This window comes from Nostoc sp. DedVER02 (assembly GCF_034530675.2).
GTDB lineage: Bacteria > Cyanobacteriota > Cyanobacteriia > Cyanobacteriales > Nostocaceae > Nostoc.
This window is the reverse complement of the sequence record NZ_JAVRCP020000045.1, coordinates 1-48,919: the sequence shown is the minus strand read 5'-3', so window position 1 is coordinate 48,919 and position 48,919 is coordinate 1. Positions and strand designations below refer to the sequence as shown.

The 48,919-nt window shown below is 41.7% G+C and carries 45 protein-coding genes; 18 read left to right on the top strand and 27 right to left on the bottom strand.

The genetic code is table 11. From position 1 onward, the window contains the following. Positions 1-100: 100 nt before the first annotated feature. The gene (locus tag RMZ41_RS28045) at positions 101-607 is read right to left on the bottom strand and encodes a pentapeptide repeat-containing protein (protein WP_322641052.1); all 507 of its coding nucleotides are present in this window, start codon (positions 605-607) and stop codon (positions 101-103) included. Positions 608-765: 158 nt separating this feature from the next. Between RMZ41_RS28045 and RMZ41_RS28040 the strand changes: the two genes are divergently transcribed. Continuing rightward, complete coding sequence (locus tag RMZ41_RS28040) at positions 766-1,404, top strand: DUF4232 domain-containing protein (RefSeq protein ID WP_322641051.1); 639 nt, start codon at positions 766-768, stop codon at positions 1,402-1,404. Positions 1,405-1,505: 101 nt separating this feature from the next. Continuing rightward, positions 1,506-2,297, top strand: a complete 792-nt coding sequence (locus tag RMZ41_RS28035) for a GH25 family lysozyme (protein ID WP_322641050.1) — start codon at positions 1,506-1,508, stop codon at positions 2,295-2,297. A gap of 338 nt (positions 2,298-2,635) precedes the next feature. Here the strand turns inward: RMZ41_RS28035 and RMZ41_RS28030 are convergent, their stop codons facing one another. Then, a complete protein-coding gene (locus RMZ41_RS28030; RefSeq protein ID WP_322641049.1) occupies positions 2,636-3,079 on the bottom strand; it encodes an NUDIX hydrolase in 444 nt (147 codons plus the stop codon). A 707-nt stretch (positions 3,080-3,786) separates the two neighbouring features. Here RMZ41_RS28030 and RMZ41_RS28025 point away from each other — a divergent pair. Next, positions 3,787-4,752 carry an aldo/keto reductase gene (locus RMZ41_RS28025; protein ID WP_322641048.1) on the top strand — a complete coding sequence of 322 codons (966 nt, stop codon included), beginning with the start codon at positions 3,787-3,789 and terminating at the stop codon, positions 4,750-4,752. Between the two features lie 32 nt (positions 4,753-4,784). Here RMZ41_RS28025 and RMZ41_RS28020 read toward each other — a convergent pair whose 3' ends face one another. From RMZ41_RS28020 to purC, 7 genes are all read right to left on the bottom strand, one after another. Further along, a complete protein-coding gene (locus tag RMZ41_RS28020; RefSeq protein WP_322641047.1) occupies positions 4,785-6,050 on the bottom strand; it encodes a DNA cytosine methyltransferase in 1,266 nt (421 codons plus the stop codon). A gap of 217 nt (positions 6,051-6,267) precedes the next feature. Next, entirely contained in the window at positions 6,268-7,434 is a 1,167-nt protein-coding gene (gene lpxB / locus RMZ41_RS28015) for a lipid-A-disaccharide synthase (RefSeq protein ID WP_322641046.1), read from the bottom strand. Between the two features lie 170 nt (positions 7,435-7,604). Continuing rightward, positions 7,605-8,423: an acyl-ACP--UDP-N-acetylglucosamine O-acyltransferase gene (gene lpxA / locus RMZ41_RS28010; protein WP_322641053.1), complete on the bottom strand. Its 819-nt coding sequence runs from the start codon at positions 8,421-8,423 to the stop codon at positions 7,605-7,607. A gap of 305 nt (positions 8,424-8,728) precedes the next feature. Further along, positions 8,729-9,253, bottom strand: coding sequence for a 3-hydroxyacyl-ACP dehydratase FabZ (gene fabZ / locus RMZ41_RS28005; RefSeq protein ID WP_322641045.1), 525 nt, complete (start codon positions 9,251-9,253; stop codon positions 8,729-8,731). Between the two features lie 99 nt (positions 9,254-9,352). Next, positions 9,353-10,201 carry a UDP-3-O-acyl-N-acetylglucosamine deacetylase gene (lpxC, locus tag RMZ41_RS28000; protein WP_322641044.1) on the bottom strand — a complete coding sequence of 283 codons (849 nt, stop codon included), beginning with the start codon at positions 10,199-10,201 and terminating at the stop codon, positions 9,353-9,355. Between the two features lie 211 nt (positions 10,202-10,412). Beyond that, positions 10,413-12,929 carry a BamA/TamA family outer membrane protein gene (locus RMZ41_RS27995; protein WP_322641043.1) on the bottom strand — a complete coding sequence of 839 codons (2,517 nt, stop codon included), beginning with the start codon at positions 12,927-12,929 and terminating at the stop codon, positions 10,413-10,415. Between the two features lie 176 nt (positions 12,930-13,105). Continuing rightward, positions 13,106-13,843, bottom strand: coding sequence for a phosphoribosylaminoimidazolesuccinocarboxamide synthase (gene purC, locus RMZ41_RS27990; protein WP_322641042.1), 738 nt, complete (start codon positions 13,841-13,843; stop codon positions 13,106-13,108). A 1,096-nt stretch (positions 13,844-14,939) separates the two neighbouring features. On the opposite strand from purC, the gene RMZ41_RS27985 reads away from it, so the two are divergent. Continuing rightward, positions 14,940-15,215: a hypothetical protein gene (locus RMZ41_RS27985; RefSeq protein WP_322641041.1), complete on the top strand. Its 276-nt coding sequence runs from the start codon at positions 14,940-14,942 to the stop codon at positions 15,213-15,215. A 103-nt stretch (positions 15,216-15,318) separates the two neighbouring features. Here RMZ41_RS27985 and RMZ41_RS27980 read toward each other — a convergent pair whose 3' ends face one another. The 5 genes from RMZ41_RS27980 to RMZ41_RS27960 all read right to left on the bottom strand — a co-directional run bounded on the left by RMZ41_RS27980 (position 15,319) and on the right by RMZ41_RS27960 (position 21,274). After that, positions 15,319-17,874, bottom strand: coding sequence for a GAF domain-containing protein (locus RMZ41_RS27980; protein ID WP_322641040.1), 2,556 nt, complete (start codon positions 17,872-17,874; stop codon positions 15,319-15,321). Between the two features lie 189 nt (positions 17,875-18,063). Next, a complete protein-coding gene (locus RMZ41_RS27975; RefSeq protein ID WP_322641039.1) occupies positions 18,064-19,194 on the bottom strand; it encodes a glycosyltransferase family 1 protein in 1,131 nt (376 codons plus the stop codon). 234 nt (positions 19,195-19,428) lie between these two features. Next, positions 19,429-20,583 carry an NAD-dependent epimerase/dehydratase family protein gene (locus RMZ41_RS27970; protein ID WP_322641038.1) on the bottom strand — a complete coding sequence of 385 codons (1,155 nt, stop codon included), beginning with the start codon at positions 20,581-20,583 and terminating at the stop codon, positions 19,429-19,431. Then, on the bottom strand, positions 20,558-20,755 hold the full coding sequence (locus tag RMZ41_RS27965; protein WP_322641037.1) for a hypothetical protein: 198 nt from the start codon (positions 20,753-20,755) through the stop codon (positions 20,558-20,560). Before RMZ41_RS27965 ends, RMZ41_RS27970 begins: the two co-directional genes overlap by 26 nt. Continuing rightward, on the bottom strand, positions 20,756-21,274 hold the full coding sequence (locus tag RMZ41_RS27960) for a hypothetical protein (RefSeq protein WP_322641036.1): 519 nt from the start codon (positions 21,272-21,274) through the stop codon (positions 20,756-20,758). A gap of 173 nt (positions 21,275-21,447) precedes the next feature. Here RMZ41_RS27960 and RMZ41_RS27955 point away from each other — a divergent pair, with 173 nt between their 5' ends. The 5 genes from RMZ41_RS27955 to RMZ41_RS27935 all read left to right on the top strand — a co-directional run bounded on the left by RMZ41_RS27955 (position 21,448) and on the right by RMZ41_RS27935 (position 25,767). Further along, on the top strand, positions 21,448-22,233 hold the full coding sequence (locus tag RMZ41_RS27955; protein WP_322641035.1) for an FHA domain-containing protein: 786 nt from the start codon (positions 21,448-21,450) through the stop codon (positions 22,231-22,233). 242 nt (positions 22,234-22,475) lie between these two features. Continuing rightward, positions 22,476-22,829 carry a hypothetical protein gene (locus RMZ41_RS27950; RefSeq protein ID WP_322641034.1) on the top strand — a complete coding sequence of 118 codons (354 nt, stop codon included), beginning with the start codon at positions 22,476-22,478 and terminating at the stop codon, positions 22,827-22,829. A 96-nt stretch (positions 22,830-22,925) separates the two neighbouring features. After that, on the top strand, positions 22,926-24,437 hold the full coding sequence (locus tag RMZ41_RS27945) for an AAA family ATPase (RefSeq protein ID WP_322641033.1): 1,512 nt from the start codon (positions 22,926-22,928) through the stop codon (positions 24,435-24,437). 142 nt (positions 24,438-24,579) lie between these two features. Then, a complete protein-coding gene (locus RMZ41_RS27940; RefSeq protein WP_012407317.1) occupies positions 24,580-24,930 on the top strand; it encodes a DUF1257 domain-containing protein in 351 nt (116 codons plus the stop codon). A 249-nt stretch (positions 24,931-25,179) separates the two neighbouring features. Continuing rightward, positions 25,180-25,767 (top strand): hypothetical protein, encoded by a 588-nt coding sequence (locus RMZ41_RS27935; RefSeq protein WP_322641032.1) that lies wholly within the window; start codon positions 25,180-25,182, stop codon positions 25,765-25,767. Between the two features lie 47 nt (positions 25,768-25,814). Here the strand turns inward: RMZ41_RS27935 and RMZ41_RS27930 are convergent, their stop codons facing one another. The 4 genes from RMZ41_RS27930 to RMZ41_RS27915 form a co-directional block, all read right to left on the bottom strand. Beyond that, complete coding sequence (locus RMZ41_RS27930; RefSeq protein WP_322641031.1) at positions 25,815-26,447, bottom strand: retropepsin-like domain-containing protein; 633 nt, start codon at positions 26,445-26,447, stop codon at positions 25,815-25,817. A 144-nt stretch (positions 26,448-26,591) separates the two neighbouring features. Then, a complete protein-coding gene (locus tag RMZ41_RS27925; protein ID WP_322641030.1) occupies positions 26,592-26,927 on the bottom strand; it encodes a XisI protein in 336 nt (111 codons plus the stop codon). A gap of 34 nt (positions 26,928-26,961) precedes the next feature. Then, the gene (locus tag RMZ41_RS27920; protein WP_322641029.1) at positions 26,962-27,114 is read right to left on the bottom strand and encodes an element excision factor XisH family protein; all 153 of its coding nucleotides are present in this window, start codon (positions 27,112-27,114) and stop codon (positions 26,962-26,964) included. A gap of 26 nt (positions 27,115-27,140) precedes the next feature. Then, on the bottom strand, positions 27,141-27,767 hold the full coding sequence (locus tag RMZ41_RS27915; protein WP_322641028.1) for a Uma2 family endonuclease: 627 nt from the start codon (positions 27,765-27,767) through the stop codon (positions 27,141-27,143). A 247-nt stretch (positions 27,768-28,014) separates the two neighbouring features. On the opposite strand from RMZ41_RS27915, the gene RMZ41_RS27910 reads away from it, so the two are divergent. From RMZ41_RS27910 to RMZ41_RS27895, 4 genes are all read left to right on the top strand, one after another. Next, the gene (locus RMZ41_RS27910; RefSeq protein ID WP_322641027.1) at positions 28,015-28,761 is read left to right on the top strand and encodes an SDR family oxidoreductase; all 747 of its coding nucleotides are present in this window, start codon (positions 28,015-28,017) and stop codon (positions 28,759-28,761) included. 6 nt (positions 28,762-28,767) lie between these two features. Next, complete coding sequence (locus RMZ41_RS27905) at positions 28,768-29,706, top strand: gluconolactonase (protein ID WP_322641026.1); 939 nt, start codon at positions 28,768-28,770, stop codon at positions 29,704-29,706. 197 nt (positions 29,707-29,903) lie between these two features. After that, positions 29,904-30,452, top strand: a complete 549-nt coding sequence (locus RMZ41_RS27900; RefSeq protein WP_322641025.1) for an antibiotic biosynthesis monooxygenase — start codon at positions 29,904-29,906, stop codon at positions 30,450-30,452. Positions 30,453-30,606: 154 nt separating this feature from the next. Continuing rightward, positions 30,607-30,990, top strand: coding sequence for a CVNH domain-containing protein (locus RMZ41_RS27895; protein ID WP_322641024.1), 384 nt, complete (start codon positions 30,607-30,609; stop codon positions 30,988-30,990). A gap of 156 nt (positions 30,991-31,146) precedes the next feature. Here the strand turns inward: RMZ41_RS27895 and RMZ41_RS27890 are convergent, their stop codons facing one another. The 5 genes from RMZ41_RS27890 to RMZ41_RS27870 all read right to left on the bottom strand — a co-directional run bounded on the left by RMZ41_RS27890 (position 31,147) and on the right by RMZ41_RS27870 (position 37,269). Then, positions 31,147-32,760, bottom strand: a complete 1,614-nt coding sequence (locus RMZ41_RS27890) for an NAD(P)H-quinone oxidoreductase subunit 4 (RefSeq protein WP_322641023.1) — start codon at positions 32,758-32,760, stop codon at positions 31,147-31,149. A gap of 470 nt (positions 32,761-33,230) precedes the next feature. Beyond that, positions 33,231-33,740 carry a hypothetical protein gene (locus RMZ41_RS27885; RefSeq protein WP_322641022.1) on the bottom strand — a complete coding sequence of 170 codons (510 nt, stop codon included), beginning with the start codon at positions 33,738-33,740 and terminating at the stop codon, positions 33,231-33,233. 29 nt (positions 33,741-33,769) lie between these two features. Continuing rightward, positions 33,770-34,684 (bottom strand): homoserine kinase, encoded by a 915-nt coding sequence (gene thrB / locus RMZ41_RS27880; RefSeq protein WP_322641021.1) that lies wholly within the window; start codon positions 34,682-34,684, stop codon positions 33,770-33,772. A gap of 55 nt (positions 34,685-34,739) precedes the next feature. Continuing rightward, positions 34,740-36,425 carry an NAD(P)H-quinone oxidoreductase subunit 4 gene (locus RMZ41_RS27875; protein WP_322641020.1) on the bottom strand — a complete coding sequence of 562 codons (1,686 nt, stop codon included), beginning with the start codon at positions 36,423-36,425 and terminating at the stop codon, positions 34,740-34,742. A gap of 124 nt (positions 36,426-36,549) precedes the next feature. Beyond that, complete coding sequence (locus RMZ41_RS27870; RefSeq protein WP_322641019.1) at positions 36,550-37,269, bottom strand: response regulator transcription factor; 720 nt, start codon at positions 37,267-37,269, stop codon at positions 36,550-36,552. A 553-nt stretch (positions 37,270-37,822) separates the two neighbouring features. Between RMZ41_RS27870 and RMZ41_RS27865 the strand changes: the two genes are divergently transcribed. Then, positions 37,823-38,917: a hybrid sensor histidine kinase/response regulator gene (locus RMZ41_RS27865; protein ID WP_322641018.1), complete on the top strand. Its 1,095-nt coding sequence runs from the start codon at positions 37,823-37,825 to the stop codon at positions 38,915-38,917. Between the two features lie 283 nt (positions 38,918-39,200). Here RMZ41_RS27865 and RMZ41_RS27860 read toward each other — a convergent pair whose 3' ends face one another. Beyond that, positions 39,201-39,944: a response regulator transcription factor gene (locus tag RMZ41_RS27860; protein ID WP_322641017.1), complete on the bottom strand. Its 744-nt coding sequence runs from the start codon at positions 39,942-39,944 to the stop codon at positions 39,201-39,203. A gap of 156 nt (positions 39,945-40,100) precedes the next feature. On the opposite strand from RMZ41_RS27860, the gene RMZ41_RS27855 reads away from it, so the two are divergent. Next, positions 40,101-41,165 carry a YheT family hydrolase gene (locus tag RMZ41_RS27855; RefSeq protein WP_322641016.1) on the top strand — a complete coding sequence of 355 codons (1,065 nt, stop codon included), beginning with the start codon at positions 40,101-40,103 and terminating at the stop codon, positions 41,163-41,165. An 8-nt stretch (positions 41,166-41,173) separates the two neighbouring features. Next, on the top strand, positions 41,174-41,359 hold the full coding sequence (locus RMZ41_RS27850; RefSeq protein WP_322641015.1) for a hypothetical protein: 186 nt from the start codon (positions 41,174-41,176) through the stop codon (positions 41,357-41,359). A 39-nt stretch (positions 41,360-41,398) separates the two neighbouring features. On the opposite strand, the gene RMZ41_RS27845 is transcribed toward RMZ41_RS27850, so the two are convergent. From RMZ41_RS27845 to RMZ41_RS27835, 3 genes are all read right to left on the bottom strand, one after another. Then, the gene (locus RMZ41_RS27845) at positions 41,399-41,674 is read right to left on the bottom strand and encodes an HU family DNA-binding protein (RefSeq protein ID WP_322641014.1); all 276 of its coding nucleotides are present in this window, start codon (positions 41,672-41,674) and stop codon (positions 41,399-41,401) included. A 947-nt stretch (positions 41,675-42,621) separates the two neighbouring features. Further along, a complete protein-coding gene (locus RMZ41_RS27840) occupies positions 42,622-44,277 on the bottom strand; it encodes a B12-binding domain-containing radical SAM protein (RefSeq protein WP_322641013.1) in 1,656 nt (551 codons plus the stop codon). Positions 44,278-44,404: 127 nt separating this feature from the next. Next, positions 44,405-45,631: a transposase gene (locus tag RMZ41_RS27835; RefSeq protein WP_322641012.1), complete on the bottom strand. Its 1,227-nt coding sequence runs from the start codon at positions 45,629-45,631 to the stop codon at positions 44,405-44,407. Positions 45,632-45,801: 170 nt separating this feature from the next. On the opposite strand from RMZ41_RS27835, the gene RMZ41_RS27830 reads away from it, so the two are divergent. Together RMZ41_RS27830 and modA are read left to right on the top strand one after the other, a co-directional pair. Beyond that, a complete protein-coding gene (locus RMZ41_RS27830) occupies positions 45,802-47,421 on the top strand; it encodes a cyclic peptide export ABC transporter (RefSeq protein WP_322641011.1) in 1,620 nt (539 codons plus the stop codon). 148 nt (positions 47,422-47,569) lie between these two features. Then, entirely contained in the window at positions 47,570-48,364 is a 795-nt protein-coding gene (modA, locus tag RMZ41_RS27825; protein WP_322641010.1) for a molybdate ABC transporter substrate-binding protein, read from the top strand. The last annotated feature ends 555 nt before the right edge of the window (positions 48,365-48,919 follow it).

Genomic DNA, 48,919 nt, shown 5'->3' with positions numbered 1-48,919 from the left:
CTTGCACCCTCAAATCCCTTCCCCTAGTAGTTTACTTCGACTTGTGTGTACACCGTAGCCCGAAAAGCGGGGAGGGGGTTGAGGGTGGGGTTCTTGTACCTCACTCAATCCAATCAGGCCCTTTGAAGAAATCTCCGTCCTCCCAAAAAGTTTTACATACCAAAACACCTTCTCCGAGAGGAGGGAAATTTTTGGCTCCCCTGAAGTCAGTTTTTATGAATTTGGCAGTACCACCAATCGCTGCCCTGTAGAGGTTAGCCCCATCAAATACAGTAGCAGTCAAGATAGCATCATTCAAACTGGCATTGGAGAAGTCAGTCCCAATACAATCAGCACCACTCAAGTCAACTCCTCGCAAATTGGCATAACTGAGATTGGCATTAGTGAGGTTAACACAAAGCATTTTGGCTCCACTCAAGTTGGCATGGCTCAGGTTGGAGCCACTCAAATCAACACCTATCAAATCGGCTCCGCTCAAGTCAATTTCCCGCAAATCTTCTCCATCCAGCCCGCGCGAACTGATTCTAATCCCAGTAAAGTCTCTCTCGCCAGCTGCGTATCTCTTAAGCAACTTTCTACGCTCGATAAAGTTTCTTTCATCTTTCATAATTTACCTCTTGCCTCTTTCAATACATATAATGACAGGAATACTAATAACGTTATTAAAAGATGGTATATGCACAGCAACGCTAACCCTTGTAAATTTGGAAACTTACACTGTATATAAAGCATCAGTGTAAGTAGTTCACTACAAAAAAAGAAGATATGCGAATTCTAATTGTGGAAAGCAGTATGTTGTTGCTCCTAACTGCAATGACAACTGGCTGTGTCGGTTCTTCCTCTGTTACAAAACAGCCGCAAGCTTTGCCAGCAAGCACTGAACAGCCGACGAAAGAAGCTGTGTTGAACTCAACACCTACACCGACTGCAAAATCTATAGAGCATTCTACCCCTGAAGCAACTATTGCCACGAATCCGACGCGCTGTGAAACTAGCCAATTGTCAGTGCGCCGAGTCTCCCAAGATGCTGGTGTTGGGAATGTTGCACTTACATACGCCTTCACCAATAACGCCTCATCCCCTTGCACGCTCAACGGTTATCCCGGATTGGCACTACTGGATGCAAAAGATCAACCTTTACAGGGGATTAAAGTTATTCGCTCCAAGGATACTTACTTTTTGAGTAAGCAACCTCGACAACAAGTAACTCTAGCTCCTGGAAAACAAGCCTCATTTCAGATAGCATATAACCACATTAGTTCTCCAGAGCAAAACTGCCCAATTTCTAGTAAGATTGAAATTACGCCTCCCAATGCTTACCAGCACTTGACCCTCACAGAAGAAATCAAGCCTTGTACAGGCAAAGTCAGAGTGACTCCTGTGCGTGTTGACACTCAACCGTAGTAAATATTCTGTAATTTACTCAAAGACCCAGAAAAAGCATAAATTTAATCAAAGCCTCTGATAAGTTCAGTATTGTACTAATCAAAAAGGTTAAAAATTTTATGGAAGGAATTGATGTTGCTGACCAAGATGGCAGAGTTGATTGGACGGCAGTAAAAAATTCTGGTAAAACCTTTGCGTTTGTCAAAGCTACAGAAGGAGTTAGCATTAAAGACTCTTCTTTTGCTCATCATTGGCAGACCATGAAAACTGTTGGTATTATTCGGGGTGCTTATCATTTTTTTCACCCCCATACATCTGACCCGGTTCAGCAAGCAAAGGAATTCTTAAAAACTTTGGGGCAATTAGAACCCGGAGATTTACCACCAGTTCTAGATGTAGAGGTAACTGACAAAGTAAGTAGCCAAGCTGTAATTAATGCAGCTAAACAGTGGTTAGCAGAGGTGGAAAAAGCCCTTTTACAACAAACAAAAAAACCAATTAAGCCAATCATTTATACTTTCCCCAGTTTCTGGCAAGAAATTGGCAATCCATCTGATTTTGCTAATTATCCATTATGGATTGCCCACTATGGAACCCAGAACCCAAGTATTCCTAGTGCTTGGCAGGGGCAATACTTAATCCATCAATATGCAGGTGATATCTCTGGTGTCGCTGGTGTTAGCGGTCGAGCCGATTTGAATAGATTTAATGCATTGCAGTTAAGAGATTCTGGGCTAAGAGTAAAACAATTACAACAGCAATTAAAAGATATTGGATTATATACTGATGCTATTGACGGAAAGTTTTCTGATTCCGTTAAGAATGCAATTGTTAGTTTCCAAACATCTAAGAAATTGCAAGCTGATGGAATTGTCGGTATAAAAACTTGGGTAGCTTTATTGTGGATTTAGAACAGATAAGTCTATTCAGTGAATGTCTAATGTTTAGGGACTTGCAGAAAATAAATTATCCCAAATTATTTATTTGTAGGGGCGCAAGGTCTTGCGCCCCTACAATGAGATATTTTTTTAACTGGAAGTCCCCTACTTATTTTGATTAGCGAATGCAGTTTTTTTTATTAGCTAATCTTTCTTAAGATAGGTTGTTTTTTTCCACCGACTTACTTAAATAAATTAAAGTTTGTAGTAATGAATTTAGTGATGGTAAAACTTGTTATGAACGGTGAATCAATCGCTAAAAAATTTTTAAATGTATTTAGTTATACCTATTTAAGGGTGTTTTTTTATATCTAATTAGTATTTTGGAATGCACAAAAGTGAGATTTTACCTGGAAAAAACCTTTCAGTATCCGTTTGAGTGAATTAAACTTAACCCATCTGATAGCTGTAGTTACTTCTACCCACTGCCGTTTTCTTTTACTAGCTTCTGGATAATCTTCACTTAGCATCTCAACTGGTAACAAATACATCTTAACTCGGTAAATTTTGCCTCCTTTGCGGTACTTGTAAGTTCCCAGTTCATTCGCATCTACCTGCCCAATCACCCCTGCTTCTTCCCAAGCTTCTTTGGCTGCTGAAGCGGGCGGACTCATACCATTAGGAATATCTCCTTTTGGAATTACCCAGTGTTGAAAGTTACGGGTTGTGATTAGCAAGATTTCAACTTTGCCATTGTTCACTCTATAAGGAATCACTCCTGACTGTTTAAGTACTTTGCTGACTTTTCGACTCATGTGATTTGCATCCTGTACGCTTTAGCTTTTCTGTCTGATGTTTATTTCAAAAAGTCTAACTCTGATACCGGATAAATTTTGGTTAAATTTAGGTTATGAAAAAATTAAACATCCTTTAATTATCTATAAGAATTAATTATTAAAAAATTTTTATTAATATTCTAATCTCATTTGCAGGTAGAACTTAGAAATGTCGAAAGAGTAAGTGGGCAAGAATAAATAAAACTATGTTAATCAATATAGAATTAATCAAATTGGCTCTTAGTGAGCGGTTCTAGTTCTAACTACAAAACTTTAATTATTCACACCCACTTACTTAGCTCTACACTTAGAAAAGAGGTAAAGCCTAAGCGGTTACATTCCCAGCAAGAGACTAGTACCGCAAGGCGGAATTCAAAATTCAAAATTCAAAATTAATACAGCCTAAGCTTTTCATCTATTTTGAATGGTATGTTTATTTACGCCGTGCTGTACTATAAAAGAGATTATGAAGTTTTAAAGGTCGGGTTGAAGTTAACGCAGATGAAAAATATTTTGTTCCTATCACATTTTGCATCAATATAATAATGACAATAGCTATAGTTTTAATATAAAGTAAATTCACTTAAAAAGTGTACTCCTGATGGCTGACTATTACATGCAGCCCTTTTAAAAAAATCACATTGCTAAGATATTAAAATAAAAGTAATTTCGCCTCAAAGCCAATCATGACAGAAGGAAAAACGCGGCGTAATTTCCTAATTACTAGTCTTGCTGTAACTGGAGGTATTGTGTCAATTAATACTTTTGGGCAAAATAATACCAACACTGCACCACCGCCAGCAACCATGCCAGAACGGGTACTAGGACGCACAGAAGTAAAACTCCCTATCTTTGGCTTAGGAGGAGCAGGACAAACGCCACTATCCTGGGAAGGAAAAGAAGGTGATGCTACAGCAATTATTCAAAGAGCGCTGGAACTTGGCATTCGCTACTTTGATACTGCGGCTAGTTATGGGCCGAGTGAAGATTATTTAGGTAAAGTACTACCACTTCATCGCTCAAAGGTTTTCCTAACAAGCAAGACCGATCAAAGAGATCGGGATGGTGCATGGCGAGAACTAGAGCGATCGCTAAAACGCCTCAATACAGATTATCTCGATTTGTGGCAGTTGCATCACGTTTCTTTTTCTGAAGAACTCGACACTATCTTTAGTCCATCTGGTGCAATTAAAGCTTTAGAAGAAGCCATACAGCAAAAACTGGTGCGCTTCGCAGGTATTACCGGACATCACGATCCTCAAATAATTGCTGAAGGCTTACGTCGCTATCCTTTCCACACTGCACTGATTCCTGTGAATGCCGCCGACAAACACCACCCACACCCATTTATCCCGGTAGTTCTACCAGTTGCTCAAGAAAAAAATGTTGGTGTGATTGCGATGAAAGTCCCGGCTTATGGTCGGCTGTTTAAACCAGGTGGATTGACAGGTATGGAGCAAGCTTTAGGTTACACAATGTCTCAGCCTGGAGTTCATTGTTGTGTAATTGCAGCAGAGACTATTGCACAATTAGAGAGCAATGTCAAGATAGCGCAGGCTTTCGTGCCTCTTAAAAAGGAAGAATTAACAGCGATCGCAGGGCGGACTGCTAATATCTGGGAAGATAGTACATTTTTCCGTACTTGGACTTAGCCCAAACTTTGCATATATTGCAAAGTGTATTATTAATCACGCTGATAATATTGCTCTGCTTGCGACATCTTAAACTGTAGTAGCTTTTCCTCTCCCAACTTGTATCGCAAACTCGGCTTAAAAGGCGAAATATTCAAACTCCGAATAATTTCACTCGCCACAGCCTTTGCTAGTAGCGGTGGTACAGAGTTACCAACTTGTCTAAATCCGTGCCATTTGGTTACATGAAATCTAAACCAATCAGGGTATGAATGTAATCTTGCTGCTTCCCTGACTGTGATACAACGGGGTGTAAATGGATGAATCGGTCTAGGAGATGTAAAAGAACCTCTATACTTGTCTGTTCCGGCTCTTAAAGTATTGCAGACACCATCAGGATGTAGCTTATGAAAACGACTAATTTTTTCTCTTTCACCTTGTTGAGTTTCCTGAAAACGTTGAATAGTTTCCGCAGAATGTTTTGTCCTTAAACTTGAAGAAAGTATTCGCAAATCATACTCGCGTTTATAAGAATAATCATCATTTAGGCATTTAAGACCGCGAAGTACACGAGCATAGTTACTAGGTTTTTCGTATTCTCCTACAACCCAATCTCTTGTTACTAATTCAGGATATTTTTCTATTTGAGGTAAATCTTGAATTGCATCCCATACTGTCGGACTCAATGGGATATCAGATATTTTATTATGAGTTAAATTATTTGTTAATGCTGGTTTAGTAGTTGGTTGAGGATATTTTGGTAACTCTACATCTTCTCTTGCACCTATGAGGAATAATCTCTCACGAGACTGTGGTACTCCGTAATTTGCAGCATTGAGAATTTGGTAATTTTCTTCTATCTTATAACCGTAAATTTTAAACTCGCTAATTAGAGATTGGAGAATTTGTTTATGTTGACCAACTGTGATTCCCCGAACATTTTCCATTACAAAAAATTTCGGTTTTAGCTCAAAAACCAGTCGATGAAAGTGAAACACCAAAGAATTTCGTGGATCGTCAACAACCCGTTTACCAATTAGAGAAAATCCTTGACATGGTGAGCCACAAATTACCACATCAATTTCGCGATCGCCAATCTTAGACCGACTCCTAATTTCTTCGCCGGTTGTATCCACAACACTTTTACATAACACTGAGCAATAAGGGAAATTAAACTCATGTGTTGCACAGTGGATAGGGTCAATTTCTACAGACGCTAGCACATCAAAACCAGCTTGTTCAAAGCCAAGAGTCATACCACCCGCGCCAGCGAACAAATCAACTGCGATCGCTCTTTGTTTTCTCATCTCATAAGCCATGAAACCTCTAGATAATTCGTAATTCGTAATTCGTAATTCGTAATTAAGCTAATTGCAATTCATTTTTTCAGACTAATTCACTTGTAAGAAATGGCTTCAGCGCCAGTTTTATAAGACTTCCAGCGAAAACACAGATGCTTTCGCACCTTATTTTACTCATAAATAAGCAGATTGATTCTCTCTTTTTAATTACGAATTACGAATTACAAACTACGAATTACAAATTATTTGGTAGCATTTGCAAAATTTCTTGAGCAGCGCGATCGCACACTCCAACTTCTCCTAAACTCTGCCGCATTTCCTCATAATCTAGCAAAGTTTGTTCTCTGCTACTAGGGTTAAGTAGCAGTTCCATCGCTGCTTGAATAATATTCTCTGCCGTGGCTTGCTCTTGTAAAAATTCTGGCACAATCGGCTTCATCACTACTAAGTTGGGTGGCGATGCAAAGACTATAGAACCTTTGAGGATTTTACGAGCGATCCAAGCAGTCAGGGAACTTAGGCGGTAAACTACAACTTGTGGTACATCTAATAGAGCAAGTTCTAGGTTGACAGTACCAGATTTACTAATGGCTAAATCAGCCGCAGCAAAAACTTCCTTTTGTTGACCTGATAAAACTGTAGCCTGCAAACCGTAACGCTTAATAGCCTCCTCAATTGGCTTTCTATAGACTTCCAAAGATAAGGGAATCCAGAAATGAACTTCAGGTAATTTAGCTTGAAGAGTTTGGGCAGCTTCAAAAATAACTGGTAAAAGATATTTTAATTCTTGGTGGCGAGAGGCGGGGAGAAGTGCGATCGCAGTTTGTTCTGGTGGAATCCCCAATGTTGCACGCGCTGCTTGGCGACTAGGAGCGTCTTGCATTCGGTCAACTAAAGGATGCCCTACCCAAGTAACTTTTGCTCCTTTCTCACGAAAGTAACGGGCCTCTTGTGGGAAAATTGCCAAAAGCTTATCTGTAAAACCGACAATTTGGTTAGTTCTACGCAAACTTAATGACCAAGCCCACTCTTGGGGAGCGATGTAATACACCACAGGCACATCTGGTAACTGCCGTTTCACATAAGTACCAATTTTCAGATTGGGAGTCATATAATCGATCAGCACCACTAAATCAGGTGGATTTTGTTTTAGGGAAGCGATCGCCTGACGTTGCACCTGGAGAGTCGGTAAAATATAAGGCAGCCCTTCTAGAATACCCATTGAGCCAATACCACTAGTATTTCCCAGCAGAATTGCCCCAGCCTTCAGCATTTTTTCGCCACCCAGCGCCCAAATCTCTAATTCCAATCCAATCGCCCTAGCTTGACGCTTCAGCGCTGTAATTAGCAGCGATCCTTGTAAATCGCCAGAGACTTCGCCAGTGCTGATAAAAATCCGCATTTGATAATTGGTAATTAGTAAAAACTTAGGAATGAATAGTTAGCAGTGAATACTTAGGAATGCGGAGTTAAAAATTTAATTGATCAATTCCTAACTCCTGTAGAGACGCGATTCCTCACGTCTCTACTCCCACCTTTTGTACAGACGCGATTCATCACGTCTCTCATAATTCACGATTCATCACTCGCGCCCTTTTTCCCCTTACCGGGAATCAAACCACGTCTTCCTGGCATCTGAGAAAGTAAAAGGAAGCGGCGCAGATGTTGTAATTGTTCGCTATCCCCTAACAGTTCCAGTTTTTCCAAAGCATCCTTAAAAGACAAATCAGAACGGTAGAGAATGCGGAAGGCTTTTTTCAATGCCAGTAAATCAGCTGAGTCCATACCAGACCGTTTGAGTCCCACAAGATTGAGGGTTCGCACTCGCGCCGGATTTCCCTCTACTAGCATATATGGGGCCACATCGCGGTCAATACGTGCCATGCCTCCCACCATTGCCTGTCTACCAATATGCACAAATTGATGGACACCTAAAACCCCACTTAGCCTAGCGCGTGACTCTATATGCACATGACCTGCCAACGCCACAGAATTAGCAATCACTACCTGGTCTTCAATCACGCAGTTATGAGCCACATGGACATAAGCCATCAGCAAATTACCATCGCCAATCACCGTTGCTTCACCAGCACCGGTAGCGCGGTTAATGGTAACGTACTCACGAATTAAGTTGTTATCACCAATTTTGACCCAAGTTGGTTCTCCCACAAACTTGAGATCCTGGGGTTCCATACCGATGGCTGCACCTGTAAAAATCTGATTTTGCGCCCCAATTTCACAAGGCCCCTCTAACACAGCATGAGCGCCGATAATTGTTTCAGGGCCCACTTTGACATGCGCTCCAATCACAGCATAGGCACCGACTTGCACTGTATGGTGGAGTTCCGATTTCGGATGAATTACAGCAGTTGGATGAATTAGCGTTTTCAAGGGTGAATCTCCAGAACTGTCTTGATAAGTCAGCGCCACGTAGGGTTTATAAAGCAGTTTGTTACTCTGATCAAGAGATTTGTACAGACTGCCCTCCCATCGAGGCGACTAGTAGAGCATTAAGTATTTCAGTGAACGAAAGTGTCGGGCAAAGCAAGTTAAGTGTGTTTGAGTAGCATCTCGTAAAGAGGGAGTCGAAAATCAAGAAATTATCAAATGCTGTTGTGGATTTTTTTAACTGTTATCCTTTATCAGAATTCAGTAAGGGCATTTCACGGCTATGCCCACACCACGAGAGCAAACTTTTAGCTAACTAGAGAAAACATTAATTCTCCTTCACAAGCAAGTTGACCATCAACTTCGGCACGACCTTGCATCTTACCGAAACGACGTTGTTTTACCCATAACAGTTCCACCGTCATTATTAGTTGATCCCCCGGTACAATCTGGCGGCGAAAGCGAACTTTATCGATACCAGCGAAGACGAATAGCCCGCCTTCTACTGAAGACATTTGAGTAAGAACAATGCCCCCAACTTGTGCCATTGCTTCCACAATTAGCACCCCTGGCATCAGTGGACGACCGGGGAAATGTCCTTGAAAATGGGGTTCGTTGATAGTAACATTTTTAACCCCAACAGCTTTTTTCTCTGGAACGTAGTCAATTATTTTATCTACAAGTAAAAATGGGTAGCGGTGAGGTAGCAATTGCTGAATTTCTTCAGAGGTGAAAGTTGTTTTAATCTCAGATATGATTTTAGTCTCATTTATAGCCTGTGGTTCGGTAGATGTAGTCGTATCGATGGTATTCACTTCAGTGAGAATTGACATTGGCCGTGTGGTTAATTTTTGATCTGAAAGTTGAGCAGAAAGGCGTATATCGAAAGCCTCAATAATCCAGGATTTTAAGCTATAGAGCAAATCTAAAATCTAAAATCCCAAATCTAAAATTTTCTGAGCCAGTTGAATGTGTAAATTGTGGCTGGCTTTATACGCTAAGAAATGAGCAAGAGGGAAAGTTCCTAGTAAACTTAAATCTCCTACTAAATCCAAGATTTTATGACGGACTGGTTCATTTGCAAATCTCAATGGAGGATTTAGCCAGCCTTCTGGCCCGCAAACGAGTGCATTATCCAAACTGCCACCTTTAATTAACCCTGTTTTTTGCAAGTGTTCAATTTGATGCAGTAACCCAAAAGTCCGGGCAGGAGCAATTTCCGTCGCAAAGCTAGCAGAAGCTTTTTCTACTTCAGTGGTTAATGACCAACTATGCCATTGATTACCAATAGCAGTCAGATCAAAATCAATACCGTAGCTAAAGCGAGTTTCTGGTGCTGGGAGGGCACAGACAAAAGCATCCCCTTGATTTATCCATAAGGGTTCTTTAACAGCCAAAGGAATTTGGTTGTTAACGGCTTGTGATACTAAGCCTACTTGGGCAATATTAGCTGTCCACACACTTGCGGAACCATCCAAAAGCGGGACTTCTGGCCCATCAATTTCAATCCGGGCATTATCCACGCCCATCCCTGAAAGTGCTGCCAATAAATGCTCTACCGTGCGAACAGATACCTCGCCCTCACCCAACTGAGTTGAGAGAACAGTGTGACTAACTGCCGTAACTTGGGCTGGAACAATCGGCAAATCCGGTAAATCCACCCGTACAAAGTAGCGCCCACTTCCTGCCTCAGATGGTAATATCCGCACGTGGGTATTCACACCGCTATGCAGCCCCACCCCTGTTTGGGTGATTTCGGCTGCTAGAGTGTGCTGTCGCATAGCCAAAAAGTCAGTATATTTCGTTTAGTATTGTTCATCGTCTGTTTTGGTAGAATCCCTGATATTCCCCTAAAAATGTCATTAATCCCTTTATCGGAACAGTATTGAGGTAAATGTAAAAATTAGCAAGCTAATTGTCATTTGTCCTTTGTCATTTGTCCTTTGTGATTCACTAATGACCAATGACTAATGACTAATGACCAATGACAAATTAAAACCTTTCGCCAATACCGAAATTAATCCGACTATCACCGTCATCGTTGATACCGTAGTCAATGCGAATTGGCCCCAGTGGAGACTGGACGCGAACGCCAAGACCATAGCCGAAGCCACTACCATTTTTGTTCAACACTTCAGCCGCCCTGGTACTAGTTCCCAGATCGCTGCCGAGATCAAAAAATAGTGCGCCACTGACTACTGAAAAAACTGGAAACCGATACTCAACTGATGCTTGGACGTAAGATCGTCCACTACCTAATGCTCCTTCTTCATAACCTCGAACGGAGTTGCTACCCCCAAGAGTAAAAGCTTCGTAGGGAGGCAAGTCACCGATGATAGTTCCTGCTTGCAGGTTAAATGCTAAGGTTTGTGCCCCTTTGCTAAGGCTAATCAGTTTAATGGGTAAATATTGGCTGTAACTACCCCGGAATCTAGTGAGGAAAATATTGCCTAGTCCGACGGGAACCGACTGATCGACCCCGAAGCGAAGATAGGAACCACTAGTGGGTTGCAATGGATTATTACGGAGATCGCGCTGTGCCCCCAGTTGTAGCAGTAGTAAATCGTCTTGACCTCCCGAAGACAAGGTAAGTGGAATTTCGAGTGGTTGACCATTGCTGGTGGGGTTTCCATTCTGGTCTAGAGGAACTCCATCATCATTGAATACCGCTCCTGTTTTTTTGAGATTGCCGTCAGCATCACGGGCAGAAACTCGTTGATACTGTAAACCAGCGGAGGCAGTCCAGACAGAAGTTTTGTAAGGATTGGAGGAAAGGGGACGAGTAAAGGTGATACCACCACCTACACGGAGAATACGAGGGCGATCCTGAGAATCTGTATTCCTGATATCATTTGGGTCAAATGTTCTAATGTCTTCATCTTTGCCATCAAAAATCAACGAAATGGAACTGCGGCGAAAAATATTAGTTGTATAAGAAGTCCGGTAAGGATCTCCTGCAATCCAGGGGTCTGTAAACCGCACATCAAACAGCAGTTCCCGTTCTCCCACCTGTACTTCTGCCCCCAGTTTTTGGTTTCTACCGTTCAGGTTTTGCTGTTGGTAGCTGACTGTTCCAAAAAGTCCGCTAGCAGAACTAATGCCCGCCCCAGCCGCAATAGAACCACTACTGCGTTCAGCTACATTAACTACTACATCTACCTTGCTGGGGTCAGTACCAGGGTCAAGAGACACATTCACATCTTCAAACAGTCCCAGCCCATACACGCGCTGTAGGTCTTTTTGCACCGTGTTGCGATTGAATACTTGTCCTGGTTTCAACTGCAATTCTCGGGTAATGATGTAATCTTGTGTCCGTCCGCGAATTGGTTGTCCCTTCTCGTCTGTCTCCTGACCATCTTTATTGCGGAACCGGACTCTAATGTTTTCTACCACCCCTTCTGCTACTTGCAAGGTAACAACTCCGTTGTCAGAGACTTGGGGCGCTCCAATCACGTTCGCTAGCACGTAACCTTGATCTTGATACCGCTTGTTTAACTGCTTGATGCCTTCCTGCAAGTCGCGCAAGTTGAGGATTTTGCCATACTGCTCCTTAAATACTTCATCTACGGTATTAGCTGGCAGTACGGAGGCAACACCAGTGCCAGGATTAGCTTGCACTTCTACTTTGCTTAAAACGGGGTTAGGCTGTACAACAAAGCTCACCCGGACTCCCAAAGGGGTATCTTCTGGCGATGCTTGGACGTTGGAGAAAAAGCCAGTGCCAAAGATCGCGTTAATATCTTCTTGCAATTGGCTGCGAGTTGTTGTTCGTCCTGGTTGGGTACGAATTACTCTGTAAACTTGTTCTTCTAATTCTGGTGGTAGTTGCCCAGTCTGCGATCTAATGAGTACTTCCGACACCAATACGCGAGGGTCATTGGCTTCTGGGGCTGTGTTGGGTTGAGTATTTTCAGGAGTTGTAGGTGTTGTTGGCGGATTAACATTCTGCGGGCTGGGGGTAGCGCCTGGGTTTGGGGCAGGTGTTCGTTGTTGACCATTTGGGAATGGAACGTCTGGAGCGTTAGATGGTTCTGGAGTTGTGGGTAATATAGGTTCCGTTGTCGATGGATTGACATTCTCCGGGGCTGGAGTTGCCTCAGGAGTTGGGGAAGGCGTTAGTGGTTGGATTTCTGGCGGTGGAATGTCTGGGGCGGGAGAGGGCTGTTGAGTCGGGCTGGGATTGATTTGAGGGGTTTGTTGTGCAGTTTTTGGCGTTGTGGAGGTTGGCACTATTACCCCTGGTGTCGCGTTCGCTGCTGGATTAGCAGGGTAAACTGCGACAATGCGGGATTTTTGTTCCTCTATAACTACTTTGGGATTAGTTAGAGATTCTAAACTTTTACTAGAGTCAAGCTGACTAGTGTTCTTTTCTAGCTGCTGATTTGTTCCTAGTGTCAAAACTTCTGTCGTCTGTTTTGAACTGTTGGCGGTTTCTGCTTTTGCAGTCAATGAGCCGCCCAAAGGGACTGTAATTGCTACTGCTGCCAGCAATACGGGAGATAAACGCATTTTACTTATGATTCCTCTTCACGACCACACACACACCATCACAAGGCAATAATGCCCTTATGCCAAAGGTAAAATTCAAAATATAATTTTTTTCTTTTGCTTTTTTACTTTACAAGGCAAAAGGCAAAAGGCAAAAGTAAAATATAATTCCTTCTGACCTTTTGGTTTTTACCTGCTTAAGTTGTAGCTTCTACTGCTTTTAGCACTCTTTGTAAAACCTCCTGGTAGGCATCCTCTACATTTCCTAAGTCTCGGCGAAAGCGGTCTTTGTCCATTACCCGACGGTTTGAGTCTTCTTCTGCGCTATCCCACAAACGGCAGGTGTCGGGGCTAATTTCGTCTGCCAAGAGCAACTGCTGTTGTGAGTCCAAACCAAACTCTAGTTTGAAGTCTACTAGGGTAATGCCGCATCGTTGCCAAAATTTATTGAGAAATTCATTGATTTTCAATGCTAGATGTGTAATGGCATCTACTTGTTCCGCAGTAGCTAGTTCTAGCAGGTAAAGGCGATCGCGTGTCAACAAAGGATCTCCTAACTGATCGTTTTTGTAATAAAACTCAACCAAAGGCTGTTTCAGAATTGTACCTACTGGCAACCCTGTTTGTTGAGACAAACTGCCAGCTGCAATATTTCTGATCACTACTTCTAAGGGTAAAATCTTTACTGCCTTCACCCGCATCTGATTTGGGCTAGGGCTGTCAATAAAGTGAGTCTTTATACCATAAGCCTCTAGTTGTTTAAAAAGCTGGCTGGAAATGCTACAGTTAATTTTTCCTTTTTCTTGGATACTGCCACGTTTTTGGGCATTAAACGCCGTAGCATCGTCCTTAAAATCAGCCAACAAGACTTCAGGATCGTCCGTTGTATAAAGAATTTTTGCTTTGCCTTCGTATAACTTGGAATTAACAGACATGGTGGCAGGTAAAGTTCTAGGCTATGGACGATTTTTATTGTTTCGGGTTTCACCATTTTATCTTTAGTTAGTGAACTACCCACACTGATTTGGAGTGCCAAGCACTCTAAGGGCTGCTAATTTGACCGAGGAATGCCGGATCTTACGGCTTATGTCCCCGAATTGCTCTTACTTCCTCTCCGTTGACATTAGCTTCCCCTAGAGAAGGACAGCATTCATTTCAACTGGGCTATTTCGACACCGTTCAGTACAAGTCAATGCCACTGAATTTTGTACTCAAAATCAATAGACCTCTTGCAAAAGTGCTTTTTGCACTCTTAGGGAAAAGGGTAAAGGTTACTGGGGTTGGGGACGATACAGAACTTTTTCCCCTTCCCCTTTTCCCGACTTATGCAAGAAGTCTAATAGGTGACTTACAGGGAATAGTCAACTATCCGCCATCAATGATTTTTTAAGAGGACGCAAGGATGCAGAGAATTTAGCAGAGGAGTAGAGGGGAAATAACCAATACCCAATTCCCTCATTAGCAGTTGAGAAATATTAACAACTGAATATCTAACTTTTAACAGACGACAATTAACTCTAGTATTTAGTATAATAATTTTAATGAGACTGTAATTATTCTTGCTCAAAAAACTTCAGTAGTGTATAGCGGTTCCGATTCAGACGCGGTACAACAAGATTATATTTCGAGGTGTAGGCGCACAGCAGTGCTGTGCCCTTACGGATCTATCTAACGTAAACGAGAACCGCTATATACAGATATGTTTAAATAGTCTTAAATCAGGGTTCAAATGGAGTTAATTACAATTTCAACTGCATAAATTAAGATGAGATAAATTGACAACAAGGAGGAAAATTAATAATTTTTCTTTACACACTTTTACAGAAACTAGTTTCTGTAATTTTTACAATAAAAGTATTTCAAGCTTACTCCTCTAGTTTCAAAATCTGAATCAACTAATTCCTGTAATTCCTGCATCATAGAATTGGAAAAAGAGTTGAATGATCTGATTTACCGCAGCCTGACGAAAGTAAAGCTCAAGGTAGCTAGTGATTCCGCTTCAGACATTCAAATAAAAAGTGAATTGAATAAATGGACAACAAAATAGTGAACAAGGATGATTTTCTCTACCCTCGTGGTCGCTACTACGGTCAGGTAAAGCCAGAAAACTTGGTTTTTAATGCGAATTTACAAGAATTTGCTCAACGGGTAAGCTATATTTGCAACTTAGAAACAGGTGGAAAACTGCCTCCAGGTGTAGCTTATGAACAAATAAAGGAGCTATGGAAACAGTTGAAACACTCTAAAAAAGAACTGCGAATTGGCGAAGATCCATTTCAGGATGACCAGGGTGAGGCTCAAGGTTGAAAGGGGGCAGGGAGCAGGGGAGCAGGGGAGCAGGGAGATTAGTTTTCCCCTCTGGCTCTTTTCAATGCCCAATTCTCAATTCCCAATTCCCAATTGACAAAACCTACTTAGTAAGCATTGTCCAAATACCATCCCATGACTCTGGAGGGGGCTTTTGTAAGTAATTAAACGCACGTTCTAGATGAATATCAACAGCTTGGTCTTTGGGTTTGATGCATTTGGCAGTTTCAAAACAAGCGATCGCTCGTGAGAAGTTGCGCGATAAATAAGCTGAGCGTCCAGTATGATAGTGAAACAGAAACTCTTGAGTGTTGGCATCTAAAGGACTACTGCGATCGCCAATTAACTCGTAGATATTTACAGCCTGGTGTTTCCCTTTAACTCGGATTTTATCTAACTGGCGCACCCAAATGCGATCGCTGCACATTTGATAAGTAAATTCACTTAAAATAATGTCACAAGCATATTCCTTAGTTACTGCTTCTAAGCGCGAACTCAAGTTTACACCATCTCCAATTACGGTGTAATCCATCCGTTTGCGGGAACCAATATTACCCGAAACTACTTCCCCTGAACTAATGCCAATGCCAATATGAATTTGTGGCTGCGCCTGGATAATTCTCCGGTGGTTAAATTCCTCTAAGCGTTGTCGCATATCTAACGCTGACTGCACAGCCCTCCAAGCATGATTTTCTGTTAGAGGTAGCGGCGCACCAAATACAGCCATTAATGCATCACCAATAAATTTGTCGAGAGTGCCTTCGTAGTTAAAAACCGCCTCTACCATTGTTTCAAAATACTGGTTGAGCAGGGATACTACTTCAGCTGCACCAAGATTTTCTGTAAGTGTTGTGTAGCCTCGGATATCAGAAAATAAGACGGTTACTTCCTTACGCTCACCCACCATTAAAGCATCTTCCCCCAGAGCCATGACTTGTTCGGCTACATGAGGCGTTAGGTAGCGGGACATGGTAGTTTTCATCCGTTTTTCCTGACTGATGTCTTCCAACACCACCAAGCCACCTCTGACACCGCCTTCTGGGTTAGTTAGGGGATTGACAGTCAGATTCGTACTACGCTCTAATATTTGCACCTCATCAGCGCTAAAAAACTCAGATTGGGGAGTAAGGGGGAGATTCCAGGGAATGAACACATTAGGATTAATGCGATCGCGCACTGCTAAAATTGAGTGTTGAGTAGGATTATTAACTTGAGAAATTCCTACTATCAAACTTTGCTCTGGCACATAATGTTTTGCTCCAGTTTTTAAACTATCTTCTAGTCGCATTTGAAGGTTTTCAATGGGCACAACTTCCCAAACTAAGCGACCAATCAAATTTTGTTCCCACAAAAGCTTGTTTGTTTTGGTATTATTGTTTTTTACAGGACAGCCTAATAGCTCCAGTGCTGCATCATTAATCGTGACAATTTGACCTGCCATATCTGTAGAGATAACCGCATCTGAGAGACTTTGCAAAATATCTTTCTGATACTGTTTTTCTAACAATACATTTTCAAACAAACGAGCATTTTCTAAGGCAATTCCTGCCTGGGTATTAAAAGCCCGCATGAATTCTTCATCAGAGGCAGTAAAACTGTTTTGTTGCTTGTTAATTAATTGCGTTACGCCAATTAATTCATTTGCAGAATTAAATACTGGTAAACATAAGATATTGCGAGTCACATAACCAGTTTTTCTATCCGTACTTGGGTCAAAGCGGGGGTCTTTATAGGCATCAGAAATATTTAAAGCTTCGCCAGTGGAAGCCACATAGCCAGCAATGCCACGGTTAGCAGGAATACGGATTTCTAACAAATTTGTGCCATCTGCCGCTGCCGCAACTTTTGTCCACAGTTCTCTCATATCTTTACGATATAAAAACAGTGTACTTCGGTCTGCTTGCATTAAAATTCGAGCTTGTTCCATGACTATTTGCAAAGTTGCTTCTAAATCCAAACTTTGCCCTAATGTCTGAGTTGCCCGCAATAAAGCCGTTGCACCTCGTTGATTACGAGCAGCTACATAAAAAGATTGGCAGGTTTCTAGAATAATCCCAATAGAAGCAGCAAAGTCTCGAAAGCGTTCTTCATCATCATGATTAAATGGAACATTTCCGGTTTTATTAGCCAGTTGCACTACTGCTACAGTCTGGTTTTTGCTACTGATAACAGGCATACATAAAATATTATGAATTCTATAGCCCATTTGTTTCTCAAGTTCTGGGCTAAATAAGGGATGAGTATAAGTTTCAGATATATTTAAATATTGACCAGTACTAGCAACATGACCGGGGATACCCACCGTAATGGGAGTACGAATTTCTAAGAATTTTTGGCTATTATCTTGAGGAACTTTTGACCATAGTTGACCTTTATCATAATCAACTAAAAAAATAGCAGTGTGTTCTGCTTGCAGAATTTGACCAATTTTGAGTGTAATAGCTTCTAGCACCTTCTCTAACATAGTTTCTAGAGCTTCATTATTGATTAGTTCAATAGCTCTAAGAAATTGCTGGAACTCAGCAGTTATGAAGTCAAGTAAGCAAACAAATTCATTAACAGATAAATCTTTAACACGACGTAGTAGAGCGTGAGTACGATTAACTTGAGTCAGTTCAGTTAATGTAGCCAAGACGCTACCAGGGTTGGGGAGTGTCACGTTGCTTCGCTCCGAATTCAAAATTTAAAATTCAAAATTCAAAATTAATAATCCCCATAAATAAGTTAAGGGTTGGTATTATGAATCTGTTTAGGTTATGGGAATTTTAGATTTTAGACATGGGACATGGTTATTTTCCTTGTCCCGATTGTCTCCCTCATCTCTCTTTGCGTCCCCAGCTTCACTCCCCTATTTTGTTAACTGTTGAGAAAATATCACCTTTTGATAGTAATCTTGTAGCTGCCTGGTGGCAGCTGCCCAACCCCACCTTTCTGCTTCCTGACGAGCATTTTGACGCATCATGTCTCGTTGTTCTTTTTGTTCTAAGAGGCGAATAGTAGCAGCTAAGGCTCCTTGAACATTTGCTGTAGGCTCAAAAAGATATCCATTTACGCCATCTGTGACAATATCAGGAATTCCCCCCGAACGGGCTGCTACGACTGGACAGCCAGCAGCCATCGCTTCTAGCAAGACTAAGCCTAGTGTTTCTGTACGAGAAGGGAAGATAAAGGCATCAGCACTGGCAAAGGCAGAACCTAATTCTTGCCCCATAAGATACCCAACAAAATAAGTATTTGTGCCAGCAAAGTGTTTTTCTAGTGCTTGACGGTGTGGCCCATCTCCAACCAATGCTAACCGCGCTTCGGGAATTGCTTCTAAAATTGGTTTGATGCGCTCAATTTCTTTTTCAGCCGAAAGCCGCCCAACGTAAAGTAGCAATGGACTTTCTGGATGATTTTTTGATAGACGCGATCGCATCTCTACATTAGCCAAATCAGGATGAAATAATTCCGTATCCACCCCACGCTGCCATAAATCTACACGTTCAATACCATGTGCTGTCAATTCCTCCACCATTGCTGTGGAAGTACACAGATTTAAAGCTGCTTGATTATGAGCGCCTTTCAGCAGTTCCCAAAGAAAACCTTCTAGCATCCCCAATCCGTAATGCTGAAGATATTGGGGTAAATGGGTATGGTAAGACGCTACTAAGGGTATTTTGAGGATTTTGCTATAAAATATGCCAGCTAAACCCAAAACGGCTGGATTCACGACATGAATCACATCAGGCTTAAACTCTTCTAAGGCATACCCAATTGCTGGGCGAGGAAGTGCCATTTTCAATTCTGGATACAATGGCAGAGGAAAGCCAGTAACGCCGTAAACTTTAGCGCCTTTGTGTTCAGTGATGCCTCCATCGGGGGCAATTACCAGCACTTGATTACCACTGCGCTGTAAATGGTCAACAGTATGGCGTAGGCGCGTTACAATGCCGTCAACCTTGGGTAAAAAGGTTTCGGTAAATAGGGCAATTCTCATAAAAAACTATTCAGTACAGGCAGATAATCTCAGCTTAAGAGTGCATTTTGCTATTAAAAACAGAGTAAACTGTCTCATGTGCTGTAATCAATTCTGCACAGTCAAAATAACTGTGCTAAAAGGCAAATTTAGTAATAGCTGGATGATACGCCTGATAAAAATAACTAATTGGTCGTCATATTGTGCTAAGACATGACGACCAGTTTTTAACCCACGATTTACTGGGGTTTTACCCTAATTTCTGTGCCAAGAGACTTTGGGCAGAATTTGCTTATGATCGACTCGTTTCTGATACTTAATAGCAAAGTTTAACAGAGAATCGAGTAGAGAATCAGAGAGTAGGTGAGGCTGTAAACCTAAATCAAGCAATTTAGTGTTTTTAGCGTTGAAGTAATGTTCTTCTTTCTCAACTCTGGGATTATCTAAGTGATTGATTTCTACCTTCAATCCCATAGCGTTACCAGCATTTTTCACCATCAATGCCAAGTCACCGACGCTGAATTGTTCCGTAAATTGGTTAAATACGCGGAATTCACCAGCTTCGGCAGGGTTAGCGATCGCTAATTCCACACATCGTACTGTATCCCGAATATCCAAAAATCCGCGAGTTTGTCCACCTTTACCGTAGACAGTTAACGGATGTCCAATCGCTGCTTGAATACAAAAGCGGTTTAGTGCAGTACCAAACACACCATCGTAATCCAGCCGATTAATCAATAGTTCGTCCATCCCCGTTTCTTCGGTTAAAACGCCATAAACTACACCCTGATTTAAATCAGTTGCCCGCAATCCCCAAATCCGGCAAGCAAAGTGGATGTTATGACTATCATGGACTTTGCTTAAATGGTACATTGAACCGGGTTGCTTGGGATAAGGTAGGGTATCCTTGCGTCCATTGTGTTCAATGGTGATATACCCTTCTTCGATGTCGATGTTGGGTGTACCGTATTCACCCATCGTTCCCAGCTTCACCAAATGACAGTCGGGGAAATCTTCCCGCATGGCGTACAGTAAGTTCAACGTTCCAACTACATTATTGACCTGGGTAACAACTGCGTGTTCTCGGTCAATCATGGAAAATGGGGCCGAACGCTGTTCGCCAAAATGCACTAGGGCATTTGGCTGAAATTGATGTAATGTTTTGCTGAGAAATTCGTAATTTGTAATATCGCCGATGAACAAATCGATAGATTTACCTGTCAAATCTTGCCAGCGCTGGAGACGTTGTTGAATTAGTGCGATCGGAGTGAGAGTTTCGACACCAAGTTCATTATCCCAGTGCCGCCGCACCAAACTATCTAAAATTCCAACTTCATAACCTCGATTGGAAAGGTAAAGAGCAGTTGCCCAACCGCAATATCCATCACCACCAATAACCAGGACTTTCATCTTCACCAGTTTTTACTCGCTGATAGCTAAATCTATCAGGTTTCTGTCCCCTCTCAATCATCATTCTGAAAGAGATGTGAATTTTGGGCATTGGGCATTGGGCATGGGGCATTGGGAATTGGTCAATAATCAATAGTTCTTCTTCCCCTGCTGCCTCATCCCCAATGCCCAATTAAAACTTGAAAATCCGATACTGCTGGGCAATGTAATAAAACAAACGATAGTAATTTTGAAAATCTTGGCTTTTGCTTCGTCCCTGCAAACAGTACTTCACTTGACTCTGAGTTAGTGTCAGTGTCATCGAACCTATTTGTCGATCGATTTCTACAACCAGCACCCCAGATACTCCTTGGGCTGTCTGAAAGTTGGATTTTATCTTTTTTACCGACTCTCGATCGTTGGGTAACTGCTGACTTGCCCATCCCCGAATTTCCACTGACTTATCCTGTGGTGAAATAAACGCAATTCCATCATCATTTGCTGGCGCTGCTAAAGAAGTCCAGTTACTCGGATATAAAAATTCAAAGCCATAACGGGAGTTGGTATAAGTTTTCCAGGCGATCGCTCCAGCGTTAAAATCATTTGCAGTACAACCCCACAAAATTATTAACAGGGCAATAACCCCGCTAACACTGGTGGCAAACCGATAAATTCTTCGTCCCAAACTACAGGTTTTATTAGCAGTAGCCATTTACATTACACATTTTGCCAAACTCGCTGATTTTATAGAAGTGCCAGAAACTCAAATCGATACCTTGCACTGAAAGAGCGCTCATCAAAAATTCAATCATATTCAGGATATTTACCATTCTCTTTTTAGTTTTCAGTAGAGAAGCTTATAAAGAGTGCTTTATCACACAATTTATGTACAGTGTATCTAAGACAGCCGAGGTAACTTTAGAGCTTTTTCACTTCCAAACCAACACGTCTTTGCAATTTCCACCAAATCTTTCTGTAATTTGCATCGGTAAGCCAAACGACCAAAAACCACCAGATATTGATATTTCTGGCTTACCAGATTCGGATGTGGCATCTCGCATCCACGCGCAAATTTGGGTGAATGGAGATGAATACCATATCACTGATTTGGGCAGTTCTAATGGCACATATATTAACGGTGCGAAACTTCAACCTCAAGTTTTTTGCCCACTGCATGTAGGAGACAGAGTTTCCTTGGGGCAGGAAGACAAAATAACTTTTATGTTTCGGGTGCAGCAGTCTGCATCTGCCAGAAAAAATCCTCCAGCAAACTCCGCGCCAACAGAAATTACACCACCTATTACCAGTAAAGAAGAGGAACAAGTAATCTTTGCCAGTAAGCTTATTGGTCTAGGACTCATCCTCGCAGGCGTTACATTTTTAAGTACAAGTCTTTATGTAAGCGTCTACTTACGCAGCACTCCTGGAATTTTGTTGTGTATGGGAGGTGTCGTAGCTCTAAATTGGGGTGGACGCGATAATCGCAAACTCGGATGGGTGTTGATTGGCATCGGAATTGCTCTATTCATCGCCAGTGGTGTTGTAATCGGCTCAGTGTCACTTTTTTCTCTGCTGGTGTCATTCGCTGGCATCTCTTGTGGATATCAGTTGTTTACAACTGGAAAGGTGTTCAACTTTAACCCGCTTACGCTCCAAATAGTTAAAAAGTAAGCCAAGTTAGGGAATCATTAATTAGCGATCGCTAATTTCCATTCAGTTTCAGGATTTGAATCCTACCCTAACTAATTCTCAAAGGTTTGTCGTGAGGGATTTATCACTCAATAATCAGCATTTCAGCCTCAATTGTAAACAGATGTAACAAAAGTGGCGTTAAAACGTTTTGCTGTCTTGACAACCAATAGAAGAACCGATAAGTTGATATACATACCCGGGTAAGACCGTTAAAGAGTTATATGCAAACGCAAACTAAGCAAAAGGTCACTTTGTATTTATCGCCAGAGTTGCACAGAAAACTGAAGATTCGTTCAGCAGTTGATTCTGAACCAATGTCAGAACTTGCCGAACGTGCCCTTGGTTTTTACCTGTCTCATCAAGAATTGGTTGACGAGTTAGAAGACTCTTCTTTTGGGCGCACTCATAGAGTTTATTCATGCCCAACTTGTGATAGCTCATTAGTCTTACGTGATGGGGAACTGGTTACTTTAGGCAATCAACCAGGAGTAGTTGGTCAAGAGCATCTTTCCATCGATGAAATGGATGAAGATGAAACCCATCCCAAGGGTGAGGAAGAATTAGTTCCTTGCTAGATAGATAGGAATTATGGATTATTCATTCATGATTCGGTTGTCTTTACCAGAAGCAATGTCTCTACTGTCTCTATAAGGTCTCAAGTAGGTCGAAGTATGAAAGAAGAGCTCAATATCCTAATTCAAGCTCAATACCCTTTAATCTACCTTGTGACCTCCGAGGAAGAGCGGGCCGAGCAAGCAGTTTCCACGATCGCCCAATCGTTAAAACCCCAACGCCGAGTATTTGTTTGGACAGTAACACACGGGATTGTGGAATACGGCCAACCCCGGAACGTCACCCAACATAATACCGTGTCTCCAGAGGCGGCCATTGAGTGGATTATCCGACAGAAAGAACCAAGTATATTTATTCTTAAAGATTTACACCCCTTTATTGATGCACCTGCAACAAACAGATCGTTACGTGATGCGATCGCTAGCTTTAAAGGTACGCAAAAGAACATCATTTTGATGTCCCCAATGCAACAAGTACCTATAGAGTTAGAAAAAGAAGTTGTTGTTATAGATTTTACACTGCCAGATATGGCAGAGTTAAATAAAGTATTGACTCAGCACGTAGACCATAATCGTGGTCGGCGGTTGACAACAGAGGCTAGAGAAAAGCTTCTCAGAGCAGCTTTAGGTCTAACTAAAGATGAAGCTGAAAAAGTCTACCGAAAGGCGCAGGTAACTACAGGGCGTTTGACGGAAGATGAAGTAGATATCGTTTTATCTGAGAAAAAGCAACTAATCCGGCGCAATGGCATCTTAGAATACATCGAAGAAGATGAAACCATTGATGCAGTAGGTGGCTTAGAAGAGTTAAAAAGATGGCTCAAGCAACGCTCTAATGCTTTTACAGAAAGAGCGAGAGAGTATGGTTTGCCTCAACCTAAAGGGATGTTAATTCTTGGTGTTCCTGGTTGCGGTAAGTCATTGATTGCCAAAACGACTTCCCGGCTGTGGGGTTTACCACTGTTGCGGTTAGATATGGGCCGAGTCTACGACGGCTCAATGGTGGGACGAAGTGAAGCAAATCTGCGAAACGCCCTGAAAACAGCAGAATCTATTTCTCCAGCGATTTTGTTTATCGATGAATTAGATAAATCCTTTGCTGGTAGTGGAGGTTCTTCTGATTCTGATGGCGGGACTTCAAGCAGAATCTTCGGCTCTTTCCTCACATGGATGCAAGATAAGAAATCACCAGTGTTCGTGATGGCAACCGCCAACAGAGTAGAACGCTTACCTGGCGAGTTCTTGAGGAAAGGACGCTTTGATGAAATTTTCTTTGTCGATCTGCCAACACCGGAAGAACGGCAACAAATTTTTAATATTCATCTAACGAAACGCCGTGAAGACATCTCTAGATTCGATCTTGAGCAACTAGCCAAGATGTCTGATGGCTTTTCTGGGGCAGAAATTGAGCAAGCGATCGTTGCGGCAATGTATGAAGCTTTTGCCCAAGATCGGGAGTTCACCCAACTAGATATTATTGCTGCACTGAAGGCAACATTGCCGCTGTCTCGAACGATGCAAGAACAAGTAACGGCTCTGAGAGATTGGGCCAGACAGCGCGCACGCCCCGCAGCATCCTCCGTAGCTGAATATCAGCGAATGGAGTTTTAAAAGCTTTCCTCTGCCATCCCAGGGGGAAAGGCTAGCTCCCAATGCTAGCAGTTATAAGAAAAAGCCGCATCCTGCTAAGAGCGGCTTCGCCCGAAACAAACCGTTGTCGTTTTTCTCAATCTTCTCATTGGAGGAAACCCAAATGTCTCACTTTAGCACCCTGCGTACCAAGATCACCGATGCCGAAATCCTCAAAGCTTCTTTGCGCGACCTCGGTATCAGCGTAAAGACTGAAGCTGATGTCCGTGGTTATAACGGTCAGCGCGTCCGTTCTGACATCGTTGCTATGTTAGATGGCGAATATGACCTCGGCTGGTCTCGCAACAGCGATGGTTCTTTTGACCTAATCGCTGACCTGTGGGGCGTTGCTAAGAAGCACAACCAAACCGAGTTGATCAACTCAATCAACCAAAAGTATGCCGTTAACAAAACTTTGGCTGAAGTAAAACAGCGCGGTCTGCAAAACGCCAATGTGAAGTTGGTATTGCAATAACAATTTCTCTGCGCGTTCCCAAAGCTGCACGGGTTAACCATACAAATAGCGGTTAGCCCGCTTTTTTATCGGGACTGAGATGTATTTCTCCGTCCCGATTTTATTTTTGTATTTTGATCTTGCTATTTGTAGCGGTTTTATTAGCATCTTTTTGAATTTACTTAGTCTCAGAATGTAACTTTAGCAACGGTTTAGGGAACTATATAAATGTAGCTCTATTCAGAAAAAAACTAGTTCTAGGCATAAGTCATGGAAATAAATATCAGAGAATTATTCGAGTTATTTACTTCTAAAATTGGGCATAAGGTGATTGCAAAAACGCAAGATAAATGGCGCAGTAGTAGCGAAGGTTGGGATCATCATGCTTTGATTCACATGGGATATTGGACTTTACGAGATGTCAAAAACTTTACCCACGGAGAAGCCTGTAAGGAATTAGAGGTAAAAACAAAAGATGAATTATTTAAATATTTATTAACTACTTTTTTTGACATTGGAGGAGTTGTAAAAGAAATTCTGTTAGAAAAACCGGAGAGTTCCTCTGAAGTGTTTATTTTTACTCCTCAAAATGAGCTAGAAACAGCAGCTATTCAAATCACTACAATGGATGATAGAGGGTGGCAAGGTTGCCTTTACAAACTAGAGTATTATGCTACGGAGAACGATGAATTATGTCTAATTTTTGCAACTAAACCTCCAGATGTAAAAGAACAGGAGTGGTTGCTAGTCATATTTAATCAGACTAAAGGTGAACGGTATTGGAGTGTTCATACTGGGAGCTTAAAGCAAGTGTATTACAAATGGGCAGAAAAAATAGGAGTTCTTAAGTCTAAATAGCAGTAAGTTTGTAAGGTGGGTTAAAATTGTACCTAATCCACTAATTTTTATGACTTCAAATCTTCACGCCATGTAAAAATAATTTGCTCCTCAGCTTGCCTAAATTCAATATTAAATTTATCAAATACAACTTCTCGCCCTAAAAGCAATTGTTCTCCGCCTGTATTGGTTTGTAACCATGCTACAGGAGCGATAAAATTGTGTTCATCAATTGTCATTTCTACATTACGTAAAACGTACTCAACTCTGCCACCTATAGTTTCTGCCAACAAAGTTGATTCGGAATCAGCCAAAGCATAGCCTAAATCTTGACCAACTTTTAATGAAATTAAACTTAATTCAGCACCAGAATCTACTAACATTGTTGTATTAGATTCTATATCTCTGTGCTTTAAAATTACGCTATAATTTGGTTGCCAATCATGTCGGGCAATGCTGCGGAATCGAATTGGTAAAATTTCTATAGAAGCAGTGCGACGAGGAACTAGATAAATTAAAAAAGGCTGTTTTGCAGCATTAGCTAATGCTAAAACTTCGCGTAAGTTTTCACTATGAGCAATTATTCCATTTGGATTGTAAGCGATATATTGATTTTTATATAAATCTAATAACATCCGGCGGTTACGATTCAACCACTTAAACATTTCGTCTCTTTCACTTTTAGAGGGTGTTGTATTCATATATTTAATTTTATCCGTGGATGTGGAATATCTCTGGGATGTCTACGACGGGCTATGACGCTCGATGAGACGCTACGCGAACGCTATCGGCGATCGCACCGCGATTTATCTGAGTGATTGGGTTCCTTTCAACCTTCAGCCATCTTAACCAACAGCGAAATCGGTAAATTGCTGTTTAAAGGGGGAATGAAAAGCTAAAACAATGTCTTTTTTGGGTATACCTCGACTAATAAGTTCATTGGCGATACCTCCTTCTGTACCATCGTGTTGAATCCAAATTTTTTCGTTTTTAATATCTAAATGTAAAACACAACCATATACACGGCGCTTATTTGACCACCCCGCATGAACAACTTGGTAGCGATCGCGTTCTCGATCAAAAATAACTTCTGCTTCGACTTCTTCGTTGCTGGCTTTGATTTCACTGTAAGCTAGCAGCAGTTCTTGAATAAGTTGACGGTACTGTTCTACTTTTGCCATTTTACAATCGCTTCCTCTTCTGGGTCGAAAACAATCAGCCGAACGCTGCTAAAACTTTCTCTGCACCGAGGTCGATGTACATATCCAAACCACCAAAACGCAGCAAAAGCGGGTCATTAGTAATCAGCCAACCCTCTCTCTCCAAAGCGCGTTTTACTGCATCATGGAATATATATTTCGCTGCCATAGATTCCTAGCATTTGTATTTCTTTCTTACCAAACTTGACTTAAATCCAAAACAAACCCAAGTAGCAAAGGATCACCATTAAGCGTCTTAGGATTATCCAATTGTTCAACCACAATATTAGGACGATAAATAAAAACTTGGCGTTGTTTTCTATCAATTAACCAACCAAGTTGTGTCCCATTATCAATATACTCTTGCATCTTGTCTTGCAAAATTTGCAAGTTATCAGTTTCAGAACGCAATTCAATCACAAACTCAGGACAAATCGGTGCAAATTTTTTTCGCAGTTCTGATGGTATCGCCTCCCAGCGATCGCGTTTTATCCACGCTGCATCTGGCGATCGCACCGCACCATTAAGCAAAGTAAACCCACCACTGGAACCAAACCCTACACCTGTACTATCTTGCTTTGTCCAAATACCTAACTGACCAATAATTTCAAAGTTACGTTGGCTAGTTTCCGCATCTGTTAGAGACATAATCACTAATTCTCCCACAGCATTACGTTCGATGCGAAAATCACGGTTTAGCTGACAAAACTCGTAAAACTGATCTTCGGTTAGTGCGTAGGCGTAGCCCGTCGTAGACATCGCAGGTTGCAATTGCAAAACCATTGGTATAATCTCTGTGGCTACAGGTAAGTTGGTGGTCATAATTGCTTTGTGGCTACTTCACCTGCTTTAACTATAATCTTTTCACAATCTCCGGTTAAATGAGGGTTAACTCATGAAGATTAGAATTATTACCAGTGGAAAGAGAACAATGCTTAGGTGGATGGCAAGCTTCGAGTTTGAATTAAACGTCAGTAATCTCATTGATTGAACGTATCATTGCAATCAACTTGCTTAATTCACCGCATCTCAGTACAGTAAAATCACAAGCAGTTTCAAGGTCATAAAAATGACGACTGAAAAAAGGATTGCTGTGGTAACAGGCAGCAATCGAGGGCTAGGATATGCTATCTCCCGTCAATTATCCAAAATTGGCAACCACGTAATTCTGACAAGTCGAAATGAAACAGATGGTCTTGCTGCTAAAGGGCAGCTTACCAATGAAGGGTTTGATGTTGACTATCACACCCTCGATGTCACTAATGATGGAAGTGTGCAACAGTTTACCGAGTGGTTGCGTGAAACTTATGGCAAAGTAGATATTCTGGTCAATAATGCAGGCGTAAATCCCACAACTAAGCCGGAGGAGTCCAGCTTACTGACTGTGCAACTGGAGACGATGCGATCGACCTTTGAAACCAATGTTCTAGCAGTACTCAGAATTTCTCAAGCATTAATTCCGTTGATGAAAGTGCAAAATTACGGTCGCATCGTCAATATCTCAACGGAAATGGCATCTCTAACATCAGTTCCCACTGACTATTACCCTTTAGCACCATCCTATCGACTCTCGAAGGTGGGAGTAAATGGACTAACTGTGCTTCTCGCTAAGGAACTCCAAGGTACTAATATTCTCGTAAATGCCTATTCTCCGGGCTGGATGAAGACAGATATGGGGGGAGATAATGCCCCGTTCACGGCGGAAGAAGGAGCCGAAACTGCTGTCTATTTAGCAACACTTCCCGATGGAGGAGCGCAAGGACTGTTGTTTGCAGAGATGCGAAAGTTTGGTGGCCCTATTCAATTACAATGGTAGGTTAATATGGGAAATTCCGCAGGTTTACCGCCTATTTACGCAGATAAGCCGATTGAATTAGCACCTGCTAAAGTTATTGCCTCGTTCCCAGTTAATACTTTTTTGGAAAATCTAGCAATCGCACCAGATGGCACAATCTTTGTAACCAATCACGAGGTTGGCAAGATTGTTCGCATTACCCCAGATGGCAATCAGCAAGTTCATGCGACTGTTGAAGGCAAGGTAAGTGGTCTTGCTTTTACTATTAAAGGCGATCTGGTAGCAACAGGCTGGAACGCTGATTCTATACCCGTGGTTTATCTAGTTACGAGTGATGGCACGGTGAAAACCTTGCTGACACTGCCAGACGCAATGTTTCTCAATGGCATCACACCACTTTCCGACACTCAGTATTTGACAGCAGATTCCTATCGTGGTGCAATCTGGCTAATTGATATTGCTCAACCCAGTGGATCAATTTGGCTAGAACATCCAATGCTGGCTCGTAGCAATTCGGAGAGCGTGTTTCCGGCTGCAAATGGCTTGAAGCGTTTTGGTGATTTCCTCTATGTTTCAAATACGGAAAAAATGTTGCTGTTGCGGATTCCCATTGATAGCACTAATAAACCAGGTGAGCCGGAAATTTTTGTTGAGCAGACCAATATTGATGACTTTGCCTTTGATGTAGAAGGCAACCTTTATGGAGCAACGCATATTTACAACAGTGTGGTACGAATTGCACCCGATCGCACTACTACTATTATTGCTCAAGCCGAGCAAGGCGTAATTGGCAGTACAGCCGTGGCTTTTGGTCAAACTGAGGGCGATGTCTACGACGGGCTACGCCTACGCACCGCGATTTATGTTGTAACTAATGGTGGAATGTTTTTACCTCCACCCACAGGTGTCGTTCCTGCTAATGTTGTTCGGCTTGAGATTGGAAAAGCTGGATATCCCTTGGGTTGAGAATGATGCAATTTTAGATTTTAAATTTTGGATAATGGAATTAAAACTTCTAAATCCAAAATTTAAATTCGTTTGCTCTCCAACGAATTTGTACTTATTTTGCGAAAAGCAAGCTATATGAAATAAATCCAAAATCCCTAAGCCTTTAATTTATTCACAGGATAAATCCAAAAATCTAAAATTCAAAATTGATAAAGATGGAACAGGACGATCAATTTGTAACTGTAGTTATTTCACAACTGGTTAAATCAGGATGTGAAAGTGATTACGAGATTTGGTTAAAAGATATTACCAGTGTTGCCAGAACCTATCTAGGTCATTTGGGAACAAATGTGATTCGTCCCCAGCTTGGTGTGCGAAATGAATATGTAATTATTTTCCGGTTTGACAATTATGAAAATTTAAAGGTGTGGATGACATCGCGCGATCGCGAATACTGGCTAATTCAAGCCCAATCTTTAGTTGAATCTGACCCTTATGTTCAACAAATCTGTGGATTAGAAGCTTGGTTTTCTATTCCCGGCCAACCACTGAAAACCCCACCGCGCTATAAAACAGCCTTGTTGACTTGGGCTGCTGTATTTATATTGATTAATATTTTGAGTACATTTCTAGTGCCTCTACTTCGCGGTTTACCACCTTTGATTATTTCGCTGATCGTTACCATTCTTATGGTTGCACTGTTGACCTACGTTGTCATGCCCAGAGTCAGCCGTTTGTTTCGTTGGTGGTTATATGCTAAATAGGGAAATAACCCTTTGCGTAGTGTCCCGTAGAAAAAGCATTGCTGCCAGGTATAGTTAAAAACTATTATTTTCAAGTAGAGAAAAATACACAGGTATAAAATGTTCTCTTAGTTACTTTAACCAATTATCTATTTGAATTGAGGACAGAGGACTAATGCTGAAAATTTTTGCGGCTTTTTTGTGCGCTATTTTCCTGAGCTTTAATTTAGTTACTGGTAACGCTTGGGCAACTGGTCAATTTTCTCAGACTTGTAAAAATATTAGTGTTAATGGCTCAACCCTAACAGCTACTTGCGAAAAAGCCGATGGACGTACTCCTTCTACAACTTCCATCGACTTAAATCCACATATCGCCAATCTTGATGGAACATTAGATTGGGATGGAGATAAATTTGCTCTGACCTGCGACAATATTGGTTTAGCTGGTGCTAGCAGACTCCGTGCTGAATGTGAGACAGCTGACGGAGATACTCTAGGAACATACATTGATCTTAATGAACACATTACCAATATTGACGGAACTCTCAAATTTGAATAATTTTTAACCACACGGTAGGGGCAATTCATGAATTGCCCCTACCTAAAAGTCTCCTTCAATTTAATAATACAAAAAATCTAGGGGTGGTTATGAAACCACCCCTTTATTTCCCTAATATTTAGAATTTACTTGCAGCCCCCTTAATGGGAAGTTAATTTACTCAGAAATATTAATCGAACTTTCAACTTGAGAAGTAGCCAATGTTGGTGTTGTAAAAATCTGCGAGTACAGACTTGACGGTTGCTGATGAGCAACAACTGGTAAAACTTCACGAGCATGAGCGGCTAATTCTACTGCCTTCACATCATAAGTCTGCGTTGCTAATTTGGGATAGAAACCAATTCCGATGATTGGTAGCAGCAAACAAGCGGTAATAAATATTTCGCGGGGTTTGACATCAGATATTACAGCATCCAAGTGTAACTCTTCACTTTGGTCGCCGTAGAATACTTGACGCAGCATCGACAGTAAATAAATCGGTGTCAAAATCACGCCCACTGCTGACAGCAGCACGACTACAATTTTGAAGCTGGAACTGTAAACATCGCTGGTGGCAATACCCAGAAATACCATCAACTCACCCACAAAACCACTCATTCCAGGTAAAGCGAGAGAAGCCATTGAACCGATGGTAAACAGAGCAAAGGTTTTAGGCATTACCTTAGCCATTCCACCCATTTTATCCATCATCAAGGTGTGGGTGCGATCGTAAGTCACGCCAGAGAGGAAGAACAAGCTAGCAGCAATCAAGCCGTGGGAAACCATCTGTAGTACTGCACCGCTTATACCCAGTTCTGTGTAAGAGGCAATCCCAATCAGCACAAATCCCATGTGGGCAATTGAAGAGTAAGCCAAACGGCGTTTTAGATTGGTTTGAGCGAAGGCACAGCAAGCACCGTAGACAATGTTAACCACACCCAAAACTGCTAACACTGGGGCAAAAGTCACATGGGCATTGGGCAACATTTCCACATTGAAGCGGATCAGAGCATAACCACCCATTTTTAACAACACACCAGCCAAAATCATTGAACCAGGTGCTGATGCTTCACCGTGGGCATCAGGTAGCCAAGTGTGTAAAGGGAAAATTGGCAGTTTTACACCGAAGGCAATCAAGAAACCTGCATAAACCAACAATTCCAAAGTTTTGGGGTATTCTTTCATTCCTAGAGTCGCCATGTCGAAGGTGACGGTATCTCCAGAGAAGGCCATTGCAAAACCGGCAATCAAGATAAATATTGATGCGGCGGCGGTGTAAAGAATGAATTTGGTAGCCGCATAACGGCGGTTTTGTCCTCCCCAAATGGAAATCAGCAGGTAAACCGGCACTAATTCGATTTCCCACATCAGGAAGAACAGCAGTAAATCTTGAGCAACGAATACGCCAAGCTGGGCGCTGTACATCGCTAGCATCAAACCATAAAATAATCGCGGCTTGGTGGTAACTTTCCAAGCCGCGAATATTGCGAGAGTATTTATTAAGCCTGTTAGAAGCAGTAAGGGCATCGATAAACCATCAACCCCCACAGCCCAATGCAAACCTAATTGCGGTATCCAAGGATAGTTTTCTACAAATTGGAGTTTTGAACTTTGGAAATCATACTTATACCAAAAGGCATAAATCATCAGTGCAAAGTCAGCAAAAGCAACTCCCAGACCATACCACCGCACAGTTCTACCTTCTTTGTCTGGGATTAGAGGAATGGCTAAGGCAGCCACTAATGGTAAGAGGATTATGGCTGTTAGCCAGGGAAATTCAATAGCATTCATCACTTCTGACAATCAATTTGCCTTTTCACTTTTGTTTTCATTATATTAAGGAATCTATACTTTTGTAAACAATCTTGAACTCTAGAAGATGGAATCTTAACTATTGACAAGAATATATACTCATTAAATGTCAAATTATCAGGATAAATAAGAATAAATACTTATCGAATTTTGACGATTCTATTCTAAATGTAAACTTTTGCAACGTCAACAAAAAACGGTGGCTAAAGCCACCGTTGCAATATCGTTACATTTATATGCTTAAGCCCAATCATCAGGGCTATTTAAAATCATCGGTAAACTGCTGTTAGAGCAAGGGTTTAAGTCAAGAGTACCAAAATCTCCTCAATAGAAGCTTTACATTAGATTGGTTAGAATCCCATTGTAAATTCCTACCTCCTATCGACGCTCGCGGACTCGCTTTAAGCGAAGCTATGCCGTAGGCTTTACGCTGCGCTATCCTGCCTCCTTCACACAATCCGGTTGACAATTGTCCACACTTCCCCATCAGAGCGCACATAAGGGACAGAGATTGTCTTAAACCCAGTGATGAAGGGCTTGTAATAAATCCGCCAATACATTGGACTTAGTTCATTAGCACAACGTTTAAGGAGGCGGACTTCCGCCGCTAATTCTCCAGCTAATTGATTAATGCGTTGAGCATGAAACTGAGCCACTTCTTTAGCTTCTTCTAGCTCTTGCTGTTGGATAAGTTCTTTGGATGCAACTTGCGATCGCACTAACTTACCTTGTTTTTGTTTTATTTGGGCTTCCAGGGCTGCGATCGCTGCATCTATGCCTTGGAGTTCAATTGATAATTGGGCATTTTCCCTGGCTTGACGGCGATAGGCTTCCACCATTGCCTGGGGTGAATCATTCTCGCTAGAGATGACATTATTAATAGTGAGTGCAGCGCGTTCTTCTAGGAGAATCTGAATTTGAGATTTAAGCGCCGCCACTTCAGCCTGAATTTGCTCCATAAACCGAGTTTTAAGTGCTGAATAAAATATTAAAAGCTTTTTGCGCCTTGGGTATCGAGAGAAAGCGATCGCACTTCGGCTGTAATTCCTTCTTCTTGCCAAGCAGCTAACATCGCCGCCTCCACAGCTTTCGAGTTTAGTTTATCCGCCAAAGCTAACAGTGTCGGCCCCGCACCACTAATCACCATACCATAAGCACCAGCACTAACGGCTGCGATGTTAAGAGCATCATAACCAGGAATCAAAGCTTTACGATAGGGCTGATGCAATTTATCTTGCAAAGCTGTCTTTAACCATTGTCCGTTACCAGTTTCCAAACCGCGCAACAATAACCCCAAATGTGCTGCATTGAAAATCGCATCAGCGCGACTCACTTCAGTCGGGAGAACGCCCCGCGCTTCTGAAGTAGAAAGTTCAAAATTAGGAATAGCCACAACTGGGACAACATCTTTATGCCAGGGAACATCGCAAATTTCCCAAGCTGCACCACTGGTAGCAGCGAGACGACATCCTCCCAACAAAGCTGGAACTACATTATCAGGATGTCCTTCCATTGCGATCGCTAACTCCATCACCTGCGACTGAGAAAGAATTGCACCCTCAAGTTGATTAGCAGCAACCAAGCCACCAACAATTGCTGTCGCGGAACTACCCAAACCCCTCGCCAGTGGTACACCTAATTTAATTTCTATTTTCACACTCGGCGGTGTCTGCTCTATGTGTTGATAGAATTTGACAAACGCTTGATAGAGAAGATTGCTTTCATCAGTTTGAACTCGTTCAGCTTCCGTACCAGTGACATGAATAGTTAACCCGCCTTCTTCCAAGCGAGTAAACTTGAACTCGTTGTACAGCTTTAAAGCTGCACCGATGCAATCAAAACCAGGCCCCAAATTTGCAGTTGTGGCGGGAACGGTAACAGTGATGGCAGAAACAACAGACATTGGCAAAACTCACTAATCATCAACTAGCATCCCATGTATTGGTAGCACTTTAGGGCTAGTTTTTGATCGCTGTTGGCGCTACCTCAACCTCGGAAATTTGCGGAACCAATAATCGATTAGCAAAAATCTGGGGATTTGTCTGCGAGACTATGGCATAAGACTGGCGAACATTAGCATTCACTGCGACAGTCTTCACGTCATACATCTGCATAGCTATCTTGGGATAAAAACCAATACCAATAATCATCAGTAGAAAACAGGCAGCGATAAACACTTCACGCGGTCTAGCATCATCGTAAACTGCATCCTCTGGCACTAAACAGTCTGTACCAAAACAAACTGTTCCTTCATCTTCTTGATTTTCCGAACCTGAATTATTGATGTCGCATAGAAGTGCTGCATCTTTACCATAAAATACCTCTCGCAGCATGGAAAGTAAATAAATCGGTGTGAGGATGACTCCAACTGCGGCGAGAAAAACCGTTACGGTGCAGAAAGTTGAACTGTAAACGTCACTGCTTGTCATACCAACAAATACCGCTAGTTCGCCAGCAAAGCCACTCATACCGGGAAGTGCCAGGGATGCCATCGCGGAGATTGTAAACAAGGCAAAGACTTTGGGCATGGCTTGACCAATACCGCCCATATCTTTCATTACCATTGTGTGGGTGCGATCGTAAGTAACACCTGCTAAGAAGAACAGCACTGATGCAATCAAACCATGTGAAATCATCTGCAACATCGCGCCGTTGATTCCCAAATCAGTGAACGATGCAATCCCAAGCAGCACAAACCCCATGTGAGAAATCGACGAATAAGCTAAACGCCGCTTCATATTCGTCTGAGCAAAGGAGTTCAATGCACCATAGATAATGTTGACAACACCGAGAATGGCTAGAACTGGGGCAAAGTAAATGTGTGCATCGGGAAGTAACTCAAGATTCAGGCGAATTAGTCCGTATCCGCCCATCTTCAGCAACACACCAGCCAAAATCATCGACACAGGAGAAGATGCTTCGCCGTGGGCATCAGGCAACCAAGTATGCATCGGGAAAACAGCAAGTTTGACACCAAATGCAACCAATAACCCTGCATAAAGTAACAGTTGTAGACTAAGGGGATATTCCTTGCTGGCGAGGGCGGTGATGTCAAATGTCATATCACCGCCACCATATAACCCCATTGCCAGGGCTGCTACCAAAATAAATATAGAAGCCGCTGCGGTATACAACAAAAATTTCGTAGCCGCATAACGCCGTCTTTGCCCACCCCAAATGCAGACTAGTAAGTAGACGGGTATCAACTCTACTTCCCACATAATGAAAAATAGCAGCAAGTCTTTGGCAACGAACACCCCAACCTGTGCAGAATACAGCACCAGCATCAAAAAATAGAAGAGGCGGGGGCGGTGATTAACTTGCCAAGCTGAGAAAATCGAGAGTGTGGTGACAAATCCTGCGAGAAGCACAAGTGGCGCGGAAAGTCCATCGACTGATACCGCCCAGTTAAGACCCAACTGAGGCATCCAGGCATAATTTTCCACCATTTGAAAACTAGCACTGTTGGCATCGTAATCCTTCCAAAAGGCATAGCACATCAGGGCAAAGTCTGCAATACCTACACCCAGTGCATACCACCGCACGCGCTTGCCATCTTTATCAGGCAGCACAGGGATGAGCAGGGAGGCAACGAGTGGCAGCAAGACAATTGCGGTAAGCCAGGGAAATTGATCCGCTATCATGTATATGAGGAAAAATACTTATTTGTTCGTCAATTATGTCATTTTACTAAACTGTGTAACAATTCCTTAATAAATCTTTGTAGAGGTGATACTTTTGACCACAAATAACTATTAATAAGTATATTTACGGTACTAATCCAGCCCGCAAAGCGCGAACAGCAGCCTGTGTCCGGTCAGCAACACAAAGTTTATTGAGAATACCTCGAACATGAGTTTTTACGGTACCGACTGTTAAGTAGAGCCTTTTAGCTATTTCTGCGTTGTCACACCCAGCGACAATCAACTCTAAAACATCCATCTCTCGGTGAGTTAAAGGATAGCTGACTATACTTTTCTCAACATCTGGGTCAATACCTTCAATTAAGACTCTTTTTCCAGATGCTCCTCTGCTGCCATCGGGGAAATCTTGACGTATTTGTTGTAGTACAAGGTCTGCGATCGCCGGATCAATCCATGAACTACCTGCATAAGTCGTTTGCACAGCCTCTACTAATCTTTCAGTTTCGATATCCTTCATGCAATAAGAATCTGCACCTGCTGCAAATGCTGCTAAAACAGCCTGTTCGCTATTCTGCATTGTTAAAATTAGCAGCTTTGTTGTATAGTCTTCGTTCTCTGATTGATATTGCCTAAATGTGCGTGTTAGCTCAATACCATCCATATCAGGCAAACCGATGTCAATAGTCGCAACATCAGGCTTGAGAGTTTTCAGAAGCTTGATGCCGTCGGCTGCATTGGCTGCTTCGCCAACAATGTTAAACTCTGGCTGGGTTTGTAAGGCAGACCGTAAACCGATTCTCGTCAGGTTGTGATCTTCAATCAGAAGGATCTTGATTTCACTCATAGCTACTTAACTTTACTGTTATCTATCGAAAGTACAGATTAAAATAATCTCGTTCTTCTATTCGGTATCTTATACAAAAAGCAATGCATTTGGTGTTGTTTCCTGAACTTCATCTACCGTTAGACATAAATAGCCCGATTTGGTAAGTTTTTCTCAGGCAAGGCTTTTAAGACAATATAATTCAATCAAAAAACATTTTTATACCTTGAATTTATGAGAGGTGCTTTATAGTCAATAATTCTTAATAAAAAATATTTTAGTCGGTGACTATTAAATACTGACCTTTGCAGTGGCTATGATGGCGTAAATACAGCAAAATCCAGATACAGGTATTGTTTGGATAATTAGACAGTTAATATACTTGTACAAGTTTATACTGTTAGTTTTTATACTTTAATTAAACTTAAATTAAGTTTAATTACGCATTAATTACGCTCCTTAATTCAAGAAAGTTTAAAGGAAAATGTGAATCCTTAATAATCTCAATGCTGGTAAAGTAAGCTATTACTAGATTTGCTAGGGATAGCCAAGCACTTCTTTTTTTTATTCAGCCATGTCTTTAACTAAAACTGTCAAAAAAGATAAAATTCTCGCTGTCGATGATGTTTTTGACAATCTACTGGTCTTAGAAGCAGTCCTAGAAGATCAGGGCTATGAAATTAGCTTGGTGGAAGATAGCAAAATTGCTTTAGCTATGGTTGAAGAGTCACCACCAGACATAATTCTCTTAGATGTGATGATGCCGGAGATAGATGGCTATGAATTTACTCGACGCATCCGACAGAATCCGGCGTTGCCATTTATCCCGATTTTACTGCTAACGGCTCACTATCAGTCTAGCGTTGTGGAAGGACTGGATGCTGGTGCAGATGACTTTATTCGTAAACCATTCGATCCTGACGAACTACATGCACGAGTGCGATCGCTCTTGCGCCTCAAACATAGCATCGACGAACGAGATCAAATGGCTAACCTGCGGGCAGATTTTGTCTCGCGTTTTACTCACGATCTACGTATACCGCTAGTAGCCTCCAACCGCGTCTTAAAATTATTGCTGGAAGGCAGATTTTGCGATGTTTCGCCACAGTTACAAGAAATAATTGATACCATGATTGGCAGTAACCAAGACCTGCTAGAAATGGTAAACACCTTGCTAGAAGTTTATCGTCATGAAGCAGGCTGTAAAACTTTAAAGATTTCTCCCTGCAATATTGAGGAATTAGTTAGCGAAGTTACCCAAGAATTAACTCCCTTAGCTGAAGAAAAAGGATTAGCTGTAAATATCGATCGCGGTGAAACTGCAAGCATCGTCATGGGCGATCGCGTAGAACTGCGGCGAGTTATAACAAACATTCTCGGCAATGCTATCAAATTTACAGATAAAGGTTCTGTAGATATTAACTGCCATCTGTCGGAGTCAGATGTGACTATTGATATTCAAGATACAGGGCCGGGAATTTCTAAACAAGACCAGGCAATATTATTTGAGCGATTTCGCCAAGGTAAACACCAGCGTTCTGGTAGTGGTTTAGGACTATATCTATCTCGCTGCATTATTGAAGCACATCAAGGGACAATTGACGTAACATCTGAGCCAGGGCAAGGTAGTAGATTCACTATCCGTCTACCTGTAGCAAGCGAAAACTAAAAATAGGGATGTTTTTCGGCAATATTCTGCTTATAGCAGAAGTCAAGGTGGTTAGGACATCAACAGATGATGAAACTTAGACACAAAAAGACTTTTCACCCAGTCCCCAGTCCCCAGTCCCTAGTCCCCAGTCCCCAGTCCCTTGTTATAATTCTTGTAGAGAAGTTGGAAGGTAACTTCTCTACATACCAGTAAATCCCAATAACCTTAACTAAACGGTAAGGAATAAGAGTTTTGGAAATTTCTTGCCTAAGTAATAGCTTAGTTAAGGGGATGCGTGATTTTATTCAACCAGTGTTGTGGAAACTCCTTCACTTGCTGGAGGTACACCGGGTAACTCAAGACAGTATCCAGCACCATATACTGTTTTGATATAACGGGGGTGGCGGGGATCTGGTTCTAGCTTGGTTCTCAAGTGACGAATATGGACTCGAATCGTTTCAATGTCGTCATCGGGATCGTAGCCCCAAACTTCTCTGAGGATTTCGCTGGGAGAAACTGTTTGACCGTGGCGTTGCAATAAGCAGTGAAGTAGCTCAAATTCCAAGTGAGTTAATTTCACCGTTTCATTGAACCATATTGCCTCAAATCTTTCGGGAACGAGGGTAAGTGAGCCATAGTTTAGAATCTCACTATGCTTTGCTGCTTGAGGAATGCGGTCAGTACGTCGCAAAAGTGCCCGCACCCGCGCCAGCAGTTCTTCAACTTCAAAAGGCTTGGTGAGGTAGTCATCTGCGCCAGCATTGAAGCCTTCCACCTTATCCTGAGTTTGGCTCAAAGCCGTCAACATTAACACGGGAATCTCAGAGGTGCGATCGTCGCGGCGTAGGCGTTGGCAAACGGTAAATCCATCTACCCTGGGCAACATTAAATCGAGCATGATCAAGTCTGGTTGAAGCTGGAGAGCCAGCGCTTGACCTTTGATGCCGTCTTCAGCTTGACTAACATCGTAGCCAGCCATTTCCAAGTTGACGGCAACTAGTTCTGAAATCGCTGGGTCATCGTCTATGACAAGAATCCTCGGCATTCTTAAAAATTACTACTACTTATTAAGGATAATTAACAACCTTTGATAGATACAAAGATTTTTGAAACGATTCTAAAAAAGTTTTTAAATCTTACATAAATATTAAGATTAAATGAGTGTGAAATCAAGACTCAATTACACGAAATCTTATAGTCTATGATGTGTTATACTCCCCCCTACAATCCGTCTTGGTTTTTACAAAACGGTGTGATGATGACTGTATACACCGCTTTGTGGGGAAAGCGCCACTGGGAAAGTACTGCTAAAGACCCAGAACCGTCTTATCACGAGAAAATCTTTGAAGGTGGCCAAGGTGTGCCAATTTTTGGTTTGGTTGCCATCCCGGAAAATGCTCATAGCACGATTATCGGTACTTACGGCATTACTGGAGAGTTAGAAACAGAATGGTATTTGAGAGTGCTAGCACGTAAAGCTTATGCTCAAGGATACGCTGTGGTGTTATTTGATTGGCGGGCCCACGGCAAAACGGCCGAATTGTCCCCAACTCTAACTTCTGATGGTTTGTATGAAGGGGAAGATTTTGTTCGCATTGCGGCGGCAGCTAAGGCAATGGGATGTCCGAGTAAATTTTGGTTTACAGGATATTCTCTAGGGGGGCAATTAGCGCTATGGGCAGTAAAGGTGGCTGGTGAGGTAATTAGCGATAACGACGATTTAGGATTAGAAGATAGCGATATTGGCGGTGGTATGGTGATTTGTCCGAGTTTGGATTCGGAGCGATCGCTATCTTATCTAGTTACAAAGCCTCTCGGCAGATATTTAGAAGCGGGGATTGCCCAAAATTTAAAAAAACTGGCATGGCGAATCCATGATGCTCATCCTGGAAGCATTGACCCAGAAGCGATTGAACGGGCGAATAGTATTTGGGGTTTTGACAATGAACTGGTAATTAACCGACTAGGTTTTCCCTCCGTGGAAGCATATTACCAAGCTAGTAGTGCTTTACAAATATTGCCGCAAATCTCGAAACCGACTTTGATTTTATATGCTGCTGATGACCCACTTTTTGACCCAGCTATCATACCGGAATTACAACAAGCGTGCGATCGCAATTCTGCAATAGATTTATTACTCACTCAGTACGGCGGCCATGTTGGCTATTTGAGTAGCAAAGAGTGCCAGCGCCAAGTACAAGATTCCGATCCTTGGTGGGCGTGGAATCGGGTTTTACATTGGTTGGAGGAAAAGCGTCATTTGTAAGCCGAGTTATGCTGAAAATAATAACGCAAGTTGCGGGTTATCGACTGAGGTGTGCTTGTCATCCCATCCCTACCTTTGTGCCATCTCCTGTATCAATAACAGCGATGGCACAGACAACGCCTGCCTTTTTCATGCCCGTTCGCGTCACATCTTCTGAAAAAGGCTGTAGAGCGAACACTACAGCTTTACAGTGATTCAATTAATATTAGTAAAGTAAATATGTCAGCAGTGCTTTAAGATGCTACTTTTTCCCGAAACTGCTTACCAGCAGAGAATGCAGGCACTTTCGTAGCCGGAATAGTCATTGGCTCATTGGTTTTGGGATTACGCCCTTCACGCTGGGAACGTTCGCGTCGCTCAAACGATCCAAACCCAACCAACGTTACCTTATCCCCATTAGCTACAGCCTCTGTAACGATTGACAAAAAAGCACTGATCACTTCATCAGCTTGCTTTTTTGTGATGTTGGCCTTGGCTGCTACTGCATCAACTAATTCACCTTTGTTCATAAATCACCCTGAAGTATTGGTCAGTATTGGAAATCTAGCATTACTATCTATTGCCAGGAAAGGGGGAAAAGGAATAACAATCAAACAACACATGAAAATTAACAATACATGGCTACTAAGTAGGTAGGCATAATTAAATATAAGATAAAACCTCACCTTCAATCCCTCTCCAAAGTATCGGAGAGGGAAGTTGGAGGCAGGGTGAGGTTTTATATTTAATTTGACCCACTTACTTACTGTATCCCTGCTTTATCCCCAGATTTCATTCATCAGCACTCCATCACCAGTAACCATATTGCCAATTACAAGAGGTTAACGCCCATTGGAACAGGGAGAATACGAATACGATCAAAGAGATGAGAAGAGTGAAAAATCTGAGTCAATAAAATTAACTTAGATTTGTGAAACAGTTTTTTATAAAAATACTTGGTAGGGGTACATTTGTCTAGATTAGTTACTACCACAAAAAAAACTGTCATAGTTTCAATCAGGCAAAGAATCACTTAAGAAATATATTAATAACAGTGATTAATGTATTTCCCCCATACTGAAATATTAAATGCTATTAGAAATTTAAATATTTTTCTAGAGTCAACAATGGCAAAAAACGTGAGCTAGACTTTTGGTGCATTTTTCTGGTGTTATGGCTGAGTTTGTTAGATTTTATGTTAAAACTGACGGTACTTGTTTTTGTTATCTTGTCTATGTTTTATATTCTAGTTTTAAAGGACGCTGACGTGTCTATGGTTTATATGCTTGGTGCAATAGTTTGTACATTATTATCAATAAATAATAAACTCTAACCTAAAAATTAATTTAGCCAAAGAACCATTTCATTATGAAAAACTCCACCCACAAAGGGATGGAGTTATTGGGAATGGGGAATGGGGAAGCGCACCCTATAAGTTAGTGACAGAGATACTTATGTAGTTTTCGGAAATGTCTAGTTAACTACGAACTTTGGTGAGTATTTTTTGGGAATAAAAGGAAGCTGATTCTTCATTTTTGGCACAATCTTGAGCAAACTTAATTAGATGGTGCCCAACAAGCCCTACGTGAATTAAGTTCTCAATATTGCCTGCTTTTAATGCTGGCTTGGCCATTTTCCAGAAAGTTTGACGATAGTTACTAAATATGCCTATTCGCAGCAAAATATTAGCTAAATAAGTTAAACCTTTACGAATATTAGCCGCAGAAGTGCGAGATGGACTGTTAGGTACTTCGATGCGGTTTGGATAGGTGTGTTCCATGTTGTAGGCAAACCGCTCATATAAAAATTCTGGCTCATAAGCAGTTGTAATGCAGCGCCGCCACATCTCAACAACTTGCTCGTAGGGCATCAAAAACTCAACGTTTGATTCGCGGCTTTCATCAAAAACAAGCCGTCCTTCTGCTTCTAACCTCCGCCATAATGGAGTTCTCGGTAATGCATGAAGTAGGTTAATTGTCAACATAGGAATTTGCGAAGCCCGAATAAATTCGATAATTCGGTCTGCTGTTTCTGGTGTATCTGTATCTAACCCAATGATAATTCCTGATACTACTTCCATGCCATAGCTATTCAAAACCTGAATCGCTTTTAAGATTGGCATACTCAGATTTTGGTCTTTAGAAATAGCGTGGAGAGCATCTGCTTCAGGTGTTTCGATACCGCAAAAGATTGTGCAGAAATAAGCTTCGCGCATCATCTCTAGCAGTTTGGGACTTTGAGCTAGATTGAGCGTTGCTTCACAGGCAAACTGGATGGGGTAGCCATTGCGTTTTTGCCAGTCAATGAGATGAGGAAGCAACTTCATAGCGGCGCGGCGATCGCCAACAAAGTTATCATCAACAAAATACACTGCCCCCAAATTGCCAGATTGTCGCATTGCATCTAACTCTGCAACTACTTGCTCTGGTGTTTTCATCCGGGGACTGTTGCCATAGAGTTCGGGAATATCACAAAACTCGCAGTGATAAGGGCAACCACTAGAAAACTGCACATTTGCTAAGAAATAATCATTGATATTTAGCAAATGATAAGCTGGGGTGGGAAACTCTGTTAAGGGCAAACGTTCCTTAGTTTCAAAGCGAATTTGCGTTTGAGGACGTTCCAGATTTTGGTCTAGATACTCGATCATGCGATCGCTAGCATCTCCCAACTCACCTAAGTGTAAAATATCAAATTCAGGATAATATTCTGGACACCCAGATACCGAGGGGCCACCTACAACTGTGATTTTGCCGGCTCGATGTGCAAGTTCATTAATTTGATTAATCTGTGGTTTTTGGATATGCATTCCACTCACAATTACCACATCAGCCCATTGGTAATCAGCCCTGGTTGCTGATTTGACATTTTCATCAATAAACCGGACTTCCCATTTTTGAGGTAAGTAAGCAGCCACAATTAAAATACCTTGGGGTGGCATAAAAGCCCGGACATTACCCATAAGTGGGTAAGCATGATGAAAAGTACCAAAAGAGCGGCTGTACTTAGGAAAAATACAAAGGATGCGTCGATGGTTCGAGGGAACGTAGCTGGTTCTCTTAGTGGTAGGAGCGGTTTTTGAATCGGCCGCTATATAAGTTGGGTTATCTAAAGACTTCAGATTTACGGTCATCGCAAATTTCACCCCGGAAGACTGAACAGCTAATTTGACAATCTATTGACATAATCATCTGTAATCAAAACTAGCTTACCGCGATCTTTCAGAAGTTTTTAACTGTTAAGATTTGACACTCCCGCGTTTATAAAACGGGGGATTCTTGGTTCACTGACTCGCCGTTAGACAGCAGGCTTACGCCAACTGCCCAAGAGGGCAAATCTCCCCAAGCGTAGCTTCCGGTGTGCCCCACCGTTGTTAATCCTAATTTCAAAATATTGATGCTGGCGTTGATGTCTCTATCTTCTACATAGTTGCAATGTGGGCAAACATGAGTTCTTGTAGATAGAGATTTTTTCACTTTCATCCCACAATTAGAACAGTCTTGACTCGTATTATGGGGAGGAACAGCAACCGTTACCTTCCCATATTTGTGTCCAAAATATTCCAACCATTGACGAAAAGTTGACCAACCAGTATCAGATATTGATTTAGCTAGATGTCGGTTTTTTACCATGTTCTTTACATTTAAGTCTTCATAAGCTACCAAATCGTTAGATTGGATGACGGAGTGTGCAACACGCTTGCAGTACTCAAATCGCTGCCTACTTACTCTTAAATGCTTCCTCGCATACCTAACTCTAGCTTTGTGGTAGTTGGATGATTGTCTAGTTTTGGCTTTCTTTCTTGCGGCACTAAACTTCTTGGACTTCTTGCGGTTTGCTCGGTTTAACTGCTTCTCAGATTTACGGTAAAACTGGGGTGATGGTTCAACCGAACCTTTACTATCAGCAATGAAATACTTTAACCCTAAGTCAATACCAACTACTTGTAGTGTAGGTTGAGTCTCAATTTTAATATCAACACTAATTGCGAATTGAGCATAATACCCATCAGCACGACGCACCAATCGGACACGCTTAATCTGTTTGATATCGTAGTAATTTAGGTCATAAGTCCCTTTTAATTTTAAGGTTCCTATGCCTTTTTTATCTTTGAAAGTAATTGCTTTGCGGGCTTTATTTAGCACCCAGCCGCTTGTTTTATATTCAACTGAACGGCAGTTTTTCTTAAACTTTGGAAACCCCTTTTTTCCCTTAACTTTTTTATTACAGTTATCATAAAACCGAGCTATTGCAGACCAAGCACGTTCTGCCGCTGATTGTCGAGCCATTGAATTGAGTTCGTCTGCAAAGGGAAATTCGGCAGCAAGTACAGCACAATATTTATTGAGGTCGTATTTATTTAACCCTTTGACATCCATCCATTGCCTTAAACACTTGTTTTGGATGAATTGGCTTGTGCGAATAGCGTCATCTATTGCACGATATTGCTTATCCTTTCCCTTGACTTTGAACTCGTAAATTATCACGATCTGCTACGACCAACCATTATATTATGCTAGCATAATTAGCATAATAATGCTGAATAAATTCGGCTATTCGCTTATATTCCCCGGATGAATCGCGGGGGATATAAGCATCACGACTCATAAAATTTCTCACTAGAAGGGCGAACTGAATTAGTTTACAAGCCACTGCCATGAATTTGATTTACTTTCTTTTGCGTTCTTCGTGGGGGATGGTAGCGATCGCGATCGCTACCGGATTCCTAAGTGGCGGTAGTAGTGCTGGCTTGATTGCCTTAATTAGCCATGCTGCAAGTAGCAGTTCTGCTTCCCGACTGACATCGATAACTTGGGGTTTTGCGGGACTAGCGATCGTTGCACTGATTACCAGTATCATTTCTCAAGTGATGCTGATTCGTCTTTCTCAGAATGCAGTTTTGCAATTACGGATGCGTTTGAGTCGCCAGATTCTCGCTTCTGAGTTGAGTCATCTGGAACGCTTAGGAAATCCTCGCTTATTGGCAACTCTCACAGAAGATATTCAGGCGGTTGCTAATGCTGTTTATCAGATGCCTTTCATTTTTATTAATTTAGCGATCGTCCTGGGTTGTATAGCGTACATAACTTGGCTATCTTGGTTAGTACTGGTAATGGTATGTGGAATTTCAGTAGTAGCGATCGCTAGTTGTCAGTGGCTACTCACCAGGGGAAGTAAATTGCTGTCCTTAGCTCGTGAAGATGAAGATCAGCTATTTAAACATTTTCGCACCATTACTGAAGGAGTCAAGGAACTCAAACTAAATTACCGACGACGTGAAGACTTTTTAGAAGAAAAACTGCAATCAACTGCTGACGAATTTCGTCATCACAATGTTAACGGATTGACCCTTTTTGCTACAACTTCAAGCTGGGGTCAACTCATCTTCTTTTTTGCTCTTGGTTTTGTACTATTTGCACTACCAAATCTGCTTACCATCAATTCTGAAACTCGCTCTGGCTATATTTTGACCTTTACTTACTTGGTGTTACCAATGGATAACATCATCAGTAAACTTCCCCTATTAAGCAAAGCTAGTATTGCCTTGCAAAAAATCGAGTCGCTGGGTTTATCTCTAGCTAGTCGAACGGAAATATCGACTGTTCCACCTGCTCTTAAATATGGCTGGCACAGCTTAAAGTTTAAAGGTGTTACCCACACTTATTACACAGAGCAAGAAGACAATAGCTTTACCTTTGGCCCCATCGATTTGACGCTGTATCCTGAAGAATTAGTCTTTATTGTCGGCGGTAATGGGAGCGGAAAATCTACATTAGCTAAACTAATTACCGGACTTTATATCCCTGACAATGGCGAAACATGGTTTGATAATGAGTTAATTAGCGAACAGAATCGAGAATGGTATCGTCAGCATTTTTCCGTGGTATTTTCCGACTTTTATCTATTTGAAGAATTTTTGGGATTAAAAAATGCTGACTTGGATTTTCAAGCCAAAAAATATTTAAAACAACTGCAATTAGACCATAAAGTGAAAGTTGAAAATGGGCAACTTTCCACCACAGCACTTTCTCAAGGACAACGGAAACGACTGGCTTTGCTGACAGCCTACTTGGAAGATCGACCAATTTATCTATTTGATGAGTGGGCAGCCGATCAAGATCCAGTCTTCAAAGAAATATTCTACACTCAACTACTACCCGAACTGCGATCGCGGGGCAAAACAGTACTGGTAATTAGCCACGACGATCGCTATTTTCATTTAGCTAACCGAATTATCAAACTTGACTATGGACAAATAGAGTCCGACAAAACTTAACCCAAGGGTTTTAACCATGACTTTTCACGCCAACTAGAAAAACTAGGGAATTGAAATAATTACCGATATAGTTGGTTATATGTTGGTATTTTTGGTATATTTTACCTACCATCAATTTTATGGAAGAAACTTCTCAAAAGCCTTTTCTATGAAAAGAAGACAAATTCTGAGCTTTCTAAGTATAGTATTTGCTGGTTTGGTTTTGGCGATCGGTTTACCGTTAGTTAATCCTTCTCCTGTAGTAGCACAGTCAAATACAACTATCCTGGTATCCGCAGCCGCCAGCTTAAAAGAGGCGCTGGAAGAAATTAAACCTTTGTACCAACAAAGTAAATCAAATGTCAGCATTAATTATAATTTTGGGGCTTCTGGTGCTTTGCAGCAACAGATTGAGCAAGGTGCGCCAGCCGATATCTTTATTTCTGCTGGCAAAAAGCAGGTAGATGCTTTGGAACAAAAAGGACTTTTAGCACCAGGTAGCCGTACTAACCTGGCAAATAACCGTCTAGTATTGGTTGTGGCTCAGGATGTTGTTGGCATCACTAGTTTCTACAATTTAACAGATAGTAAGATTAAAAAAATTGCGATCGGTGAACCCAGAAGTGTACCCGCCGGTCAATACGGGGAGCAAGTCTTAAAGAAATTGAAACTTTACGATCGGGTAAAGTCCAAATTAGTCTTTGCTAACAATGTACGTCAAGTTTTGGCAGCAGTAGAAAGTGGTAACGCCGAAGCGGGTTTAGTTTACGCTACCGATGCCAAAATTTCCAATAAGGTAAAAGTCGTAGTTGCTGCTGACGATAAATTTCACTCACCAATTGTCTATCCAATGGCAGTAATTAAAAGCAGTAAAAATATTCCAGCAGCCAAAGAATTTATCCAGTTTTTATCTGACAGTCAAGCCAAGAATGTACTCAAAAAATATGGGTTTATTGTACGTTAAAGAATAAGGGGCTTAAGCCCTTTATCTTATCTCATGTTTGGCAAATTACTTGCATAGGATATAGGAATCCGGTTTGATTTGGAGAAATTATCCGTAGGATGTGAGCGCAAAGAGTCCGGCATCAAACCCATGATAATAGTGTGTTACGAACTTCGTTCTAACACACGCTACAATACCTAATTTCGTTCAAAAATCAAATATGATTCCTATATATAGGATTACTAATTGATTTTGATAAAAGATACGTAGATACGTAGGATGTGTTAGCGACAGCGTAACGCATCATCATCTTGGGTTTGGTGCGTTATAAACTGCGTTCTAACATACCCTACAATACTTAATTTTGTTCAAAAATCAAATATGATTCCTATAGGAATCCGGTTTGATTTGGAGGAAAGATACGTAGGATGTGTTAGCACGGAGAGTACAGCATCAAAGCCGTGATAATAGTGCGTTACGAACTCCGTTCTAACACACTCTACTGGACTGACACAGCTAAAATGTTGCATTAGAACTAACAGATTCCTCCTCCTCAAAAACTGGATAAAGATGTTG

Coding starts and splice junctions, on each gene's coding strand:
- RMZ41_RS28045 (WP_322641052.1), bottom strand. CDS start 607: ATGAAAGATGAAAGAAACTTTATCGAGCGTAGAAAGTTGCTTAAGAGA.
- RMZ41_RS28040 (WP_322641051.1), top strand. CDS start 766: ATGCGAATTCTAATTGTGGAAAGCAGTATGTTGTTGCTCCTAACTGCA.
- RMZ41_RS28035 (WP_322641050.1), top strand. CDS start 1,506: ATGGAAGGAATTGATGTTGCTGACCAAGATGGCAGAGTTGATTGGACG.
- RMZ41_RS28030 (WP_322641049.1), bottom strand. CDS start 3,079: ATGAGTCGAAAAGTCAGCAAAGTACTTAAACAGTCAGGAGTGATTCCT.
- RMZ41_RS28025 (WP_322641048.1), top strand. CDS start 3,787: ATGACAGAAGGAAAAACGCGGCGTAATTTCCTAATTACTAGTCTTGCT.
- RMZ41_RS28020 (WP_322641047.1), bottom strand. CDS start 6,050: ATGGCTTATGAGATGAGAAAACAAAGAGCGATCGCAGTTGATTTGTTC.
- lpxB (WP_322641046.1), bottom strand. CDS start 7,434: ATGCGGATTTTTATCAGCACTGGCGAAGTCTCTGGCGATTTACAAGGA.
- fabZ (WP_322641045.1), bottom strand. CDS start 9,253: ATGTCAATTCTCACTGAAGTGAATACCATCGATACGACTACATCTACC.
- lpxC (WP_322641044.1), bottom strand. CDS start 10,201: ATGCGACAGCACACTCTAGCAGCCGAAATCACCCAAACAGGGGTGGGG.
- RMZ41_RS27995 (WP_322641043.1), bottom strand. CDS start 12,929: ATGCGTTTATCTCCCGTATTGCTGGCAGCAGTAGCAATTACAGTCCCT.
- purC (WP_322641042.1), bottom strand. CDS start 13,843: ATGTCTGTTAATTCCAAGTTATACGAAGGCAAAGCAAAAATTCTTTAT.
- RMZ41_RS27985 (WP_322641041.1), top strand. CDS start 14,940: ATGGACAACAAAATAGTGAACAAGGATGATTTTCTCTACCCTCGTGGT.
- RMZ41_RS27975 (WP_322641039.1), bottom strand. CDS start 19,194: ATGAGAATTGCCCTATTTACCGAAACCTTTTTACCCAAGGTTGACGGC.
- RMZ41_RS27970 (WP_322641038.1), bottom strand. CDS start 20,583: ATGAAAGTCCTGGTTATTGGTGGTGATGGATATTGCGGTTGGGCAACT.
- RMZ41_RS27960 (WP_322641036.1), bottom strand. CDS start 21,274: ATGGCTACTGCTAATAAAACCTGTAGTTTGGGACGAAGAATTTATCGG.
- RMZ41_RS27955 (WP_322641035.1), top strand. CDS start 21,448: ATGTACAGTGTATCTAAGACAGCCGAGGTAACTTTAGAGCTTTTTCAC.
- RMZ41_RS27950 (WP_322641034.1), top strand. CDS start 22,476: ATGCAAACGCAAACTAAGCAAAAGGTCACTTTGTATTTATCGCCAGAG.
- RMZ41_RS27945 (WP_322641033.1), top strand. CDS start 22,926: ATGAAAGAAGAGCTCAATATCCTAATTCAAGCTCAATACCCTTTAATC.
- RMZ41_RS27940 (WP_012407317.1), top strand. CDS start 24,580: ATGTCTCACTTTAGCACCCTGCGTACCAAGATCACCGATGCCGAAATC.
- RMZ41_RS27935 (WP_322641032.1), top strand. CDS start 25,180: ATGGAAATAAATATCAGAGAATTATTCGAGTTATTTACTTCTAAAATT.
- RMZ41_RS27930 (WP_322641031.1), bottom strand. CDS start 26,447: ATGAATACAACACCCTCTAAAAGTGAAAGAGACGAAATGTTTAAGTGG.
- RMZ41_RS27925 (WP_322641030.1), bottom strand. CDS start 26,927: ATGGCAAAAGTAGAACAGTACCGTCAACTTATTCAAGAACTGCTGCTA.
- RMZ41_RS27920 (WP_322641029.1), bottom strand. CDS start 27,114: ATGGCAGCGAAATATATATTCCATGATGCAGTAAAACGCGCTTTGGAG.
- RMZ41_RS27915 (WP_322641028.1), bottom strand. CDS start 27,767: ATGACCACCAACTTACCTGTAGCCACAGAGATTATACCAATGGTTTTG.
- RMZ41_RS27910 (WP_322641027.1), top strand. CDS start 28,015: ATGACGACTGAAAAAAGGATTGCTGTGGTAACAGGCAGCAATCGAGGG.
- RMZ41_RS27905 (WP_322641026.1), top strand. CDS start 28,768: ATGGGAAATTCCGCAGGTTTACCGCCTATTTACGCAGATAAGCCGATT.
- RMZ41_RS27900 (WP_322641025.1), top strand. CDS start 29,904: ATGGAACAGGACGATCAATTTGTAACTGTAGTTATTTCACAACTGGTT.
- RMZ41_RS27895 (WP_322641024.1), top strand. CDS start 30,607: ATGCTGAAAATTTTTGCGGCTTTTTTGTGCGCTATTTTCCTGAGCTTT.
- RMZ41_RS27890 (WP_322641023.1), bottom strand. CDS start 32,760: ATGAATGCTATTGAATTTCCCTGGCTAACAGCCATAATCCTCTTACCA.
- RMZ41_RS27885 (WP_322641022.1), bottom strand. CDS start 33,740: ATGGAGCAAATTCAGGCTGAAGTGGCGGCGCTTAAATCTCAAATTCAG.
- thrB (WP_322641021.1), bottom strand. CDS start 34,684: ATGTCTGTTGTTTCTGCCATCACTGTTACCGTTCCCGCCACAACTGCA.
- RMZ41_RS27875 (WP_322641020.1), bottom strand. CDS start 36,425: ATGATAGCGGATCAATTTCCCTGGCTTACCGCAATTGTCTTGCTGCCA.
- RMZ41_RS27870 (WP_322641019.1), bottom strand. CDS start 37,269: ATGAGTGAAATCAAGATCCTTCTGATTGAAGATCACAACCTGACGAGA.
- RMZ41_RS27865 (WP_322641018.1), top strand. CDS start 37,823: ATGTCTTTAACTAAAACTGTCAAAAAAGATAAAATTCTCGCTGTCGAT.
- RMZ41_RS27860 (WP_322641017.1), bottom strand. CDS start 39,944: ATGCCGAGGATTCTTGTCATAGACGATGACCCAGCGATTTCAGAACTA.
- RMZ41_RS27855 (WP_322641016.1), top strand. CDS start 40,101: ATGATGTGTTATACTCCCCCCTACAATCCGTCTTGGTTTTTACAAAAC.
- RMZ41_RS27850 (WP_322641015.1), top strand. CDS start 41,174: ATGCTGAAAATAATAACGCAAGTTGCGGGTTATCGACTGAGGTGTGCT.
- RMZ41_RS27845 (WP_322641014.1), bottom strand. CDS start 41,674: ATGAACAAAGGTGAATTAGTTGATGCAGTAGCAGCCAAGGCCAACATC.
- RMZ41_RS27840 (WP_322641013.1), bottom strand. CDS start 44,277: ATGACCGTAAATCTGAAGTCTTTAGATAACCCAACTTATATAGCGGCC.
- RMZ41_RS27830 (WP_322641011.1), top strand. CDS start 45,802: ATGAATTTGATTTACTTTCTTTTGCGTTCTTCGTGGGGGATGGTAGCG.
- modA (WP_322641010.1), top strand. CDS start 47,570: ATGAAAAGAAGACAAATTCTGAGCTTTCTAAGTATAGTATTTGCTGGT.